The 57,302-nt window shown below is 62.7% G+C and carries 49 protein-coding genes and 3 pseudogenes (2 of these 52 only partly in view); 28 read left to right on the top strand and 24 right to left on the bottom strand.

Annotation, left to right across the window (positions count from 1 at the left end):
* The 5 genes in view from NLY44_RS18135 to NLY44_RS18115 are tightly spaced (at most 1 nt apart) and all read left to right on the top strand, a layout consistent with a single transcriptional unit that may run on beyond the window.
* On the top strand, window positions 1–758 hold the 3' portion of the coding sequence (locus NLY44_RS18135; protein WP_023686633.1) for a carbohydrate ABC transporter permease. Its footprint begins 148 nt before the window's first position; only the last 758 of its 906 coding nucleotides appear in the window; its start codon lies beyond the left edge, outside the window; the stop codon is at window positions 756–758.
* Between the two features lies 1 nt (window position 759).
* On the top strand, window positions 760–1,719 hold the full coding sequence (locus NLY44_RS18130; RefSeq protein WP_023682998.1) for a carbohydrate ABC transporter permease: 960 nt from the start codon (window positions 760–762) through the stop codon (window positions 1,717–1,719).
* Window positions 1,716–1,937, top strand: a complete 222-nt coding sequence (locus NLY44_RS18125) for a hypothetical protein (RefSeq protein ID WP_023669846.1) — start codon at window positions 1,716–1,718, stop codon at window positions 1,935–1,937. Before NLY44_RS18130 ends, NLY44_RS18125 begins: the two co-directional genes overlap by 4 nt.
* Window positions 1,934–3,037 (top strand): ABC transporter ATP-binding protein, encoded by a 1,104-nt coding sequence (locus NLY44_RS18120; RefSeq protein ID WP_023683000.1) that lies wholly within the window; start codon window positions 1,934–1,936, stop codon window positions 3,035–3,037. The genes NLY44_RS18125 and NLY44_RS18120 overlap by 4 nt, the downstream gene beginning before the upstream one ends.
* The gene (locus NLY44_RS18115) at window positions 3,037–4,122 is read left to right on the top strand and encodes an ABC transporter ATP-binding protein (protein ID WP_023686632.1); all 1,086 of its coding nucleotides are present in this window, start codon (window positions 3,037–3,039) and stop codon (window positions 4,120–4,122) included. The genes NLY44_RS18120 and NLY44_RS18115 overlap by 1 nt, the downstream gene beginning before the upstream one ends.
* Window positions 4,123–4,160: 38 nt before the next feature.
* On the opposite strand, the gene NLY44_RS18110 is transcribed toward NLY44_RS18115, so the two are convergent.
* Window positions 4,161–4,739, bottom strand: a complete 579-nt coding sequence (locus NLY44_RS18110; protein ID WP_023686631.1) for a TetR/AcrR family transcriptional regulator — start codon at window positions 4,737–4,739, stop codon at window positions 4,161–4,163.
* Window positions 4,740–4,833: 94 nt separating this feature from the next.
* Here NLY44_RS18110 and NLY44_RS18105 point away from each other — a divergent pair, with 94 nt between their 5' ends.
* A complete protein-coding gene (locus NLY44_RS18105) occupies window positions 4,834–5,742 on the top strand; it encodes an SDR family oxidoreductase (RefSeq protein ID WP_023804584.1) in 909 nt (302 codons plus the stop codon).
* A 2-nt stretch (window positions 5,743–5,744) separates the two neighbouring features.
* Here NLY44_RS18105 and NLY44_RS18100 read toward each other — a convergent pair whose 3' ends face one another.
* Entirely contained in the window at window positions 5,745–6,092 is a 348-nt protein-coding gene (locus NLY44_RS18100; RefSeq protein ID WP_023686629.1) for a GFA family protein, read from the bottom strand.
* A 116-nt stretch (window positions 6,093–6,208) separates the two neighbouring features.
* Between NLY44_RS18100 and NLY44_RS18095 the strand changes: the two genes are divergently transcribed.
* Entirely contained in the window at window positions 6,209–7,504 is a 1,296-nt protein-coding gene (locus tag NLY44_RS18095; RefSeq protein ID WP_023804585.1) for an amidase, read from the top strand.
* A gap of 22 nt (window positions 7,505–7,526) precedes the next feature.
* On the opposite strand, the gene NLY44_RS18090 is transcribed toward NLY44_RS18095, so the two are convergent.
* The 5 genes from NLY44_RS18090 to NLY44_RS18070 form a co-directional block, all read right to left on the bottom strand.
* The gene (locus NLY44_RS18090; RefSeq protein WP_023686627.1) at window positions 7,527–7,904 is read right to left on the bottom strand and encodes a hypothetical protein; all 378 of its coding nucleotides are present in this window, start codon (window positions 7,902–7,904) and stop codon (window positions 7,527–7,529) included.
* 3 nt (window positions 7,905–7,907) lie between these two features.
* Window positions 7,908–8,888, bottom strand: coding sequence for an NAD(P)-dependent oxidoreductase (locus tag NLY44_RS18085; protein ID WP_023686626.1), 981 nt, complete (start codon window positions 8,886–8,888; stop codon window positions 7,908–7,910).
* A gap of 84 nt (window positions 8,889–8,972) precedes the next feature.
* Window positions 8,973–9,689: a FadR/GntR family transcriptional regulator gene (locus NLY44_RS18080; protein ID WP_023686625.1), complete on the bottom strand. Its 717-nt coding sequence runs from the start codon at window positions 9,687–9,689 to the stop codon at window positions 8,973–8,975.
* 2 nt (window positions 9,690–9,691) lie between these two features.
* Window positions 9,692–10,861 (bottom strand): mandelate racemase/muconate lactonizing enzyme family protein, encoded by a 1,170-nt coding sequence (locus NLY44_RS18075; RefSeq protein ID WP_023683009.1) that lies wholly within the window; start codon window positions 10,859–10,861, stop codon window positions 9,692–9,694.
* Between the two features lie 9 nt (window positions 10,862–10,870).
* Window positions 10,871–11,758 (bottom strand): sugar phosphate isomerase/epimerase family protein, encoded by an 888-nt coding sequence (locus NLY44_RS18070; RefSeq protein WP_023669836.1) that lies wholly within the window; start codon window positions 11,756–11,758, stop codon window positions 10,871–10,873.
* 398 nt (window positions 11,759–12,156) lie between these two features.
* Here NLY44_RS18070 and NLY44_RS18065 point away from each other — a divergent pair, with 398 nt between their 5' ends.
* The 3 genes from NLY44_RS18065 (at window position 12,157) to NLY44_RS18055 (ending at window position 15,395) form a co-directional block, all read left to right on the top strand.
* Window positions 12,157–13,212, top strand: a complete 1,056-nt coding sequence (locus NLY44_RS18065) for a sugar phosphate isomerase/epimerase family protein (RefSeq protein ID WP_023726430.1) — start codon at window positions 12,157–12,159, stop codon at window positions 13,210–13,212.
* Between the two features lie 18 nt (window positions 13,213–13,230).
* Window positions 13,231–14,418, top strand: a complete 1,188-nt coding sequence (locus NLY44_RS18060; RefSeq protein ID WP_023804586.1) for a Gfo/Idh/MocA family protein — start codon at window positions 13,231–13,233, stop codon at window positions 14,416–14,418.
* 125 nt (window positions 14,419–14,543) lie between these two features.
* Window positions 14,544–15,395: a sugar phosphate isomerase/epimerase family protein gene (locus tag NLY44_RS18055; RefSeq protein WP_023804587.1), complete on the top strand. Its 852-nt coding sequence runs from the start codon at window positions 14,544–14,546 to the stop codon at window positions 15,393–15,395.
* Window positions 15,396–15,642: 247 nt separating this feature from the next.
* Here the strand turns inward: NLY44_RS18055 and NLY44_RS18050 are convergent, their stop codons facing one another.
* From NLY44_RS18050 to NLY44_RS18020, 7 genes and pseudogenes are all read right to left on the bottom strand, one after another.
* Complete coding sequence (locus NLY44_RS18050) at window positions 15,643–16,659, bottom strand: zinc-binding alcohol dehydrogenase family protein (protein WP_023804588.1); 1,017 nt, start codon at window positions 16,657–16,659, stop codon at window positions 15,643–15,645.
* 70 nt (window positions 16,660–16,729) lie between these two features.
* Window positions 16,730–17,694 (bottom strand): annotated as a pseudogene (locus NLY44_RS18045) (ABC transporter permease).
* A gap of 23 nt (window positions 17,695–17,717) precedes the next feature.
* Window positions 17,718–19,241 carry a sugar ABC transporter ATP-binding protein gene (locus NLY44_RS18040; RefSeq protein WP_031201310.1) on the bottom strand — a complete coding sequence of 508 codons (1,524 nt, stop codon included), beginning with the start codon at window positions 19,239–19,241 and terminating at the stop codon, window positions 17,718–17,720.
* A 143-nt stretch (window positions 19,242–19,384) separates the two neighbouring features.
* Window positions 19,385–20,377: an ABC transporter substrate-binding protein gene (locus tag NLY44_RS18035; RefSeq protein WP_023686618.1), complete on the bottom strand. Its 993-nt coding sequence runs from the start codon at window positions 20,375–20,377 to the stop codon at window positions 19,385–19,387.
* Between the two features lie 12 nt (window positions 20,378–20,389).
* Window positions 20,390–20,605, bottom strand: a complete 216-nt coding sequence (locus NLY44_RS18030; protein ID WP_023686617.1) for a hypothetical protein — start codon at window positions 20,603–20,605, stop codon at window positions 20,390–20,392.
* 73 nt (window positions 20,606–20,678) lie between these two features.
* Window positions 20,679–21,677 (bottom strand): aldo/keto reductase, encoded by a 999-nt coding sequence (locus tag NLY44_RS18025; RefSeq protein ID WP_023698173.1) that lies wholly within the window; start codon window positions 21,675–21,677, stop codon window positions 20,679–20,681.
* 52 nt (window positions 21,678–21,729) lie between these two features.
* Window positions 21,730–23,235, bottom strand: a complete 1,506-nt coding sequence (locus NLY44_RS18020; RefSeq protein ID WP_023804589.1) for a UxaA family hydrolase — start codon at window positions 23,233–23,235, stop codon at window positions 21,730–21,732.
* Between the two features lie 257 nt (window positions 23,236–23,492).
* Between NLY44_RS18020 and NLY44_RS18015 the strand changes: the two genes are divergently transcribed.
* The 6 genes and pseudogenes from NLY44_RS18015 (at window position 23,493) to NLY44_RS17990 (ending at window position 28,636) form a co-directional block, all read left to right on the top strand.
* Window positions 23,493–24,395 carry a GntR family transcriptional regulator gene (locus NLY44_RS18015; protein WP_023804590.1) on the top strand — a complete coding sequence of 301 codons (903 nt, stop codon included), beginning with the start codon at window positions 23,493–23,495 and terminating at the stop codon, window positions 24,393–24,395.
* A 214-nt stretch (window positions 24,396–24,609) separates the two neighbouring features.
* Entirely contained in the window at window positions 24,610–24,966 is a 357-nt protein-coding gene (locus tag NLY44_RS18010; protein ID WP_023804591.1) for a DUF2946 family protein, read from the top strand.
* 104 nt (window positions 24,967–25,070) lie between these two features.
* Window positions 25,071–25,610 (top strand): copper chaperone PCu(A)C, encoded by a 540-nt coding sequence (locus NLY44_RS18005; protein ID WP_023804592.1) that lies wholly within the window; start codon window positions 25,071–25,073, stop codon window positions 25,608–25,610.
* A gap of 39 nt (window positions 25,611–25,649) precedes the next feature.
* Window positions 25,650–26,167, top strand: a pseudogene (locus tag NLY44_RS18000) (YcnI family copper-binding membrane protein).
* Window positions 26,168–26,220: 53 nt separating this feature from the next.
* Window positions 26,221–27,846, top strand: coding sequence for a copper resistance CopC/CopD family protein (locus NLY44_RS17995; protein ID WP_023804594.1), 1,626 nt, complete (start codon window positions 26,221–26,223; stop codon window positions 27,844–27,846).
* A 100-nt stretch (window positions 27,847–27,946) separates the two neighbouring features.
* Complete coding sequence (locus tag NLY44_RS17990) at window positions 27,947–28,636, top strand: hypothetical protein (protein WP_156940969.1); 690 nt, start codon at window positions 27,947–27,949, stop codon at window positions 28,634–28,636.
* A gap of 66 nt (window positions 28,637–28,702) precedes the next feature.
* On the opposite strand, the pseudogene NLY44_RS17985 reads toward NLY44_RS17990, so the two are convergent.
* A pseudogene (locus tag NLY44_RS17985) lies at window positions 28,703–29,139 on the bottom strand (VOC family protein).
* A 206-nt stretch (window positions 29,140–29,345) separates the two neighbouring features.
* Here NLY44_RS17985 and gnd point away from each other — a divergent pair.
* Window positions 29,346–30,773 carry an NADP-dependent phosphogluconate dehydrogenase gene (gene gnd, locus NLY44_RS17980; protein ID WP_023714135.1) on the top strand — a complete coding sequence of 476 codons (1,428 nt, stop codon included), beginning with the start codon at window positions 29,346–29,348 and terminating at the stop codon, window positions 30,771–30,773.
* A gap of 34 nt (window positions 30,774–30,807) precedes the next feature.
* Here gnd and NLY44_RS17975 read toward each other — a convergent pair whose 3' ends face one another.
* Window positions 30,808–31,851 carry a LacI family transcriptional regulator gene (locus NLY44_RS17975; RefSeq protein WP_023683027.1) on the bottom strand — a complete coding sequence of 348 codons (1,044 nt, stop codon included), beginning with the start codon at window positions 31,849–31,851 and terminating at the stop codon, window positions 30,808–30,810.
* 392 nt (window positions 31,852–32,243) lie between these two features.
* Between NLY44_RS17975 and NLY44_RS17970 the strand changes: the two genes are divergently transcribed.
* From NLY44_RS17970 to mgrA, 7 genes are all read left to right on the top strand, one after another.
* Complete coding sequence (locus tag NLY44_RS17970) at window positions 32,244–33,482, top strand: ABC transporter substrate-binding protein (protein WP_023804596.1); 1,239 nt, start codon at window positions 32,244–32,246, stop codon at window positions 33,480–33,482.
* An 81-nt stretch (window positions 33,483–33,563) separates the two neighbouring features.
* Window positions 33,564–34,457 (top strand): carbohydrate ABC transporter permease, encoded by an 894-nt coding sequence (locus NLY44_RS17965; RefSeq protein ID WP_023683029.1) that lies wholly within the window; start codon window positions 33,564–33,566, stop codon window positions 34,455–34,457.
* Entirely contained in the window at window positions 34,450–35,385 is a 936-nt protein-coding gene (locus tag NLY44_RS17960; RefSeq protein WP_023669802.1) for a carbohydrate ABC transporter permease, read from the top strand. Before NLY44_RS17965 ends, NLY44_RS17960 begins: the two co-directional genes overlap by 8 nt.
* 5 nt (window positions 35,386–35,390) lie before the next feature.
* Complete coding sequence (locus NLY44_RS17955) at window positions 35,391–36,491, top strand: ABC transporter ATP-binding protein (RefSeq protein WP_023804597.1); 1,101 nt, start codon at window positions 35,391–35,393, stop codon at window positions 36,489–36,491.
* A gap of 118 nt (window positions 36,492–36,609) precedes the next feature.
* The gene (locus tag NLY44_RS17950) at window positions 36,610–37,356 is read left to right on the top strand and encodes a sugar phosphate isomerase/epimerase family protein (RefSeq protein WP_023669800.1); all 747 of its coding nucleotides are present in this window, start codon (window positions 36,610–36,612) and stop codon (window positions 37,354–37,356) included.
* Between the two features lie 11 nt (window positions 37,357–37,367).
* On the top strand, window positions 37,368–38,510 hold the full coding sequence (locus NLY44_RS17945) for a Gfo/Idh/MocA family protein (protein WP_023691996.1): 1,143 nt from the start codon (window positions 37,368–37,370) through the stop codon (window positions 38,508–38,510).
* Between the two features lie 57 nt (window positions 38,511–38,567).
* Window positions 38,568–39,614, top strand: coding sequence for an L-glyceraldehyde 3-phosphate reductase (gene mgrA, locus NLY44_RS17940; RefSeq protein ID WP_023669798.1), 1,047 nt, complete (start codon window positions 38,568–38,570; stop codon window positions 39,612–39,614).
* 80 nt (window positions 39,615–39,694) lie between these two features.
* Here mgrA and NLY44_RS17935 read toward each other — a convergent pair whose 3' ends face one another.
* The gene (locus NLY44_RS17935; RefSeq protein ID WP_023713445.1) at window positions 39,695–40,786 is read right to left on the bottom strand and encodes a S1 family serine peptidase; all 1,092 of its coding nucleotides are present in this window, start codon (window positions 40,784–40,786) and stop codon (window positions 39,695–39,697) included.
* 402 nt (window positions 40,787–41,188) lie between these two features.
* Here NLY44_RS17935 and NLY44_RS17930 point away from each other — a divergent pair, with 402 nt between their 5' ends.
* Window positions 41,189–42,268: a trypsin-like serine peptidase gene (locus NLY44_RS17930; RefSeq protein ID WP_023804598.1), complete on the top strand. Its 1,080-nt coding sequence runs from the start codon at window positions 41,189–41,191 to the stop codon at window positions 42,266–42,268.
* Window positions 42,269–42,460: 192 nt separating this feature from the next.
* On the top strand, window positions 42,461–44,263 hold the full coding sequence (locus NLY44_RS17925; protein WP_245263695.1) for an MORN repeat-containing protein: 1,803 nt from the start codon (window positions 42,461–42,463) through the stop codon (window positions 44,261–44,263).
* A gap of 29 nt (window positions 44,264–44,292) precedes the next feature.
* Here NLY44_RS17925 and amrB read toward each other — a convergent pair whose 3' ends face one another.
* The 5 genes from amrB to NLY44_RS17900 all read right to left on the bottom strand — a co-directional run bounded on the left by amrB (window position 44,293) and on the right by NLY44_RS17900 (window position 52,610).
* Entirely contained in the window at window positions 44,293–46,011 is a 1,719-nt protein-coding gene (gene amrB / locus NLY44_RS17920) for an AmmeMemoRadiSam system protein B (RefSeq protein ID WP_023804599.1), read from the bottom strand.
* A 148-nt stretch (window positions 46,012–46,159) separates the two neighbouring features.
* Window positions 46,160–49,165 carry a caspase family protein gene (locus NLY44_RS17915; RefSeq protein ID WP_023804600.1) on the bottom strand — a complete coding sequence of 1,002 codons (3,006 nt, stop codon included), beginning with the start codon at window positions 49,163–49,165 and terminating at the stop codon, window positions 46,160–46,162.
* Window positions 49,166–49,198: 33 nt separating this feature from the next.
* Complete coding sequence (locus NLY44_RS17910; RefSeq protein ID WP_023804601.1) at window positions 49,199–49,912, bottom strand: DUF4760 domain-containing protein; 714 nt, start codon at window positions 49,910–49,912, stop codon at window positions 49,199–49,201.
* Window positions 49,909–50,301 carry a hypothetical protein gene (locus NLY44_RS17905; protein ID WP_031201314.1) on the bottom strand — a complete coding sequence of 131 codons (393 nt, stop codon included), beginning with the start codon at window positions 50,299–50,301 and terminating at the stop codon, window positions 49,909–49,911. Before NLY44_RS17905 ends, NLY44_RS17910 begins: the two co-directional genes overlap by 4 nt.
* Window positions 50,302–50,390: 89 nt before the next feature.
* Window positions 50,391–52,610, bottom strand: a complete 2,220-nt coding sequence (locus NLY44_RS17900; protein WP_023804603.1) for a caspase family protein — start codon at window positions 52,608–52,610, stop codon at window positions 50,391–50,393.
* 295 nt (window positions 52,611–52,905) lie between these two features.
* On the opposite strand from NLY44_RS17900, the gene NLY44_RS17895 reads away from it, so the two are divergent.
* A complete protein-coding gene (locus tag NLY44_RS17895; protein ID WP_023686595.1) occupies window positions 52,906–53,310 on the top strand; it encodes a Fur family transcriptional regulator in 405 nt (134 codons plus the stop codon).
* Window positions 53,311–53,318: 8 nt separating this feature from the next.
* Here the strand turns inward: NLY44_RS17895 and NLY44_RS17890 are convergent, their stop codons facing one another.
* Both NLY44_RS17890 and polA read right to left on the bottom strand, forming a co-directional pair.
* Window positions 53,319–53,807: a macro domain-containing protein gene (locus NLY44_RS17890; RefSeq protein ID WP_023804605.1), complete on the bottom strand. Its 489-nt coding sequence runs from the start codon at window positions 53,805–53,807 to the stop codon at window positions 53,319–53,321.
* A gap of 7 nt (window positions 53,808–53,814) precedes the next feature.
* A complete protein-coding gene (polA, locus tag NLY44_RS17885; RefSeq protein ID WP_023804606.1) occupies window positions 53,815–56,742 on the bottom strand; it encodes a DNA polymerase I in 2,928 nt (975 codons plus the stop codon).
* A 445-nt stretch (window positions 56,743–57,187) separates the two neighbouring features.
* Here polA and NLY44_RS17880 point away from each other — a divergent pair, with 445 nt between their 5' ends.
* Window positions 57,188–57,302 carry the 5' portion of a M20/M25/M40 family metallo-hydrolase gene (locus NLY44_RS17880; protein ID WP_023804607.1) on the top strand. It continues 1,271 nt past the right edge of the window, so the window shows 115 of its 1,386 coding nt (coding positions 1–115); it begins with the start codon at window positions 57,188–57,190; the stop codon falls past the right edge of the window.

Genomic DNA, 57,302 nt, shown 5'->3' with positions numbered 1-57,302 from the left:
GCTATTCCTTCACCGATTTCCGCGCGTCGACCAACGCGCCGGCGAATTTCGTCGGGCTGCAGAATTATCGCGACCTGCTCAACGACCCCTATGTCTGGTCCAACTTCGCCATCACCGCGAAGTACGTCATCATCTCGGTCGCGGGTCAGTTGCTCGTCGGCTTCGGCGTGGCCATGCTGCTCAATCGGGATATTCCCCTCAAGGGTCTCATCACAACGCTGCTGCTGCTGCCGATGATGCTGTCGATGGCCGTCGTCGGTCTGTTCTGGAAATTGCTCTATGACCCGTCATGGGGGGTCATCAACTATGCGCTTGGCCTCGGCAATTTCGAGTGGCTGGCCGACCCCAAGATGGCGCTCTATGCGGTTGCGCTGACCGACATCTGGATGTGGTCGCCCTTCGTCATGCTGTTGTCGCTGGCCGGTCTTTCAGCGGTGCCGAAGCATCTCTACGAAGCAGCGGCGATCGACCGCGCCGGACCGTTCTACACCTTCTTCCGCATCACGCTGCCGCTGGTCGCGCCGATCCTGATGATCGCGGTCATCTTCCGCACCATGGAAGCGTTCAAGACCTTCGACCTCGCCTATATCCTGACCAGCCAGCCGACCGCCGAGCTGATCTCGATCCGGCTGTACAAGATGGCGTTCCAGGAATGGCAAACCGGGCGCTCCTGCGCGCTCGCCTACATCGTGCTGATCATGGTGCTGGCCATCACCAACATCTACGTCAAATACCTCAACAAGGTGAAGGAGCGCTGACATGGCCGCCGTCCGCACTTCTTCCGAAATAGGCTTCAATCGCGTCGCCATCGTCGCCGTCCTGTTGGTGACGATCATCTTCCTGGCGCCGATCTACTGGATCGCCTCGACGGCGTTCAAGCCGCGCAATCTTGCCACGACCATCCCGCCGACGGTGGTGTTCCAGCCCGAGATATCGCCGTTCGTCAAGCTGTTCACCAAGCGCTCGCAGATGCGCAACCCGCCGTCGCCGGAAGAGTATGCGGCGGCACCCTGGTGGGAACGTGTCGTGTTCGACGGCGGTGAAAAGATCGTGCGCGACGGCAAGGGCCAGGTGCAATGGTCCGGCTATCCGAGCCGCTTCATGAACTCGCTGATCATTGCCATCACCTCGACGGTGCTGGCTGTCGGCATGGGTACCTTCACCGCCTACGGCTTCTCGCGCTTCAAGGTGAAGGGGGAGGCGGATCTGCTCTTCTTCATCCTGTCGACGCGCATGCTGCCGCCGGTGGTGGTCGCGATCCCGATGTTCCTGATGTACCGGGCCGTCGGCCTCAACGATTCCCATATCGGGCTGATCATCCTTTATACCGCCTTCAACCTGTCCTTTTCGGTGTGGCTGATGAAGGGGTTCATGGACGAGATCCCGAAGGAGTATGAAGAGGCAGCGCTGGTCGACGGCTACACCCGCATGGAAGCCTTCTTCAAGATCGTGCTGCCGGAGGCCGCCACCGGCATCGCCGCGACCGCGGTTTTCTGCTTCATCACGGCGTGGAACGAGTATGCCTTCGCGCTGATCATGACCAACCGCCGCGCCCAAACGGCGCCGCCCTTCATCCCCAGCCAGGTCGGCGCCGGCCTGCCCGACTGGACGGTGATCGCCGCCGGAACCTTCCTGTTCCTGCTGCCGGTCGCAATCTTCACCTTCCTGCTCCGCAACCATTTGCTGCGCGGCATGTCCTTCGGAGCGATCCGCAAATGAGCTTTCGAGCCATCAACCAGAAATATCTCGAACCGGGGTCTCAGGTGCTGATGGTCCTCGGCATCATCGCGCTTTGCCAGCCGTGGAACCTGCTGCTGCACAGCTATGGCGTGACCATCATCCTGATCGGCCTGATCGGCTTCAACATCACCTCGAAGATCGCGCCGGCGGAGAAGGCCGGTACCGGCCAGGTGCGCAATCCGGGAGCAGAGCATTGACCCAGATTGAGCTTCGCGGCGTCCAGAAATTCTTCGGTGCGGTCCAGGTCATCAAGGACCTCAACCTCAAGATCGACGACAACGAGTTCATCGTGCTGCTCGGTCAGTCGGGTTGCGGCAAGACGACGACATTGAGGGCGGTTGCCGGGCTGGAGACGATCGACGGCGGTGACATCCTCATCGACGGCAAGCCGGTGCAACACCTCAAGGCCGCCGACCGCGACATCGCCATGGTGTTCCAGTCGTTCTCGCTCTACCCGCATATGAGCGTCTATGAGAACATTGCTTTTCCCTTGCGCGCGACGCGCAAGAGCAAGGCCGAGATCGATAGCGAGGTGCGCTCGGTCGCCAAGACGCTGCAGATCACGGAACTGCTGGCCAAGAAGCCGTCGGCGCTGTCGGGCGGCGACATGCAGCGTGTGGCCATCGGCCGGGCTCTGGTGCGGCGGCCGAAGGCGATGCTGATGGACGAGCCGATCGGCGCCCTCGACGCCAAGCTGCGCGAAGAGATGCGGGCCGAGATCAAGCGGCTGCACATCAAACAGGGCTCGACCACCATCTATGTCACGCACGACCAGATCGAGGCGATGAGCCTCGCCGACCGCATCGTGATCATGCATGAGGGCGTGCTGCAGCAGGTCGGTTCGCCCGACGAGGTCTATTCGCATCCGGCCAATCTGTTCGTGGCGCAGTTCGTCGGCAGCCCGGTGATGAACGTCGCCGATGCGGCGATCGCCGAGACCGCATCGGCGGCCTCGGTCACCGTCGGTGGCGCTGCCGCCGGCTTCGAATTTCCGCGCACGCTTTTGTCCAAGCTCAACGGCCATGCCGGCGGCCAGCTGGCGCTCGGCATCCGGCCCGAAGGCGTGCTGGTGCGCCATGAAGCAGCGGAGGGCTTCTTGCCGGTCGAGACACAGATCGTCGAGCCGCTCGGCTCGTTCGACATTGTCGATCTCAAGGTCGGCTCCAAGATGCTGCGCGCGCGCACCAAGAGCGGCTTCGTCGGCGGCCCGGGCGAAAAGGTCTTCGCCAGGATCGATCCGACGCAAGCACATTTCTTCGACACGGCAAGCGGCAAGTCGCTTGAGGTGAGGCTCTGATGGCTCATATCCAGCTCAAGAATATTTCCAAGAGCTTCGGCAACCACACCGCACTGACCGGGCTCGATCTCGAGATCGCCGATGGCGAGTTCTTCGTGCTGCTCGGCGAGACCGGCGCCGGCAAGACGACGACGCTGCGCATGATCGCGGGTCTGGAAAAGCCGACCGAGGGTCAGGTGTTCATCAACGGCGTCGACGTCGCCGACTGGGGTGCGGCCGAGCGCGACGTGGCGCTGGTGCTTCAGCAATATTCGCTCTATCCGCGCTATACGGTCCGCGAAAATCTCGAATTCCCGCTGAAGCCGAAGATCCGTCGGCTGCCGGATGCCGAGATCAAGGACCGTGTTGCACGAGCGGCCAAGACACTGCGGATCGAGCATCTGCTCGACCGCAAGACCGACCGCCTTTCAGGCGGCGAAATGCAGCGCGTCTCTATCGGGCGCGCCATCGTGCGCAAGCCGCGCGTGTTCCTGATGGACGAACCGCTGTCGGCGCTCGACGCCAAACTGCGCGAGGCGCTGCGCACGGAACTGAAGAACCTGCAGATCCAGCTTGGCGCCACCTTTCTGTTCGTCACCCACGACCAGATCGAGGCGATGTCGATGGGCGACAAAGTGGGCGTGCTCAACCATGGCCGCATCATCCAGACCGGCACGCCGCACGAGATCTATAACAATCCGCGCGATACCTATGTGGCGAGCTTCGTCGGCTCGCCGCCGATGAACCTGATCGATGGCAAGCTGGTCAACGGCCGCGCGGTGATGGCGCCGCTGAATTTCGAACTGCCTTTCTCTGGGGGTGCCAAGGCGGGCGGTGCGACCGACGGTCGCCCGCTCGTCTTCGGTATTCGACCTGAGGATGTGTATCTTGAAAGCGGTGCGCCGGTCGAGGCACGCGTCCACGATGTTGAGAACCATGGCGTGGAAAAGATCCTGACTCTGCGGGTCGGCGACACGACGCTACGCGCCACGGTGCCGGCCAGAACCGATGTCCAGATCGAGCAGCCGGTGCGCTTTGCCTGGAATCAGGACAAGGTGGTGCTGTTCGACAAGGGCAGCGGCGTGAGCTTGCGGCACGCCAGCTAATTTAGACTACATCCACTCCCAGCTTGCGCAGCGGCCCATCACGGTTTTCGGGCCGCTGTTTTGGTGATGGCTGCAACGAAGCACTTGAGGCTTTCCTCGACATAGGTGGCCACCTCGATCGTCGGGTCAAAACTCCACCACAGCAGTGAGCCCTGCCAATGCGATGCCATCAGCAGGCCGATGTCGCGCGCGGTGTCGGGCGTTCCGGCCAAGCAAGCCGCAAGGGCCTCGCTCAGGAACGCTTTCCAGGCGGCGCCTCGCGCCCTGAGCACGGGGTCGCGCAGATCCTCGCGCAGGACGAGCAGGCCCTCGGCGTAGGCTTCGATGCCGCCGTAGCCCTGCGACAGCCCCACCAGCAATTCGATCGCGCCGGCCGGCGTTTTGGGAACGGTGGCTGCGAGTTCCCTCGTCTTGGCATCGAGGCCATCCCACGCTTGCAGCAAGGTGCGCTGCTTCAGCTGCGCCTTGTTGCCGAAACGCTGCACCAGTGTTGCGCCAGAGAGGCCGCACGCCTTTGCCAGCCGCTCGAAGGTGAGCGCCTCGGGTCCATGTTCGTGAATCAATCCCAACGCGGCTTCCAGCACCTGCTCGTCGGATTTGGTTTTTGGTCGCGTCACCTTGACATCTCAATATAACCGAATAATCATTTATATATAATGCGAGCGGGGTAAGCCAGATCGGTTTGGTCGATAGATTCGGTTGGGGACTACCATGACGTTGCAAGGAAAGGTCGCCCTGGTCGCCGGCGCCACGCGTGGTGCCGGGCGGGGGATCGCGGTTGAACTCGGCGCCGCCGGCGCCACCGTCTATGTCACCGGGCGCACCACACGCAGCCAGCAATCCGACTATGCCCGGCCCGAAACCATCGAGGAGACGGCGGAGCTGGTTTGTTCGCATGGCGGCAAGGGCATTGCCGTGCAAGTCGATCATATGGTGACTGATGATGTGCGCAGTCTGGTCGAGCGCATCCGGGCCGAACAGGGTCGGCTCGACATTCTGGTCAACGATATCTGGGGCGGCGAAAAGCTGTTCGAGTGGAATAAGCCGGTCTGGGACCACAATCTGGAAAACGGCCTGCGCCTGTTGCGGCTCGGCATCGACACGCATCTGATCACCGCGCATCATGCGCTGCCGCTGATGATCGAGCGGCCGGGCGGGCTGCTGGTCGAGGTCACTGACGGCACCGCCGAGTACAATGCCGATCACTATCGGCTGTCGCCGTTCTACGATCTCGCCAAGGTCGCGGTGAACCGCATGGCATGGGCACACGCCAAAGATCTTGCTGCGCATGGCGCCACCTCGGTGTCGCTGACGCCCGGATGGCTGCGTTCCGAAATGATGCTGGAGGCGTTTGGCGTCACCGAAGACAATTGGCGCGACGCCACCGCCAACGTGCCGCATTTCGTCATTTCCGAAACGCCGCGCTTTGTCGGCCGCGCGGTCGCGTCGCTTGCGGCGGATCCGGATCGTGCGCGCTGGAACGGCCAGTCGCTGTCCAGCGGTGGGTTGGCGCAGATTTATGGTTTTACCGATCTCGACGGCTCACGCCCGGACGCCTGGCGCTATGTTCCGGAGGTACAGGACGCCGGCAAACCTGCCGATGCCGCGGGTTACCGGTAAGCTTAGACCGAGCGGCCATCGAAGTCGAAAATCGACAGACCGACAGCATCAATATCCGCAACGCAGTTAAGGTTGACGTAGGCGCTGCGTTCGTTGCCCTGACTGACATCCTCGGCGAAGGGATGGATGCCGCAGGTCCGGCAGAAGCGATGCGCCAATACGTGATTGTTGAACGTATAGGTGCCGAGATCATCGCCCCATGCGAGCACCTTCAGGCTGTCATGCGGGATGGCGCATAACAGCACGCCCTTGCGCCTGCACATCGAACAATTGCACCGCACGGCGCCGGTCAGCTGCGCCTTGAATTCGAACGCAACCTTGCCGCAGTGGCAGCTGCCTTTGTACAGCATCAGTCCCTTCCTATCGCTGGCAGGTGCAAAGGCACGCTGTCCGGGCTATTCCTTCCGCTGACCTAGCGGCCCATATGCCTTAAAGACGCTCCACCTTGACGGAATCCGACATCGACATGCAATCAATCCGCGATCGTCTCGAGATCATCCTGTCACGTCTTGCCAGTTGCGCGGCAGGCGAGAAGGTGTTCACCAAACTCTATGCCGAGGCGGCGCGCGCAGCGGCCGAGGCCACCGATGCGCGCAAGAAGGCCGGCGTATCGCTCGGGCCGCTCGACGGCACCATCGTGTCGATCAAGGATCTGTTCGATGTCGCCGGCGAGCCGACCACGGCCGGGTCGCTGATGCTGAGGGACACCGCGCCCCGTCGGCACGACGCTGCGGTCGTCAGCCGTCTGCGCCAGGCCGGCGCCGTCATCATCGGCAAGACCAACATGACCGAATTCGCCTTCACCGCTATCGGCGACAACATGCACTACGGCACACCGGGCAATGCCGCCGACACCAGCCGCATTCCAGGCGGTTCGTCGTCGGGCGCCGCCGTGTCCGTTGGCGAGGGGACGAGCGACATTTCCATCGGCTCCGACACCGGCGGTTCGGTGCGCATCCCGGCATCGCTGAACGGCGTCGTCGGTTTCAAGCCGACGGCGCGGCGCGTGCCGCTGACTGGTGCCTATCCCCTTTCCGCGACGCTGGATTCGATCGGGCCGCTGGCGCTGAGTGTTGCTCCGTGTGCCCTGGCTGACGCCGCGATGACGGGCGAGCAGATGCCGCAACTGCACCTGCCGTTAGCGCTTGCCGGGCTTCGTGTCGGCATTCCGCGCGGCCTGCTTTTCGAAGACACGGAAACGGAGATTGCCGCCGCGTTCGATCGCAGCCTTGCCGGGATCGAGCAGGCAGGCGCGTGGCTCACGGACATTTCGATCGACGACCTCATTGCCGATCTGCGCCTGGCCACCAAACGCGGCTCGATCGCGGCCATGGAAGGTTCTGAAATCCATGCCGACTGGCTGGCGACGGGCGCATCGGTGCCGGTCGATCCCCATGTCAGCGGGCCGCTGTCGCGGGCGGCGGCCATACCGACGCCGGTTTATATCAGGGCAATGCGTCGTCGCGCGGCACTGTGCATAGCCATGGACGAGCGGTTGGGTTCGGTCGATGTGCTAGCTCTGCCGACCACGCCGGTGACAGCGCCGACTATCGTTTCGATGGCCGAGGATACGGCTCTGCGTGAACGCACCGAAGGTCTGCTGCTGCGCAATACCCAGGTCGCCAACCAGTTCGACCTCTGCGCGATCTCGCTGCCGATGCCCGGCATGACGCTGCCGGCCGGACTGATGCTGGTGGCGCGCAATGGCCACGACCACCATCTGCTGCGCATCGCGGCTGAAGTCGAGCGGCTGCTCCGATAGGCAGCGAGCCGTAGGTCGGCAGTCAACGTGCCGCGCAGCGCTTGCGCTCGCTTTTCTTGGAGGAGCGTTCGATTTTGGTAACGACCAGCATCGGCGGATCGTTCGGCTGGCCGCGATGCCGGATCGATCCTCGGACGACGAGTTTTCCAGCATAAAGCTTGTCGGAGAGGTCAGGTGCCGATCTGTCCAGCGGCGGCAATTCCGTAGTGTTGAGCTCCACGCCTTTAACGACATTGCCGGTGGTCAGATCCAGCGCATTGCCTGACGGGCAGGGCGCCATCATGCAGACGATCCCATTGCTGCAATAGACATAATCGCTGCTTTGTGCCGCCGCGAGCGAAGGTAAGGCCACGATCGACGACACTGCGAGAACCAGAGATGCGAAGCGAAAACCGGACATGGTTCACGCGTCCGCCGGGAACCGTCTGCGGTAATGCTCGACCACGTCGGGATTGCGCAGATTGACAGGCAGCCGGTTGGCCAGCACCAGCAAGGTCTCGCCGGCCGCGCCCACGCCCATGCGCATCATCGATTGCTCGGTAATCCCCGCCATATGCGGGGTGACGATAACATTGTCGAAACCGAAATAGGGATGGTTTGCCGGCAGCGGCTGCGTGGCAAAGACGTCGAGTGCGGCGCCGCCGATCCGGTCTTGGCGCAAGGCCTCGATCAGCGCCTCGTCGTCGATCACCGGTCCGCGCGAAATGTTGATCAAAAGCGCGTCCGGCTTCATGCGGGCAATGCGTTCGCGGCTGATCAGGCCGCGCGTTTCCGGCGTCAGCGGGCAGCAGAGCACGATGATGTCGCTCTGTTCGATCAGCGCATCGATCGACAGGAAGCCGATCCTGTCGGGTGCCGGCTGCATGCTGCGGGTCGTCGCCACGACGTCGAGGCCGAAGCCGTGCGCGGCGATATGGGCGACCGCCTGACCGATGGCGCCGAAGCCGATGATGCCGATGGTCTTGCCGGCAAGCTCGCTGGCATGGCTGGCGTGGTCGCGGCCGGCATTCCAGCCCTTGGCGCGCAAGTCGCGGTCTACCGAACGGAAGCGCCGAAGCAGGGCAAGGGCCGCGAACATCACATATTCGGCGACCGAACGCGCATTGACCGCCGGCACGTTGGCGACCAGCACGCCGGCCGCGGCCGCGGCCTCCATCGGCACCATGTCGAGCCCGGCACCGTGGCGGACCGCTGCTCTGAGTTTCGTGGCGTTTTCGAACAGCGACGGCGGCAGCGGTGCGCGAACGATGATGACGTCGGCATGCTTCGCCTCGGCCGTCAGCGTTGCCGCATCGAGCGCTGAGGCGACGACGAGTTCGCCGGCGCCCGCCAGCATGGCGGAGGCACGCGGGTGCAGCGTGTGCGTCGACAGGATTCTGGGCATGGGGCTCTCGCTAGTCGCAATTCTCAAAGGAAAGCGCCGCGCGCTTTTCCCAGAAAACCGTTTCACACCTTTCCTGGAATTGCACTAGACCTTCTCAAGTGCCAGGCTTTGCGCTTGCGCCTCCCGGCCCTCGATGATCCCCTTCCAGTAGCTTTCCGCGCCTTGCAGGTGGGCGCTCATCAGCGCCTGGGCGAGATTGCCGTCGCGACGCAGCAGCGCCTCGTAGATCTGGATATGCTCGGCATGCGAGCGCACTGAGCGCTCGGGATCGTTGAAGTAGATCGGCAGCCGCTGCTCGCCCATCAGGTAATAGACACTGCAGATATTGTGGAAGACGCCGTTCTTGGTCGCCCGCACGATTTCGAGGTGGAATTCGCGGTCTTCCTTGGCGAGGCCTTCGCCGGCGGCGATGCACTCCTCCGAGGCTTTCAGGATCTCCCGCAGGCGTTCGAAATTCTCTTCGGTGGCACGCGAACAGGCAAGTTCGGCGGCCTTGATCTCGTGGATCTTGCGCAGTTCGACGGTCTCGTAGATCTGCACCGGATCGAGCGGCAGGCCCGCGCGGGCAAAAAGAGCCAAGGCTTCTACACTGGCCTGCCTGGTGTCGACATAAATGCCGGATTTGGCGCGGCGCTCGACGATGCGCATGGCCTCCAGAATGGCCAGCGCCTCGCGGATCTGGCCGCGGCTGACGACGAAATGCTCCGCCAGTTCGCGCTCCGAAGGCGTGCGGCCGGTCTCCTTGTCCGAATGGGCGAAGAGATAGGCGGCGAGCTCGGCGAGAAGGTTCTTTTCTTTCATCGTCAACCGCGTTGCGCGTGCGCCTCCAGGAACCGCTCCGAAATGGTGAATCCCAGACCCGGCTTTTCAGGGATCGCTATCATACCGTCCCTTGCTTCGACAGTCTCTTCGATAAGATCGTGGATCATCGGGTTGGCGCCGAGCGAATATTCGACGGTAAAACTGGCAGGCGAGGCCGCACAAACATGCAGGCCGGCGAAGAAGCATGGGGCGCCGGCCCACAGATGCGGGGCAAAGCGCAGATTGAAGGCACTGGCGATGGTGCCGATCTTCATCGCCTCGCTGATACCGCCGCAAAAGGCCGGATCCGGCTGGAAGATATCGGCGGATTTCAGCACCGCGAGATCGCGGAAGGCGTAGCGCGTCGCTTCGCTTTCGCCGGTGGCGATCGGGATCGAACCCGAGGCGCGCACCTCGGCCATACCAGCCTTGTCGTCGGCGATAACAGGCTCCTCGAACCAGGCGAGGTCGAGATCGCTGGCCAGGCTGATGAAGCGCTTGGCCTCGGCCACCGTATAGGTGCCGTGCGCGTCGACCATCAACTCGACGTCAGGACCGAGCGCCTGCCGTGCGGCGCGGACGCGGGCGGCGGAAATGTGCGGGGCGCCGTCCATGGCGCCGACGCGCATCTTCAGCGCCTTGAAGCCGCCTTTGGCGATGTAGGATTTGAGCTGCTCGCCGATAGCGTCGGCGGCAGCCCAGCCGCCGGAGGCGTAGGCCGGCATGCGGTCGAGCTTGCGGCCGCCGATGAGCCGCCACACCGGCTGTCCCAACGACTTCCCCAGAATATCCCAGAGCGCGATATCGACGGCGCTGATTGCCGCAATGCTCATGCCGCGCCGCGCCAGCTGCGGCATGGCATGGCCGGCGCGCGCGGCACTGTCATGGCGCACGCCGTTGTAGAGCATCTCCCAGATCATGCCGATGTCGGCGGGGTCGCGGCCGATCAGCTGCGGCCCGACCTCGTGATTCAGCATGTAGACCAGCGCACCATAGCTGCCGGCGCTGCCGGCGGCGTTCTTGCCCTCGCCCCAGCCGATCAGCCCGTCGTCAGTCTCAATGCGCAGGATGGCGGCGTCGAACGTCGTCACCTGGCCAAAGTCGCTGCGATGCTGCTTCGCGGCCTCAATCGGCACGCGGACCCACCACGCCTGGACCGTTTTGATGCGCATCCCGATCGGCTACTTGATCAGCGGCAGCAGCGTTTCGGCCGTGATGCGCATCTGGTCGGTGTAGAATTTCTCCGTCAGCACGCTGGAGCCGTGATCCTGGATGAACTTCAGCTGTTCGGGAGAAATGTCGACCGGATTCCGGTCGACCATGTCGGGATAGGGCGCGGCGGGTGTGCGGTCGACGGGCGCGACGAATTCGTTGGTCAGCGCGCCGTCATAGCCGACTTCCTTCAGCGTCTGCACGATCCGTGGCCAATCGATCTGGCCAAGGCCGGCGGCAAAGCGGTTGTTGTCGGCGACGTGGAAGTCGAACAGCCGTTTGCCGACCTGACGGATCGCGTCATGGACGTTAAATTCTTCCATATGGATGTGATAGGCGTCGAGGCAGACGCCGCATTCGGGGCTGACCGCATCGGCCAGGGCCAACGCCTGCGCGCCGCGGTTGAACAGATAGGTCTCGAAGCGGTTGAGCGGCTCGACCGCGATCTTGACGCCGACCTTCTTGGCATGGGTGAAGCATTCGCGGGTGGCGTCGACCACCCACTTCCATTCCTCTTCCTCGGTGCCGTCCGGGACCACTTTGCCGACGGTCGCGGGCACCAGCGTTATGATCTCGCCATCAAGTTCGCTGACCATGGTCAGCACGTCCTTGACGTACTGCACCGAGCGTTCGCGCTGGCCCTGGTCCCTGGCGGCAAGGTTGCGTTCGCCCAGCATCAGCGTCACCGACCCCCAGCAGCGGATGCCGTATTCTTTCAGCAGCGCGCGGGTCTCCTTGGTCTTGTATTGCTCGGGCTCGCCGGAAATCTCGATCGACTCGTAGCCGAATTTCTTGATGCGCTTCAGCGTCACCTCCAACGGTTCCGCGCGCATCCAGTTGTGCGTCGAAAGATGCATGGTCTATCCTTCCCAGAATTCGTCTGTGCCAGTTCGCCTGCGATGCGCCCCACAAGGCGCGTCGCGTGTTTCCTCCCCAAGGCGCTCCAGCGTTTTGCGCAACTGGTTCGACCAATTGGGCCCTAATGGAGGTCTACAGCAATTTTTGTCGCGCGGCAAGAACCGCCGCCATGCGATATCGACATCTGTGTACCGTATTGATTATGCTGGTATATATCGCCAAAAATGGAATGCCCTGGCAGCTTTGCGCGTGAGTCAAATGGCTTGACCCATTTCCGGTATTTGGTAATACCAGAATGCCGATACGAGAATGCACATCACAAGAGACCAAAGAGGCTGGCCCTGCTTTCATCAGGCGCTATGCTTGGTCCTTGGAAAAATGAATTGGGAGGATGCCGATGCCGTCGACAATGAAGGGTCCGGGGCTGTTTCTGGCGCAGTTCGCGGGGGATACCGCGCCGTTCAATTCGCTGGCCTCGATCACCAAATGGGCGGCTGGTCTCGGTTACAAGGGCGTGCAGATCCCGACCTGGGATGCACGCCTGTTCGACCTCAAGAAGGCGGCATCTTCCAAGACCTATTGCGACGAGGTGAAAGGCATCTGCGCGGATGCCGGCGTCGAGATCACCGAACTATCGACGCATCTTCAAGGGCAGCTGGTGGCGGTGCACCCGGCCTATGATGCCCAGTTCGACGGCTTTGCACCGCCTGCGGTGCACAACAACCCCAAGGCCAGGCAGAAATGGGCGGTCGAACAGATGGAGTTCGGCGCCAAGGCCTCGAAGAATCTTGGCCTGAAAGCCTCGGTGACGTTTTCCGGCGCCCTAGCTTTCCCGTACCTCTATCCCTGGCCACAGCGGCCGGCCGGGCTGATCGAGGAGGCCTTCGCCGAGCTCGGCACACGCTGGAAGCCGATCCTGGACGTCTATGACGAAAACGGCGTCGATGTCGGCTATGAGATCCATCCTGGCGAGGACATCTTCGACGGCGCAACCTTCGAGATGTTCCTGGATGCGGTTGGCGGTCACAAGCGCTGCAACATCAACTACGACCCGTCGCATTTCCTTTTGCAGCAGCTCGACTATCTCGAATTCATCGACATCTATCACGAGCGGATCAAGGCCTTCCATGCCAAGGATGCCGAGTTCAATCCGACGGGGCGGCAAGGCGTCTATTCCGGCTATCAGAGCTGGACCAATCGCGCGGGGCGATTCCGCTCGCTTGGCGACGGGCAGGTCGATTTCGGCGGCATCTTCTCCAAGCTTACCCAGTATGGCTACGATTCCTGGGCGGTGCTCGAGTGGGAGTGTTGCCTCAAGCATCCGGAGGACGGCGCGGCCGAAGGCGCGCCCTTCATCCAGCACCACATTATCCGGGTGACGGAAAAGGCCTTTGATGATTTCGCCGGCGGCACCACCGACAAGAAGATGCTGCGCGCCATGATGGGTATTTGAGACAAGCAGGAGAAAGACATGGTCGGCGCATCGAAGTCGGAAGCGGGGGGCGGCCCGATCCGCTATGGTATGGTCGGCGGCGGCCAAGGCGCCTTCATCGGCGCGGTGCACCGGATCGCGGCCCGCATGGACAATGACTTCGTGCTGGTGGCCGGCACCCTGTCGGCCAATCCCGAGCGCGCCAAGGCTTCCGCCGCCGAACTCGGTCTCGACCCGGCGCGCAGCTACGCCTCCTATGCCGAGATGGCCAAGGCCGAGGCCAAGCGCCCGGACGGCATCGAGGCGGTGGCGATCGTCACCCCCAACAATGTGCACGTGCCGGCGGCCAAGGTCTTCCTCGAGGCGGGCATCCACGTCATCTGCGACAAGCCGCTGGCGACGACTTTGGCCGAGGCCAAGAAGCTCGCGGCCGTGGTTGAAAAGACCGGCAAGGTGTTCGTGCTGACGCACAATTACACTGCCTATCCGATGATCCGGCAGGCGCGCGAGATGGTGGCCAAGGGGCAGCTTGGCGACATCCGCATCGTTCAGTCCGAGTACCCGCAGGACTGGCTGACCGAGGATCTTGCCGCCACCGGCCAGAAGCAGGCGGCGTGGCGCTCCGACCCCAAGCAGGCGGGCGCGGGCGGCGCGCTCGGCGACATCGGCACGCATGCCTACAATCTGGCGCGCTTCGTCTCGGGTCTGGAGCTCGATTCCCTGTCGGCCGATCTCGACGCTTTCGTGCCGGGGCGGCTGCTCGACGACAATGTCAATGTCATGCTGCGCTTCAAGCCGGTCGGCAAGGTGCATCCGGCCAAGGGCATGATCTGGGCGAGCCAGGTGGCGCCCGGCCACGAGAACGGGCTGAAGCTGCGCATCTACGGCTCGAAGGGCGGGCTGGAATGGGTGCAGGCCGATCCGAACTATCTCTGGTACACGCCGTTCGGCCAGCCCAAGCAGTTGCTCACCCGCAACGGCGCCGGCGCGCTGCCAGTTGCGGGACGCGTCAGCCGCGTTCCGTCTGGCCATCCGGAAGGCTATCTCGAAGGCTTCGCCAACATCTACCAGGAGGCGGCGCGGGCGATCCGCGCGGCACGCAAGAAGGGCGGCAAGCCGGGCAAGGACGTGGTGTTCCCGACCATCCAGGACGGCGTCGAAGGTATGGCGTTCATCGAGGCCTGCGTTAAGTCATCGAAGAAGAACGGGGCGTGGACGAAACTTTAGGGAGCGCCGGCGCCAAGTCTCTTCTCCCTTCGGGGAGAAGGTGGCCGCGAAGCGGCCGAATGAGGGCGCATGGTGCGAGGTGCGAAAGAAACCAGCGCGCGCCGTCAAACGGGGAGGGGCTGTCGATGAAAGTCGGCATGTGCATGTTTTTGTGGACGACTTCCGTGTCTAAGAAACACGAGCCGTTGCTGCGCGACATCAAGGCGACCGGCTTCGACGGCGTCGAGATACCGATCTTCTCAGGCACGCCAGAGGACTACAAGAAGCTTGGCGATCTGCTCGACCGCATCGGGTTGGAGCGCACGGCTGTTACGGCGATGGGCGACCCGGCGATGAATCTGATTTCGCCGGATGCCGCGACCCGCAAGGCCGGCATCGGCTACATGAAATGGGCGATCGATTGCGCCCAGGCGCTCGGCGCGAGTACGCTGAGCGGGCCGCTGCATTCGACGCTCGGCGCCTTCTCCGGCAGCGGGCCGACCGCTGCCGAGAAGAAGCGCTCGATCGCCTCGCAGCGCGCCATTGGCGATCATGCCGGCAAGCGGAACGTTACCATCGGGTTGGAGGCGCTCAACCGTTTCGAGTGCTATCTGCTGAACACGATGGCCGATCTGTCCGAGCACGTCGATGCCATCGACCGGCCGCACATCAAGGCGATGTACGACACCTTCCACGCCAATATCGAGGAAGCCGACCCGATCGGCGCCTACATGAAGCACCGGCGGAATGTCGTGCACATCCACATTTCGGAGAACGATCGCGGCGTGCCGGGGCGCGGGAACATTCCGTGGAAAGAGACTTTCGCGGCCATCCGCAAGAGCGGCTATGACGACTGGCTGACGATCGAGGCGTTTGGCAGATCGCTGAAGGATCTGGCGGCGGCGACCAAGGTGTGGCGGGATTTTTCCGAGACGCCGGAGGCAGTTTATCGCGAGGGATACAGGCATATCAGGGATGGGTGGAAGCGGGCGGCTTAGCCGCTCACTTCCTCATCCACGGGCGGAGCGGGAGCGCAGCGGACGCGGAGACCCGAGGACCCATGCCGCGACTGTCGCGCGCCGCAGCGGTGCAGGTAGGAGATGCGAATGGACGCCTCTTTTTGCACCGCTGGATTCTAGCGCAGACGTCACCGAATGAAACCTCGGGTCTGCGCCGCGTCGCTTCGCTCCTTGCTCCGCCCGTGGATGAGGGGCACTTATCGCTCCACCAAATTTTTCGGATGTCTTACCCCACCTCGATCACAGCCTTGATCAACCCCGATTTCTCATGCGCCCAGCGGGTGAGATCATCCGGCGTGCCGGCCAGCGTGGTGCGGTGGGTGACGAGTTTTGCCAGCGGCACCGCGCCGTTGCGGATCGAGGCGGCGACGTGGTCGAAGTCGGCCTTGAGCGCGTTGCGGCTGCCGATCAATGTCATTTCCCGCTTGTGGAATTCCGGGTCGGAAAAGACGATGTCGTCCTTGACGACACTGACCAGCACGAGCGTGCCACCATGCGCGACATGGGCGAAGGCCGACTGCACCGAGGCGGTGTTGCCGGTGGCGTCGAAGACGATGTCGAACCCTTCGCCGCCGGTTGCCTCGCGCACCAGTTCGGCTGCCGCTTTTTGTGAGCCGTCGAGCGTGGCGAAGCCGAGTTCGCCTTTTGCAAAATCCAGCCGCTCCGTGCTCATGTCGAGCAGGCTGACATCGAGCCCGGCGATGCGCGCAAACAGCGCTGCGCCAAGGCCGATCGGCCCGGCACCTATGACCAGGGTGCGGGCGCCTGGTTCGGCGCGGGCACGCCGTACGGCATGCGCGCCGATGGCGAGGAATTCCACCGCCGCCGCGTCGGCCAGAGATAGGCCGTTTGACGGATAAAGATTCTCTGCCGGCACCAGGATCTGCTCGGCCATGGCGCCGTCGCGATGCACGCCAAGCACTTCGATCCTGACGCAGCAATTCGGCTTGCCGTGCCGGCAGGCGATGCATTTTCCGCAAGCGAGATAGGGATTGATGATGACGGGCTCGCCCACGGCAAGGTCGACATCTTCGCCGGTCTCGACGACGGTGCCCGACACTTCGTGGCCCATGATGCGGGGATAGGCGAGGAACGGGTGCTTGCCTTCGAAGATGTGGTAGTCGGTGCCGCAGATGCCGACATGGCTGACGGCGACCAGCGCCCAGCCGGCAAGCGGCGCTCCTGGCGCCGGCCGGTCTTCCAGGACAAGCTCGCCGGGCGAGCGGCAGACAACAGCTTTCATTCGGCAATTCCAGTGTTCAAAAAGGCGCCGGTCCGTTGTTGAGCGGACCGACACGGAAGGTCAGGGAGGATTACTTGCCGCGACGGCGCAGGCCGTCGAAATAGACGATGATGATGATCAACGCGCCGGTGATGATGCGCTGCCAGAACGAGTTGACGTTGAGCAGATTGGCGCCGTTGTTGATGGTGGCCAGGATGAAGGCGCCGAGCAGCGGGCCATGCACCGAGCCGACGGCGCCGAACAGCGAAGTGCCGCCGATCACCGATGAGGCGATCGCCTGCAACTCCCAACCTTCGGCCTGGGTCGGGTTGCCGATGCCGATGCGCGCCGCCAGCAGCACGCCGACGAAGGCCGCGCACAGGCCCGACAGCGTGTAGGCCATGTAGATGGTGCGCTGGACATTGACGCCCGAGAGGCGCGAAGCCTCGGCATTGGATCCCACGGAGAAGAGATAGCGGCCCCAGCGGCTGTGGTGCAGGAAGATGTAGGCCGGGATACCGACCAGGATCACCATCCAGAACAGATTGGGGATGCCGACAAAGGAACTGCGCGAGAACGCGGTGAAGCTGTCGCTGTTGATGTTGATCGAATTGCCGTTGGTCATCAACAGGCCGATGCCGCGCAACGAGGTCAGCGTCGCCAGCGTGATGATGAAGGGCGGCAGGCCCATCTTGACGATGCCGAAGCCATGGAACAGGCCGATGGCAACGCCGACCAGCAGCGTCACCAGAATGGCGACCCAGATCGGGAAGCCGGCATTGATCATCATGGCGACAATGACGGTGGCGAAGCCGACCACGGCGCCGACCGAGAGGTCGATGCCGCCGGTGATGATGACGAAGGTCTGGCCGACCGCCATGATGGCGATCATCGAGCCCTGCCGCAAAGATTGGCGATGTTGTTGGAGGAGGCGAAGCTCGGCGTCGCCACCGACAGCACGATCCAGAGCAGAACCAGCAACGCCAGAAGCGTCAGCCCAAACAGGACGTTGTAGTTCCGTTTCGGTTTTTCGATCGCGATGGTTTCGATGCTCATGGTTCCTCCCGTTTCTTGTTTTGTCAGCCGATCGCCTGTGTCAGCACGTCTTCGTGGCTGGCGGCGCGAAAGCCATGGCTGGCGACCAGTTTGCCGCGCCGGAACACGTGCAGCGTATCGGCGAGCTCGTAAACCTCGGGCAGATAGGACGAGATCAGGATGATGCCGGCGCCCTTGGACAACAGTTCCCCGAACAGGCGGTAGATCTCGGCCTTGGTGCCGACATCGACGCCGACCGTAGGCTCGTCGAAGATGAACAGCTTGGCGCCGTGCGCCAGCCATTTGCCGATGACGATCTTCTGCTGGTTGCCGCCGGACAGGCTGGAGGCCAGGGCGCCGCGTGTTGGCGTTTTGATGCGGAGGCCGGCGATCTGGCGATCGGCTTCAGCCTTTTCCTTCGTGTTCGAAATCAGCAGGTTGTTGGAGATGCGCTTGTAGATCGGCAGGTTGAGGTTGAGGCCGACCGGCAGGTTCAGGCACAGGCCCTGGTCGCGGCGGCTTTCCGGCGCCAGCGCCATGCCGAGCTTGATCGCGTCGTGCTCGGAATTGATGTGGACCGGCTTGCCTTGCCAAAGGACCTGTCCGGCCGACTTCTTGTGGCGGCCATAGAGCGTGGTGACGAACTCGCTCCGCCCGGCGCCGATCAGGCCATAGAGCCCGACGATCTCGCCGGCGCGCACCGTCATCGAGACGTCTTCGAAACCCTTGCCCGACAGGTTTTTCGCTTCAACGATCACGGCACCGGGGGTGAAATGCTCCTTATGGTAGACTTGCTCGATCGAGCGGTTGATCATCATCTTGACCAGCTCGGCGTCATTGGTCTCGGCAATGTTGCGGGTGCCGACCAGCGTGCCGTCGCGCAGCACCGAGACGCGATCGGCGAGCTCGAACACCTCTTCCATGCGATGGCTGATGTAGATGATGGTGACGCCTTCGCCCTTGAGCCTGCGGATCAGCGTGAACAGCTGGTCGGCTTCCTTGCGGGTGAGATAGGCGGTCGGCTCGTCGAAGATCAGGAATTTGGTGCCGCGCACGGTGGCGCGGGCGGCGGCGATCAGCTGCTGCTGGCCGATGGTGAGGTCACCCAGCATGACATGCGCCGGCAGGTCGAAGCCGAGACCGTCGATGATCTTCTGCGCTTCCTTGACCATGGCGCGCTGCTGCAGGATGCCGAAGCGCGAATTCTCCTCGCCGAGGAACATGTTGGCGGCGACGGTGAGATGGCGACAGAGCACGACCTCCTGATGCACGGCGTTGATGCCCAGCGCCATTGCCTCGTGCGGGGTTGCCAGCGCTGCCGGCTTGCCCTCCCAGATGACATCGCCGGAGGTGCGCGGCATGACGCCGGTCAGAAGCTTGATCAAGGTGGATTTGCCGGCGCCGTTCTCGCCGACGATGGCGTGGATCTCACCTGCCTTGAAGGCAAGGTGAACGGGCTTCAACGCATGCGTGCCGGGATAGCGCTTTTCCAGTCCGTGCAGTTCGAGGATCGTCCTGCCGGGCGCTAGCGTTGGGGCCGGGTGCAGTTCCTGCGCCGTGGGCTTCATGACAATCCTCCAGGTTGGCCTTACGGTTGGCACGTCGCGATGCAGTCAGCCACATCGCCGAGGTAATTCTAGCCGGTGGATATTCAAGCCGGTCGAATGTTTCCGAGGCGCGAGGCCCCGGAAACGATTTTTGCCTGACGGGCTCAGAGCTTCGGGTTGAGCAGGGCGTCGATCTTGGGGTCTTTCATGTTTGCCTTGGTCACCAGGTTGGCGCCGGTGTCGACATTGGCCTCGACCTTCTCGCCCTTCGAGGCGGCGAGCGCGGTCTTGATGCCGTCATAGCCCATCCGGTACGGATCCTGGACGACGAGCGCGGAAATGACGCCGTCATTGAGGAACTTGATCAGCTTCTCGTCGCTGTCGAAGCCGACCAGCGCCAGCTTGCCGCCAAGGTTGTTCTCGGCGACAGCCTGACCGACGCCCTGCGCCATGATCAGGTTGGACGCGAAGATGCCCTTGAGGTTCGGGTTGGCGGTGATCAGGTCGGTGGCGATGTTGAGACCGGTCGTTGCCTGGCCGTCGGCATATTTGTCCGCGACGAGCTTGAGCCCCGGATATTTCGCGGCCAGCTGCTCGGTGAAGCCCTGCTTGCGCTGCTCCAGCGAACCGGCGCCCGGCGCGTTGGTGATCAGGGCGACGTCGCCCTCGATCTTGCCGCCATTGGCTTCGCCGATGGCTGCTGCAAGACCGTCAGCGGCGACGCGACCGCCCTGCACATTGTCGGTGGTCAGGAACGAGGTGAACGCCTTGGAGTCGGCGCCGGAGTCGATGCCGATGACCTTGACCTTGCTGGCCGCTTCATCGATCGGCTTGCCGAGCGCCTTGAATTCGGTCGGCGCGATGACGATCGCGGCCGGGTTGCCGGCGACGGCATTCTCGAGGATCGAAACCTGGCCGTTGACGTCGGTTTCAGCCTGGGCGCCGAGTTCGGGTACGTTGACGCCGAGATCCTTGCCGGCCTTGCGGGCGCCGGCCAGGACGATCTGCCAGTAGAAGGACGTGGTGTCCTTGACGATGATCGGAATGGTCACGTCCGCCGCCGAAGCCGGCGCCGTCTGCAGCGTGCCGGCAAGCATCGAGGCGGCAGCAAGTGCCATCAGTGAGCGGCGGTTGAGAATGCTGGTCACGAATTTCATTAGGAATCCTCCCTAGATCGCCCGGTGAAGGTTGCGGAAGCTCCATTTGGATAGGCGCGGCCCAAAAGGAACTTTATCAATAAAAAACAGTTGCCGCTTTTTGATAGTGCATCGGTCCGGCCGACGCAAGCGGTGTTTCATATAGGCCTGCGCATGGCTCGGCGGGGAAACCTCCCTGCCGATCCTCAGTGCCACGTCCAGACGCTCCCGATCCTCCTTGATCATCATGGAATATTAATTCCACCGTCGAGTCAATATGGAATATTCATTCCTTCTTGAGAGCCGTGATCGTGGCGTTTCGTCAGCCGAGCTCCTGAACGATGGTGTAGGGAGTGTAGCGGGCGAATTCCGCTTGCGGCACCTGGACGTTGAACAGGTCGAGGTTGCGCGTCAGGTTGGCGGGCTTGGCCGTTCCGGTCAGCACGCTGGCCACGACAGGCTCCTGCAGCGGAAACTGCAATGCAGCCGCCGCCAGCGGATATCCGCCCTCATCAGCGATTTTCTCCATCGCCCCAACACGCTCGAGTATGTCCTGCGTCGCCGGCAGATAATCGAAATGCGCGCCGTGCACCGGCCCGGTCGCCAGGATGCCGGAGTTGAAAACGCCGCCGATGATGAGCGAAGTCTGTCGCTCACGACACAGCGGCAGCAACTCGGCTTCAGCCGAGCGGTCGAGCAGCGAATAGCGGCTGGCCAGCAGGATGCAGTCGAGCGGCGCTTCGCACAGCACGTCGAGGCAGATCTGCACCTCGTTGACGCCGAGCCCATAGGCGGAAATCACGCCGGACGTTTTAAGCTCTTCCAGCGCCTTCAAGCCGCCGTCGATCAGCTGGCGAAAGTGCAGCTTCGTCTTCTCGACGCCATGTGTGTAGGTGCCGATGTCGTGCACAAACAGGATGTCTATCCGGTTCAGCCCGAGCCGGGCATAGGAGAACTCGACCGAGCGCATGATGCCGTCATAGGAGTAGTCGTAGTCGAGCTCGAAGGGCAGCGGGTCGACATAGGAATGATCGGGAACCTGGTCTTCCGGCACCGGGCGGAACAACCGTCCGACCTTGGTCGACAGCACATAGGAATCCCGCGGCTTGTAGCGCAGGAAATCGCCGGTCCGCCGTTCCGACAGGCCGAAGCCATAGAAGGGCGCGGTGTCGAAATAGCGCAGGCCGGCATCCCAGGCTGTCTGCAGCGTCTCCATCGCCGCTTCGCGCGGACAGGCCCGGTAGAGCCCGCCGATCGCCGCCCCGCCGAAGCTTATCTCGGTTACCTCGAGCGCAGTCGTGCCGATGCGGCGTTTGTCCATCCACAGCCTCCCCTTGTGAGCCGTCTTTGCAGCCCGCTTTTTTCGTCGGTGGTTAGAGCGTCGCGCCGAGGTGCCACGGCACGAACTCGTTGTCGCCGTAGCCGAACGCCTCGCTCTTGGTCTTGCGGCCCGATGCCGTCTCGACGATGAGTTCGAAGAGTTCCCGGCCCATGCCGGCGATGGTCTTCTCACCCGAAGCGATGACGCCGCAATTGACGTCCATGTCCTCTTCCATCTGGTGGTACATGGTCGAGTTGGTGGCGACCTTGATCGACGGCGTGGGCCGGCAGCCGAAGCAGGAGCCGCGGCCGGTGGTGAAGACGATGATGTTGGCGCCGCCCGCCACCTGACCGGTCGCCGAGACCGGGTCGTAACCGGGCGTGTCCATGAACACCAAGCCACTGCCGGTGACCTTTTCGGCATAACCGAAGACGCCGTTGAGCGGAGTCTGGCCGCCTTTGGCCACGGCGCCCAGCGACTTTTCCAGGATGGTGGTCAGGCCACCGCGCTTGTTGCCGGGCGAGGGGTTGTTGTCGATCGAGGCGCCGTGCTTGGCGACATGGTCCTCCCACCATTTGACGAAACCGTCGAGCTTCTTGGCGATCTCCGGCGTTGCCGCGCGATAGGCGAGCAGATGTTCGGCGCCATAGATCTCCGTCGTCTCCGACAGGATGCCGATGCCGCCGACGCCGGCCAGGATGTCGACCGCCGCTCCCAGCGCGGGATTGGCGGTGATGCCCGACATGCCGTCGGAACCGCCGCATTGCAGGCCGACGACGATCTCCGAGACCGGGATCGGCTCGCGCTGATACTGGCCGACTTCCTCGGCGATTTCGGCGAGCACGCCCATCGCTTTTTCGACCGATTTGCGCGAACCGCCGGCGTCCTGGATGTTGAAATGGCGTTTTCCCGCCGCCGCACCTTTCTGGCCGTAAAGGGTAAGCTGGTTGACCTCGCAGCCGAGGCCGACCATCAGCGCGCCGCCGAAATTCGGGTGGCGGGTGTAGCCGGCGAGCGTGCGGTGCAGCACCATCATGCCGTCGCCGGTGCCGCTCATGCCGCAGCCCTGGCCATGGACGATCGGGACGAAGCCGTCGATCCCCGGATGTTTCGGCAGCAGCACGCGGTTGGCCTCGTCGGCGATGGCGTGGCAGACGGTGGCCGAGCAATTGACGCTGGCGATGATGCCGATGAAGTTGCGGGTGCCGGCACGGCCATCGGCGCGACGATAGCCCATGAATGTCCGGGCGCGGTCAGCTTCGGTGGCGTGCTCGGCCTCGCTCGGCGGCACCACCGGCAGGCGGCCGGATTCAAAAACCAGATTGTGCGAATGGACGTGGTCGCCGGGCGCGATGTCCTGGGTGGCGCGGCCGATGGCCTGGGCATACTTGACCACCGCCTCGCCGGCGGCGATAGGCTTGATCGCCACCTTGTGGCCGGGCTCGATCAAGGCCGTGGCGACGGCGCCGCCGGGCAGAGGGGTGCCGATCTCGATGCGGCCATTGGCGACCGCGACATTGTCGGCGGGGGACAGAAGAATGCTGTTCGAGGCGTTCACGGGCAGTTTCCTGGGTCTGTTCCTGGGGATGCGCGGATTGACACGCGTCTGTTTACATATAATGTCTTTTATCGTGAAAAAACATTTGTGCGTCAATTGTTTTTTCAGGAGGAGACCATGCGTCCGACGGATGCTTGGCTTGTGGGGAGCGGCGTCTGACACGCAGAGCGTTTTGCTTTGCCGGGTCAGCGCCAGGACATATGTGATATCGCGCTTCAAGCCAGCCACAGCAAGCGCCGGCGCGCAACGGGGCAGGGATGTCGAAGAGCAACAACGTCTACAAGGACGCTTACAACAGGGGTCTGCGGCTGCTCGATGAGACGCTGAGCCTGCCGTCGGAGCCGGAACTGGGCACTTTGCTCGGCGTCAGCCGGACCACCGTGCGCACCATTCTGGCGCGCATGGAAGAGACCGGGCTGATCGCGTGGAACAAACGCAGCAAGACAGTGCTCAGGGCGCCGAAGCCGGATGATTTCTTCCCCGAGGAGGAGACAGACACACTGGCCCAGATCATCGAGCGGTCGTTTATGCGCAGGTTGCTGGCCGGCGGTGCAGAGGCCGGCATGCAGATCAACGAGCTCGAACTGGCGCGCGAGATCGGCGTCGGCACCACCAGCGTGCGCGAGTTCCTGATCCGCTTCTCCCGCTTCGGCCTGATCGAGAAGCGGCGCAACAGCCACTGGGTGCTGAAAGGATTTACCCGTGCCTTTGCGCTCGAACTCACTGAAATCCGCGAAATGTTCGAGATACGCTCGGCGGCGGCCTTTGCCGCCTTGCCTGGGGATAGTCCGGTCTGGGCGGATCTCGACCGGCTGGAAGACGAGCACCGGCTTCTGGCCAGCGAAATCGCCATCCGCTTCAACGAATTCTCGGAGCTCGACGAGCGCTTCCACCGGCTGATCCACCGGGCGTCGCACAACCGCTTCATCGTCGATTTCTACGACGTCATCGCCATGATCTTTCACTACCACTACCAGTGGAACAAGGCGCAGGAGCGCGAGCGCAACGAAGTCGCGGTAAGCGAGCATCTCGCCTACATCGCGGCGCTCAAATCGCGCGATCTCGGCAAGGTCGACGCCGCCTGCCGCAAGCATCTGAAGTCCGCACGCCACACGCTGTTGACGTCGATTCCGGAAATCGGCGGCCGCCCGGCTTCCTGAGCGCGACGTCCCAAGGGACGTTATGCGCACAAGATCTTTGCCTATGCATGTCGTTATCCCAAACCGCTGCGCACTTTTGTGCGACATGGATCGAACGCGCCGCGTTGCCGCAGCGATGATTTGGCGATTTTCCGCCGACATGCCGCGTGCTAGATATCCACGCGTTGCTGCGTGAAGAGGCAGGTCTTTGGACTTCCGGCGTAAGAGATGGAGCATGACGGCCGCCTTTGTCGCGGCCTGTGTGCTGCTGCTCCAGTCGACGCTCGGCGTGTTTGCCTTCGGCATTGCGCCGGATGCCTCGCAACTCGACGCTTTCGGCAATGTCATCTGCAGCCATGAGGGAGCGGTCAAGCTTCCCGGCGGCGATCCGCACCAGCAGCATATGCCGGCGTGCTGCATGCTCGGCTGCAGCATGGCCTCCGTCGCCTATGCGCCGCCGGCAGGCGTCGGCCTGGCGCCGGTCAGCCAGTCCTTGGAAACAGTCGCTTTTGCCCCGCCGGCAGTCAGGCATCCCGACGTCACGCGCGAGCGCTCTCCGGCCAATCCGCGCGCGCCGCCGCTTGCGGGCTGAAAACCGCCGCTCGCTTTGCGTAACCTGCGCAGGCGATAATCATCCAATGACAAACACGTTCGCAGCCAGACAACGGCGCGACCTCATATTCATGGAGCCTACCCATGTCCCGTTTTCGTCATGCCGGCGCGTTGCGCCGCAGCACCCGTTTATTCAGCACTATCGAGCAGCGTCTCGGCAGCGCCCTGTTCGCCTTTGCACTGTTGTTCGTCGGCTCCCATTCCGTCCTTGCGCATGAATTCAAGGCCGGTGACATCGAGATCGAGCATCCCTGGTCGCGCGCCACGCCGGCCGGCGCCAAGGTTGCCGGCGGCTATTTCACCATCGTCAACAAGGGCAGCGCGCCGGACCGGCTGCTGTCGATTTCCTCCGACATTTCGGGCAAGGCCGAACTGCATGAAATGGGGGTGAAGGATGGCGTCATGACCATGCGCCCGGTCAGTGGCGGCCTGGACATTCCGGCGGGCGGCAAGATCACGCTGGGTCCTGGCGCCTACCACGTGATGTTCATGGATCTGACGCAGCCGCCTAAAGAAGGCCAGATGTTTGCCGCCACGCTGACTTTCGAGAAGGCCGGAACCGTGACCGTCGAGTTTGCCGTGCAAGCCATAGGCAGCGCGCCACCCCTCGAAGACAACGACTGACCAATCAATTTGCCAACCGATTTTTCGAGAGGGACCATCATGAACAAGTATCTTTTGCCGGCCGCTGCATTCCTTGTCCTGGGACAAGCGCTGCCTTCGGCCATATCACGCTCGAAACCCAGGAAGCGCCGGTCGGTTCGACCTACAAGGCCGTGCTGCAGGTGCCGCATGGCTGCGACGGCAAGGCGACGATTGCCGTGCGCGTGCAGATCCCGGAAGGGGTGATCGGAGTGAAGCCGATGCCGAAGCCGGGCTGGACGCTGCAGGTCAAGAAAGGCAAGTACGAGAAATCCTACCAGCTCTATGGCGAGGCGGTGACCTCGGGCGTCAAGGAAGTCGACTGGAGCGGCGGCAGCCTGCCGGATGAATTTTATGACGAGTTCGTCTTCCGCGGCACGTTGGCCGCCGATCTGCCGGCCGGGCAAAAACTCTATTTTCCGGTGGTGCAGGAATGCGATGGCGCCACCACGCGTTGGATAGAGATTCCGGCGGCTGGTCAGGATGAGGATGCGCTGGAAGATCCGGCGCCCGGCCTCAACCTGCTGCCGAAGAAATGATGCATTGGCGGCGCGCTGCTTCGAAGCGGCGCGCCACTGTTTTGGTGGATGGCATGAACGTGGCCTGTTTCCAGCGGATAGAACGGACAGCCGGCAGGTGCTTCAGCTTGCTGGCCGCGATCCTGCTGCTTGCCGTCCTTGCCACGCCAAACCAGGCCTTTGCCCATGCGGCGCTGATCAAGGCCGAGCCTGCCGACGGCGCGGTTCTGGAGCGAGCGCCGACGCAATTTTCGCTGACCTTCAGCGAGCCTGTGTCGCCGCTGGTGCTGACCTTGGTGCGGCCCGACGGTACGCCTGTCGCTTTGACCTCGTTTCGGTTGAGCGACCAAACGGTTGAGATCGACAATCCACAAAAGCTCGGGCCGGGCACCCATGTCTTGAGCTGGCGGGTGATTTCCGCCGATGGCCATCCGGTCGGCGGCTCGGTGCTGTTTTCCGTTGGCGCGCCAAGTGCGGCGCCGGCGGTGGGGGAAGCTGTCGATATAGATTTGCGGTCAGCGATCTGGACCGGCAAGGTTCTTCTCTACATCGGGCTTTTCCTCGGCATTGGCGGCGCCTTCGCGCTGACATGGCTGGCGCAAGGCCAGCGCTCAGGCCAGCGCTTCGTCATTGCCGCCATCCTCTGCGGGCTGGTCGCAGCACCCCTGTCGCTCGGGTTCCAGGGGCTGGACGCGCTGGGCGCGCCACTCGCCCGGCTGGCGCAACCGGTGGTCTGGCGGACGGCGCTTGGCACCAGCTTCGGCTGGACGGTGCTGATTTCGCTGGCGGCGCTCGGGCTTGGCCTGCTGTCGTTGGTCGGATCGCGTGCCGGCGCCAGGCCGTTGGCGCTCGCCGGGCTGGCCGGTGTGGGTGCAGCCCTTGCCGCCAGCGGCCATGCCAGTGCAGCCGAACCGCAATGGCTGACGCGGCCTATGGTGTTCCTGCATGGCGCCGGCATCGCTTTCTGGGCTGGAGCATTGCTGCCGCTCGGCCTGGCGTTGAGCAGCCAATCGGTGGAAGCCGGGGCGTTCCTGCGGCGGTTTTCGCGCGCGATCATGCCCGTGGTGGTAGTGCTTGCCGCCGCCGGTGTGGTGCTCGCCATCATCCAGGTGCAGACACCGGCGGCACTGGTCAACACCGCCTATGGCCGGCTGCTGCTGATCAAGCTGGCGCTGCTGGTGTTTCTGTTCACGCTGGCGGCGGTCAATCGATGGCGGCTCACCGCCTTGGCCGAGGCCGGAGCGACGGAAGTGCGGCGACGGCTCTCCCGCTCGATCTCAGTCGAAATGCTGATCGTGCTCCTGATCTTCGGCGTTGCCGCCGGCTGGCGCTTCACGCCGCCTCCACGGGCGCTGGCAATTGCCGCGGCACAACCGACGTCGACTCATATCCACACTATGAAGGCGATGGCCGACATCGACATCACGCCCGGCCATACCGGAGAGGTCACCGCCTCCATCGTCATCATGGATAGCGATTTCGGCCCGCTCGACGCCAAGCAAGTGACGCTTGTGCTGTCCAAGCCCGATTCCGGCATCGAGCCGATAAAGCGTCCGGCGACCAAGCCAGGCGACGGCACTTGGCGCGTCGATAATCTCGTCATTCCGATTCCAGGCCGCTGGACGGCGCGGCTCGATATTCTGGTTTCGGATTTCGAAGTGGTAAAGATCGAAGCGCCGATCGATATCCGCGCCGACTAATATACCAAATGGCTATGCTTTCGTTTTCCGCATAAGCTACGAGTCGCCTTGTGCGGTTCATTGGCTTTTACTGGTGCATTGATATGTTCGGGATCGAGCGATGCCTCTGACGGAGCACTCTTTGTGGCAAAAAGCAATTCGATCAGCCGTCGTATCAGCTCGGTCTATAGCGAAAGTATGTTGCGGTCTTCTGGTCTTCTTTCTTGCCGGCGGGTGCGATCTCACAGGTAAAAAAAGCTTGACGCAGCCGAGTTTGACCCGTGAGGAGCGCCTGAAGTTTGCCCGAGAATCCTACGCCAAAGAGCAATGTAAAAAGCAATGGGCGGTACTTTGGCCCTTGGCGCGAGAAGGCGATGGCGAAGCCCTGTCGGAGCTTGCCTATGAGCTTGAGCTCGGGCTCAAGATGCCGGCCACGGATTCGGATATGAAAGGCGATGCGCATGATGCCAATGTGACTGTCATTGCCATCTACGGTGCGGCAAAACACCCTGACGGCAAAAGCAATCTCAACTATATCTTTGACCCTGCTCGATGGAATAAGGACGATGTCACGGTTGTATCCATGCGTTCAGGCTCGATCATTTATAGTTCAATCAACCCTCCTCCTCCGGCTCCAATGACAAAGTTGAAAAATTGCCTCTTTCAGGCAAATTCCTCCGCTGCCGGCGATTTATGCGTCGCCCAGGCCATCGAATTGGGGCTCATTCCAAGCTTTCGCGAATACAGCAAGGCCATGGACGCAGTCCTGGCTACATACCGCGCGGAGAGCTGCACTCCTCGTCCCTGGTAAGAGAATAGTACCCGACGCCTGAGCGCAACTTGGCTCCCGGAAAGCCGCGTCGGGCTCTCAACTCGCTCAGCCGAGTTCCTGGGCTAACCCGATGAGATGCCCTTCCGGCCCGCGGATGTAGCAGAGCCGATACACCTCCTGGTAACGGACGACTTCACCGGCCAGCTGCGCGCCACGCTTGCGGAGCCTTTCCAGCGTGTCGTCGATGTCGTCCACGGTAAACATGACGCGCAGGTAGCCCAGGGCGTTGACCGGGGCGTTGCGGTGATCGGCGACGACAGTCGGCGTGAGGAAGCGGGAGAGCTCGAGCCGGCTATAGCCATCCGGTGAGCGCATCATGGCAATCTCGACGTGCTGATCGCCGAGCCCGGTGACACGTCCGGCCCACTCGCCTTCGATCGTCGCCCGCCCTTCCAGTTCGAGGCCGAGCTCGCAAAGAAAGCAATCGTCTCGTCGAGGTCATCGACGACGATTCCGACATTGTCCATCCGTTTGACTGCCATATGTCCAACCTAACGTCATATGTTCGATCGGCAAGGCGTCGCCTGGTCACCAACTGACCCTTCCTGACTCGGTCTGACACAACGCAGACGCAACACAATTCGGCGAGGCGGTTGACGTGGCGCGAAAGGCCCGTCAATCATCTCGCCGAAAAATGGGCATCCCGAAAAACGCGGCCTCAACAAAATCCGAAAGCAGGGAAGAAACGATGGAAAAAGCCGAAATCGGCCTGATCGGCCTTGGCACAATGGGCTCCAACCTCGCGCTCAACATTGCCGAGCACGGGCACCGCATCGCCGTCTTCAACCGCACCAAGGCGCGCACCGATGCCTTCCTCGAAGGCGCCGGTTCGCTCAGGGACATGGTGGTGCCCTGCTACAGCCTGGAGGAACTGGCAGCTGCGATCAAGCCGCCGCGCCCGGTCATCATCATGGTGCTGGCCGGCAAGCCGGTCGACGAACAGATCGAAGCGCTGCGCGGCGTGTTGTCTGACAACGATATCGTCATCGATGCCGGCAACGCCAATTTCCGCGATACGATGCGGCGCTTTTCGGAACTGTCGGGCTCGGGTCTCACCTTCATCGGCATGGGCGTATCGGGCGGCGAGGAAGGCGCGCGCCATGGACCGTCGATCATGGTCGGCGGCACCGAAGACTCCTGGAAGCGCGTCGAACGCGTGCTGACCGCGATCTCGGCCAAGTTCAAGGATGAACCGTGCGCTGCCTGGCTTGGCACAGACGGCGCCGGGCATTTCGTGAAAACCATCCACAACGGCATCGAATATGCCGACATGCAGATGATCGCCGAGATCTACGGCATCCTGCGTGACGGTCTCGGCATGGGGCCGAAGGAGATCGGCAAGGTCTTCGAGGACTGGAACAAGGGCCGGCTCGATTCGTATCTGATCGAGATCACCGCCAAGGTGCTGGCCGCCGACGATGCAAAGACCGGCAAGCCGGTGGTCGACATCATCCTCGACCGTGCCGGCCAGAAGGGCACCGGCAAATGGTCTGTCATCGAGGCGCAGCAGCTCGGCATTCCGGCGACGGCCATCGAGGCGGCGGTGGCGGCCCGCGTGCTGTCCTCGATCAAGGATGAGCGGCAGGCGGCCGAAAAAGCCTATGGCAATATCGGCGTCACCAAGATCTCCGGCGACAAGGCGGCACTTCTGAAAGACCTGGAGCTGGCGCTGCTCGCCGGCAAGATCGCCGCCTATGCACAAGGTTTCGCGGTGATGAGCGCCGCCTCGAAGGAGTTCAACTGGAACTTGCCGATGCCGACCATCGCCAAGATTTGGCGTGCCGGCTGTATCATCCGCTCGCAGATGCTCGACACCATGGCGGAAGCCTTCGGCTCGGGCGGCGCGTCCACCAACCTTTTGATGGCGCCGGCTTTCACCACCATGATGCAGGAGGCGCATCCGTCGCTTAGGCGCACCGTTGCCAAGGCATCGGAAGCAGGCTCGCCGGTGCCTGCACTGGCGTCGGCACTTGCCTATTTCGACAGCTACCGCCAGGGCCGCGGCACCTCGAACCTGATCCAGGCGCAGCGCGACTTCTTCGGCGCGCATGGCTTCGAGCGCATCGGCGAGCAGGGCGCTTTCCATGGGCCATGGGGCAGCGGCGCTGCCGGCTAGGGTCAGGTGAGGCGGACCTCTCAGGTCGTGCCAGTCAGCCCTGATACGCGACGACGTCGCCTGGCTTGACCACAGTCTGCAAAGAGCCAGGTGCCGCGCCGCCTATCCAGCCCAGCACGGCGCGGGCAAGCTCGGTGCCGGCGAGGCGGAAATCTTCGTTGACGATCAGCAACTCCCGGCGGAACAGATGCAGCAGTTCCGACGATTGCTTGGACACGACATCGACGTCGCGGCCGAGTTTCAGGCCGGCATCCTCGATGCCGGCGACGATGGCCAGCGTTGCTGCGGCGGCGCTGCTGACGAAACCGTCCGGCCTGACGTCGCGGCGCATCAACTGCGCGGTCCGCGTCCTGATCTGATCGATCGACTGGTCGATCGAAACAGCGTTGAACGGCACTTCGCTGGCGTCGACCTCGCTCAGTGCGTCGGCAAAGCCATTGACCGTGTGGTCGTAATAGGTGAGCCCGACCGGCGGCGCTACCAGCGCCAGCCGGCGCCGGCCGACGCTGGCCAGATGGCGCACCGCTTCGGCGGCGAAGGCGTAATTGTCGAAGTCGTGATAGGGGTGGACAAGCCCCATATCGGTGCGGCCATGCGTGGCAAAGGGTATGCCACGCTCCAGCATGTAGCGGGCGCGCGGATCGTTGGGCTGCGTGCGTGAGATGATGACGCCATCGGCCGAGCCGGACTCGACCAGATACTTTACCGGGTCCAGCGGATCCTGCGAGCGCGAGTAGGGCGTGACGATCAGGTGATAGGGTGTGTCGGCAATGACCTCCGAGACGCCGTAGATGATGTCCGAGACAAAGCTCATGATCTCGCGCTCGGTATTGAGCACGAGGCTGATAACATTGGTCTTGCCAGTCCGCAGGCGCACGCCGGCGCGGTTCGGCCGGTAGCCGATCTGCCTGGCGACGAGTTGAACCCGCCGCCTGGTCTCGGCGCCGATCTCGGGTGCATCCTTGAGCGCGCGCGAGACGGTGGTGACGCCGAGCCCGGTCATGAAGGCAAGCGTTTTCAGCGTCGGCCGCTCATGCGCCGACGCCTCGTCGTCCTTCTCCGTCTGGTCCCTGTCCATTCGTCCCGCCCCGTCAGGCGCATAGCAGCCGCCGGACCAGCCGACAATCGCTTCGATGACGATGTGGCACGGTTCTTCGCCGTCAGGCCTCAATATACTGAAACGTTACAGATTTCCAACATCGCAGCGCGTGGGTCTCTCAAGCCATGGTTTTGGCAGGGTTTTGGCGGCCAGAAACGTTGCGCGACAATCAGGTTCGAGACGGTTTTCTTGCGCTGCAGCATGATTTTGCAGCGCAGCACCCGGTTTTGCGCGGAGTTTGCCGGTTTGCACGCAACGAATTTGTTCGCGCCTCGAAAAAACATTCGAGCGCGTTTATCTCAGGGGTTGCACGCACCGCATAATTGCCGTATCGAAAATCTGTAACGTTTCAGATTCTGGGAGGAACCGAAATGCGCTATAGACTTTTGACCGCTGCCCTTGCCGCGACGGCCGCGCTTCAGCTTGCCGACCCGGCGGCCGCCACCGACCTGGAAGTGACCCATTGGTGGACGTCGGGCGGCGAGGCGGCGGCGGTTGCGGAATTCGCCAAGGCCTTCGACGCGACCGGCAATCACTGGGTCGACGGCGCCATTGCCGGATCCGGCGGCACGGCACGGCCGATCATGATCAGCCGCATCACCGGCGGCGATCCGATGGGCGCCACCCAGTTCAATCACGGCCGGCAGGCCGAAGAACTGGTGCAGGCCGGCCTGATGCGCGACCTCACCGATGTCGCCACCAAGGGCAAGTGGACGGAAATCGTGCGGCCGAAGAGCCTGCTCGACAGTTGCACCATAGACGGCAAGATCTACTGCGTGCCGGTCAATATCCACTCCTGGCAGTGGTTGTGGCTGTCGAACGAAGCCTTCGAGAAGGCCGGCGTGCCGCTGCCGAAGGACTGGAATGAATTCGTGGCGGCAGCACCCGCCCTGGAAAAGGCGGGCATCATCCCGCTCGCTGTCGGCGGACAGGCCTGGCAATCTTCCGGCGCCTTCGATGTGCTGCTGGCGGCGGTCGGCGGCACCGATGCATTCCTCAAGGTCTACAAGGACAAGGACGCCAAGTTCGCCGCTGGGCCCGAGATCGCCAAGGTCTTCAAGGCCGCCGACGATGCCCGCAAGATGGCGAAGAACACCAATGTGCAGGACTGGAACCAGGCGACCAATCTGGTCATCACCGGCAAGGCCGGCGGCCAGATCATGGGTGACTGGGCGCAAGGCGAGTTCCAGGTTGCCGGCAAGGTCGCCGGCAAGGACTATGCCTGCCTGCCGGGCCTCGGTCTGAACGAAGTTATCGCCACCGGCGGCGACGCCTTCTATTTCCCGCTGCTCAAGGATGCCGACAAGTCCAAGGCGCAGGAGGTGTTGGCAGAGACGCTGCTCGACCCTAAGACTCAGGTCGCCTTCAATCTCAAGAAGGGCTCGCTGCCGGTGCGCGGTGACGTCGATCTCAATGCGGCGAACGACTGCATGAAGAAGGGTCTGGCCATCCTCGCCAAGGGCGCCGTCATCCCGTGGACGGACCAACTGCTTTCGCAGGATACCCAGAAGCAGAAGGAAGATCTCTTCGCCGAATTCTTCGCCAAGCCGGACCTGACCATCGAAGACGCGCAGAAGCGCTTCGCCGACCTCATCGCTTCGGCAGACTGACGTTGGAGGCAATACACCTCGCTCCCGGCCTTGCGAAAGCAGGGCCGGGATCGCACCGCCCTTACCCAGCCGGCTGACGAGATGAGCAAGAGCGAACGCCCCAACCCGCTGTTCCGCAACATCAATGCGAAGGTCGCCTCGATCCCGATGATCCTCACCGCGTCGGTGGTTTTCGTCGGCGGCACCGTCTGGACGGTGTTCTATTCCTTTACCAATTCGAAGCTGCTGCCACGGCTGAATTTCGCCGGGCTCGATCAGTATTACCGGCTGTGGGCGACGCCGCGCTGGCTGATCTCGATCGAGAACCTTTTGATCTACGGCGCGATCTCGCTCGTGTTCTCACTGGTCATCGGCTTCCTGCTTGCAGCGCTTCTCGACCAGAAGATCCGTTTCGAGGACACGTTCCGCACCATCTTCCTCTATCCGTTCGCGCTTTCCTTCATCGTCACCGGCCTGGTCTGGCAGTGGCTGCTCAATCCGGATTTCGGCATCCAGCATGTGGTGCGGGACCTCGGCTGGACGAGCTTCAACTTCGACCCGCTCTACAATTCCAGCATCGTCATCTACGGCATTTCGATTGCGGCGCTGTGGCAAGGCACCGGGCTCATCATGTGCCTGATGCTGGCCGGCCTGCGTGGCATCGACGAGGACATCTGGAAGGCGGCGCGGGTAGACGGGATCCCGATGTGGAAGACCTATCTGTTCATCGTCATCCCGATGATGCGGCCGGTTTTCATCACCACGCTGGTCATCATCGCGTCGGGCATCGTCAAGGTCTACGACCTCGTTGTCGCCCAGACCAGCGGCGGCCCCGGAATCGCCTCCGAAGTGCCGGCCAAATATGTCTACGACTACATGTTCTTCGCACAGAATCTTGGCCAGGGCTTTGCCGCCTCGACCATGATGCTGCTCTCGGTGGTGATCGTCGTCGTGCCGTGGGCCTACCTTGAATTCGGAGGCAGGAAGCGTGGCTGACCCGGCCGTCCCTTTGCCCGCCAGCGCGGGTGCCGCCGAGCGCGAAGCCTCGGGGCCGCGCGGGCCGAAGCCGCGGCATGTCTTCTCGCGCCGCAACATCTTCCTCTATGGCACGCTGATCGTGGTGGCAGTCTACTATCTGCTGCCGCTCTATGTGATGGTGGTCACCTCGCTTAAGGGCATGCCCGAGATACGGATGGGCAATATCTTCTCGCCGCCGCTCGAAATCACGTTCGAACCGTGGGTGAAGGCGTGGGCGACGGCCTGCACCGGCCTCAATTGCGACGGGCTTTCGCGCGGCTTCTGGAATTCGGTGCGCATCACTGTGCCGTCAGTGCTGCTGTCGATCGCGATCGCCTCGGTGAACGGCTATGCGCTGGCCAACTGGCGCTTCAAGGGCGCCGACACATTCTTCGTCATCCTGATCGTCGGCGCCTTCATCCCTTATCAGGTGATGATCTATCCGATCGTCATCATCCTGCGCGAGATCGGCCTCTACGGCAGCCTCAGCGGCCTGGTGATCGTCCATTCCATCTTCGGCATGCCGATCCTCACGCTTTTGTTCCGCAACTATTTTGCCTCGATGCCGGAAGAGCTGTTCAGGGCGGCACGGGTCGACGGCGCCGGCTTCTGGGGCATCTTCCTGCGGATCATGGCGCCGATGTCGCTGCCGATCTTCGTCGTCGCCATCATCCTGCAGGTGACCGGCATCTGGAACGACTTCCTGTTCGGCGTCGTCTACACCCGCCCCGACACCTATCCGATGACGGTGCAGCTCAACAACATCGTCAATTCGGTGCAAGGCGTGAAGGAGTACAACGTCAACATGGCCGCCACCATCCTGACCGGCCTTGTGCCACTCATCGTCTACTTCATTTCCGGCAAGCTTTTCGTGCGCGGCATCGCCGCCGGTGCGGTGAAAGGGTGATGGCGATGATGGCAGCCAACGGCACCAGCGTTTCGATCCAGGACCTGTCCCTGAATTTCGGCTCTGTATCGGTGCTGCAGACCCTCAATCTCGAGGTCGCAGAGGGCGAGTTCATCGTGCTGCTCGGTCCCTCGGGCTGCGGCAAGTCGACCTTGCTCAACTGCATCGCCGGGCTGCTCGATATTTCCGAAGGCCGCATCTTCATCAAGGGCAAGAACGTCACCTGGGAAGAGCCCAAGGATCGCGGCATCGGCATGGTGTTCCAGTCCTATGCGCTTTATCCGCAAATGACGGTGGAGAAGAACCTGTCGTTCGGCCTGCGCGTTGCCGGCGTGCCCAGGGACGAGATCGCCAAGCGCATCGCCCGCGCCGCCGAGATCCTGCAGATCGAGCCGCTTTTGCAGCGCAAGCCCGCGGCCTTGTCCGGCGGCCAACGCCAGCGCGTGGCGATCGGGCGGGCGCTGGTGCGCGACGTCGACGTCTTCCTGTTCGACGAGCCACTATCCAATCTCGACGCCAAGCTGCGCTCGGAACTGCGCGTCGAAATCAAGCTTCTGCATCGCAAGCTGCAGAACACCATGATCTACGTCACCCACGACCAGATCGAGGCGATGACGCTGGCCGACCGTATCGCGGTCATGCGCGGCGGCGTCATCCAGCAGCTTGACGCGCCGCAGACGATCTATAACCGGCCGGTCAACCGGTTTGTCGCCGGCTTCCTCGGCTCGCCGGCGATGAATTTCCTCGAAGGGGAGCTGGAGGCCAGTGCTGCTCCGGTGTTCAGGACCGACGGTGTTTCGGTGCCGCTCGATCGCTATACCTTTGACGGCACGGAGCGCCCGGCCGGCGCTTGCGTGCTGGGCATCCGGCCTGAACACATCGCTTTCGGTGACGCTGCAAAGTCGATGCCGTTTTCCGCCGGCGGTTCGGTCGAGATCGTCGAGCCGATGGGTTCCGACACGCTGGTGTGGACGAAGCTTGCCGGCCGCAACCTCTCCTTCCGCGTCGAGGCGGAACGGACGCTGCGCAGCGGCGATCCGATCCAGTTCGGTTTCGATCCGGCGCGCGCCTCGCTGTTCGACGCCGCGACCGGCAATCGCCTGTGACCCTCTAGAATCATCCGCAAACCATCCTCCCAAGAACGATCCCCCGAAAACGATCTCGCGAAAACGATCCCCCGAAAACATCCCCAAGCCTTAACCACCTAAGAAACGGACAGAGACGATGAACTGGTCATTCCAACTCTACAGCGCCCGCAATTTCCAGCCGTGGGACGGCATCCTGAAAATGCTCGGCAAGCTCGGCTACAAGGAAGTCGAAGGTTTCGGCGGCGTCTATGACGACCCCACGGCGTTCCGCGCCGAACTCGACAAGAACGGGCTTTCGATGCCGACCGGACATTTCTCGATCGATGCGCTGGAGAATGATTTCGACGGCGTACGCAAAACAGCCGACGCACTCGGCATCACGCTCGTCATCTGTCCCTATCTGCTGGCCGAGCAGCGGCCGGCCGACGCTGCCGGCTGGCGCGGCTTTGGCGAGCGTCTGGCCAAGGTCGGCGAGACCGCAAAAAAAGCCGGCTACGGCTTTGCCTGGCACAACCATGATTTCGAGTTCAAGACACTCGCCGACGGCTCGGTGCCGCAGGATCACATCCTGTCGGCTGCGCCCGACATCGGCTGGGAGATGGACGTCGCCTGGGTAGTCCGCGGCGGCGTTGATCCGCTGCCGTGGATCGAAAAGCACGGCAAGCGCATCAGCGCCGTCCATGTCAAGGACATGGCCAAGTCAGGCGAAGGCCTTGACGAGGACGGCTGGGCGGATGTCGGCCACGGCACCATCGACTGGGCCGGCCTGATCAAGACACTTCGGGCGAAGAGCGCGGCCAAATATTACGTCATGGAACAGGACAACCCCAACGACATCGAGCGCTTCGCCAGCCGCTCGCTCGCATCCGTCAAGGCTTACTAGGAACAATCATCATGGCAAAGAAACTGGGTATCGGCGTCATCGGCTGCGGCAACATCTCGAAAGCGTATTTCTCGCTGGCGCCTCTGTTTCGCGGCATCGAGATGCGCGCCTGCGCCGACATCAACATGGACGCGGCCAAGGCACGGGCGAAGGAGTTCAAGCTGCGCGCCGAGACCGTCGAAGAACTGCTCAAGGATGACGAGATCGACATCATCGTCAACCTCACCATCCCGGCGGTGCACTACGGGGTGTCGAAGCAGATCCTCGATGCCGGCAAGCACGTCTATTCGGAAAAGCCGTTCGTGCTGTCGGTCAAGGAAGGCCTCGACCTCAAGAGCCGGGCCGAGAAGAAAGGGCTGCGCATCGGTTCGGCTCCGGACACTTTCCTCGGCGGCGCGCACCAGCTGGTGCGCAACCTCGTCGACACCGGCGCGCTCGGCAAGATCACCAGCGGCACCTGTCATGTGATGGGCCACGGCATGGAGCACTGGCACCCCAATCCCGATTTCTTCTTCCAGCCGGGCGCCGGGCCGGTGCTCGACATCGGGCCTTACTACATCACCAACCTGATCCAGCTGATCGGGCCGGTGAAGCAGGTGGCGGCCTTCGCGACGACGCCTGCCAAGGAACGCACGATCTCATCGAAACCGCGCGCGGGCGAGAAAATCCCGGTCAACACGCCGACGACGATCCACGGGCTGCTGGAGTTCGAGAACGGCGCCGTGATCACGCTCAACACCAGCTGGGACGTCTGGGCGCATGGTCACGCGCCGATGGAACTCTATGGCGAGACGGGCACGGTGTTCGTGCCGGATCCGAATTTCTTCGGTGGCGACGTGCGCATAACCAAGGCGGCAAAACCGGTGAAGAAACTGCCGAAATGGCAGCATCCGTTCGGCGTGCCCAACGAAATGCACGGCCAGGGCATGATGGCCAACTACCGCACCGCAGGCCTTGCCGACATGGCGCTGGCGATCGCCGAGGGCCGGCCGCATCGTTGCTCGATGGAGCTCGCGCTGCATGCCGTCGATGTCATGACCGGCCTGTTGCGGTCGGGCGAGACCGGCAAGTTCGTCGCCATGCAGACCAGCTGCGAGCGGCCGGCTGCACTCGGCGTCAAGGACGCAAAAGGACTGTTGGCGAAGCAGAAATGAGGTAGAAGGGTGTCGGCGCGCTCGCGCCGACACCCATACAATCCAGGATCTGTACCCATGCGCTGGCAGCCGGCTGAACACCGCTATGAGAAAATGCTCTACAACAGATGTGGGCGATCCGGCCTGAAACTGCCGGCGATCTCGCTCGGCCTGTGGCACAATTTCGGCAACGACACGCCGCACAACACCAAGCAGGCGATCGCGCGCAAGGCCTTCGATCTCGGCATCACCCATTTCGATCTCGCCAACAATTACGGCCCGCCGCCCGGCTCGGCCGAGATCGCCTTCGGCGAGATATTGCGCACCGACTTCGCCGGCTATCGGGACGAGCTGATCATCTCGACCAAGGCGGGCTATGAGATGTGGGCAGGGCCTTATGGCGAATGGGGCAGCCGCAAATATGTGCTGGCGAGCCTCGACCAGAGCCTGAAGCGGATGGGGCTCGACTATGTCGACATCTTCTATTCGCACCGCTTCGATCCGGATACGCCGCTTGAGGAAACGATGGGCGCTCTCGACCATGCGGTGCGTTCCGGCAAGGCGCTCTATGCCGGCATCTCGTCCTACAATTCGCAGCGCACGCGCGAGGCCGCCGACATATTGAAGCAGCTCGGTACGCCCTGCATCATCCATCAGCCGAGCTATTCGATGCTCAACCGCTGGGTCGAAGAGGACGGACTGCTCGATACGCTGGAAGGGCTCGGTGTCGGATCGATCGTGTTCTCGCCGCTGGCGCAAGGCATGCTGACCGACAAATATCTCGGCGGCATCCCCGAGGGTAGCCGCGCCAGCCAAGGCAAGTCGCTGCGGCCCGCCTTCATCAACGAAAAGACCATCGCTAACATCCAGGCGCTGAACGCGATCGCCGGCAAGCGTGGCCAGACGCTGGCGCAGATGGCGCTAGCCTGGGTGCTGCGCAAGGGCCGGGTCACCTCGGCGCTGATCGGCGCCAGCCGGCCCGAACAGGTCGAGGACTGCGTCGGCGCGCTCAAGGTGCTCGAGTTCAGCGATGCCGAGCTCGCCGAAATCGACACTTACGCACGCGAGTCCGACATCAATCTGTGGGCGGCGTCGGCCGAGCGCAAAGGCCCGCCGCGGAAGTAAGCGGAACAGCCGGCACCGGACATGAATCAAAACGGCGGGAAAGATCCCGCCGTTTTGCGTTTATCAAGCTTCGGGCCCGTTCAGGGCTTCTTGGCCGTGCCGAGACCGGCCTTGGGCGCCGCCGCGGCTGCGGGAGCCGGGGTCTTCATCTTGGCTTCGATCCAACCCGTATAGTTGGCCAATCGCGTGTAGATGCCATAGGCATTCTTGTGGCCGCAAGCGGCGGTGCCGTCGGACGGACCTTCGCCCCAGGAGACGACGCCGACCTGGACCGGACCGTTGGCGCCGGTCATGAACAGCGGACCGCCGCTGTCGCCGTTGCAGGCGTCGCGTTCGCCGCTGTCGGTGCCGGCGCAGATCATGTTCTTGGTCAGCGGATCCGACATATCGGCGGCGATCGCATTGGCGGCGGCATCGATGCCCTTTTCCGAATAACGCATCCGATGCGAGAGATCGCCAAGTGCCGCCTTCAGGTCATGCGCATAGATCGACTTGATGCCGCTGTTGCAGGCAGCGCTCGGCTCGAGATCGAGATCGGCCACCATCAGCGCGGTCGGGAAGGTGCCGTCCTGCATCTTGCCCCAGCCGATGACCGTGGTCTTGCCGCTGTCTGGCGTCGGCTCATTGGTGATCTTGATGACCGGCGCATCGGCGGGCTCCGCCAGCCGGAGCAGGCCGAGATCATTGTCCAGCGTCTGTTCGCTGTAGCCCTCGTTGACGATGACCTCGACCACCTTGTAGCGCTTGCCTTCGGTAAGATCGGTGGCGCCGGTCAGCACGGTCACCGTGTCGGGCGAAATCGGCCGGCCCTTGTCGTTGAGGCAGTGCGCCGCCGTCAGCACCCATTGCGGAGCAATCAGGCTGCCGCCGCAGAATTGCGCGTTCGGCTGCGAGGCCGGGCTGGGGTCCAGCCGGGCGCTGGTCAGCAGCGCCACCTGGAACGGATAGGCCCCTTTGTCGGCTTCCTTGCCGCCATAGACGCGGTCGGCCCCGTCGGGATTCTCGGCCTTGGCCTTGTCCCGGGATTCGGCGACGCGCTGCATCGGCGAGACCGCCGCTTCCGGCCTGGCGGCGTCGTCGGCTGCATAGAGCGCGTTGACGGCGGGGAAAGCGGCCGCGATGCCCAGCAGCGATGCAGCGGCAAGCGGCCTGAACCGATGGATAATGTTCACCTTGAAACCCTCCTGAGATGAAAAATGCCGAGCCATGCCGCCATGACGCATAACCAACAGAAGCGGTACCGGTACCTCGATCGCCTTCTGCCAGAACGAACGACATCCGCGCGGTCATAAAACCGAAATACGACTTTTGCTAATCGTGCCCCATCGGGCAGAGCCCACCCAAACCCTATAGCCCCCCACGGGCTACGTGGAAGCGATTTGTCATTGCCAATGTTGGATTATTTTAGGCAGTATATCGACGCGGGTGCGTTTGGCGGAGGGCTTTAACGAGGCCGCCCGGACCGATGATCCGATACGGGCGGGTAACCAAACTAATTTTTTAACTCCACCACGATCTCGACAATATTTCTGTATTTTGCTCCACTCCTTGCTGACTTTTGGGAGAGTCTCACCATGACGAAACTGACAAGCACTATCATTGCGTCCGCACTGCTATCCACCGCACTGTGGACGATGCCTGCCTTCGCCGCCGATCCCGGCTCAGCGAATGCCGGCAATGGCGAAAGCATGCGCGATCTCGGAACGGGCGACTACCAGCCCGGCCGTGCAAAGCCGATCGCGCCGCCGAAACTGATCGAAGATGAAGCCAGCCGGGCAGCGCCGCTGACCGACGAGGGCACGGCGGTCAAATCCTATGGCATCGTCGGACGTTCCGCCGATGGCAAGGACATCAAGATCGATGCCGGCGAGACGCTGAAGGACCTTGTCATCAAGGAACTGAATGCGCCCGCCAACACACCGAACGCCGACAAGACCGGATTGACGGGCGGCGACGAAGCCGGCCGCCAGGTGTTCGGGGCCGACGATCGCGAGCAGATCAAGAACACCAAGACGTACCCGTTCACCGCGATCGGCTATATCGAAGGCAAAGCCAAGAGCGGTTACGGCAGCTGCTCGGGAACCCTGATCGGTCCGCGCACGGTGCTCACCGCGGCGCATTGCCTCTACAGCAATGAAGACAAGGCTTGGCTCGACGACGTCATCTTCGTGCCGTCGCTCAACGGCAACACCGCCGACGATGCACCGTTTGGCGCTTTCAGCTACGAGAGCGTCTATATCTTGCAGGGCTTCATCGACAATTATCAGGGTTACTACGGCTCGGTCATTCCGTGGGATCTCGGCATCATCACGCTGAAGCAGGATGTCGGCACCAATCTCGGCTGGCTGGGTTATGCCAACTATGAGAACCTCGGCGATTTCACCGCAAACATCGTTGGCTACCCCGGCGACAAGCCGATGGGAACGATGTGGAAGGCGACCTGCGAAGTGAAAGCCGAAAACGTCGGCGCGGAGTATTTCCAGTACGACTGCGACACCTATCCGGGATCGAGCGGCAGCTCGGTCTACGCCTATGATAATGGCGCCAAGCAGCGCGTCGTCACCGGCGTGAACGTGGCCGAAAGCCCCAACGCCAACACTGCGGTGCGCCTGAACGCCGCCAACGTGGCGTGGATCAACAGCCTGTACAAATAAGGCTGAATGATCTTTCGCCGGCAAACAGCGGCGATAACCAGCACTACCAAACCGGCGGCGGGACGTTCCTGCCGCCGGTTTTTTTTGTATCGAAACACCTCTCTTGCACTGTGTTGCAGCGGTGCTTACGCTAGGCGATCCAAGGGGTTGGGTAAGATGGCGCGGGCAAGAATGATCTTCGGGGTCAAAGCGATGGCGGCTGCATCCATGCTGGCCGCACTGACATGCTTTTCCGCTATGGCCGATCAAGGCGGTGCCGCACCCGATGGCGCCTGGGCCGAGCGGGTGCAAATCCTCTATCAAAGCGAAACACGTTCGGTGCTGCGCAAGAATGTACGGGTCTGGGATTCCCACCCGGAATTGGGTCTTGATTTCACCTGGGAGCCGGCAGCCGGCGTGTCGCCGGACCGCACCGTCGCAGCCGACGGCACCGTCAACGGCAAGGGCAGGCTGGTCTGGCGCGTACGCGGCTCGGCGAGCTACGACCCCAAGACGATCTATTCCAGCTATTTCGGCGAGATCAGGAATGGCCGCCCCGAAGGACAAGGCCGGCTGGAGCTGCGTTCGGGCGAGATTCTCGACGGCCATTGGGTCGCCGGCCAGCTCGACGGCCATGCGATCCATGTCGATGCCGACGGCAATCGCTATGAAGGGCAATTCAGGGCCGGTGTGCCGAATGGCGAGGGCAGGCTGGAGACGAAGACAGGCAAGATATTCGTCGGCTCTTTTGCCGATGGGCTGAAGGATGGCAAGGGCCGCACCCGGTTGCCCGGCGGCACCGTCTACTGGTCGCAATGGGCGATGGGCAAGGAGATCGGCGGTGCGCGCCCCGACGTGCTGGCCGATGCCAGAGTGGGCGGGTTGCTCAAGGCGCAGACCGGCGGCGGTTCCGCCGACAAGGTCGAGATCGGCATTGCCGTCGACCAGCGCATGACGCAGCAGGCCGACATGCAGTACCAGCATCTGGTGCGCGACGAAGACATCGCGATCTATCCGGTGTCGGACCAGTACAATGATGCCTGGAACGGCACCGGAGAGATTCGTACCGGCAATGTCTATGAAGGCATGGACTGGGAGACGGCGCCGGCCTTCGCCGAAGTCGACCTCAAGACCACCGACCAGTCGAGGGTCAAGATCGACAGCCTGGAAATGAAGGTGGCCGCGAGCGAGGCCTACCGCAAGCCGATGCTGTCGATCAGCGAGCATTATGGCTGCGTCGGCTTCCGCCCCGACTTCTCGATCGTCAACAATGGCTGGGGCGACGTGAAAGACATGAAGATGTCGATCCAGTTCACCAGGACCGACGAGGAGGACAACGCGACCGGCGAGCCGAGCCGCACGTTCACGAAGGACATCGGCACTTTCGGCGACGGCGTCGACGTCTCGATCAAGAACGTGCTGATTGAAGCCGGCGTCGACACAACCACGCTCGAGACCGAGCGCTTCACTTGCCCGTCAAGGGACAGCCTGGATGTCTGCCGCGCCCAGGTGGCCAACAAGGTCAAGTTCGGCGACGTTGTCGATTACATCAGCGGCAGCGTCGAGAAAATGAGCGTGACCGGGATCGGCAAGCTCGATTATTCCTGGGCGGACGAACAGGGCGCTATCTACCAACAGAGCGAGCCGTTTCGCGTCATCGTCTCGCTGGTCAGCATCGAGGTTCCAGAATCGCTCGCCGAATGCGGCGATGGCGGCGGCGCGTCGCCCGAAGCGCTGCGCTACCAGAACATCGAATTTCCGATCGGCAAGACCGATTACAGCATCCCCATGCCGGTGCGCGGCAATAAGCATCTCAGCGCCTACACGGCACGGCTGAAAATGTGGTCGTCAATGTCGTCGATCCATCGCTTCAGCATCGCCGCCCATTTCGCCGATGGCAGCACACGGGAGAGCAAGCCGGCCACGTTCTTCTATTTCAGGCCGAAGCAGTCGCTGTTTGAAACCAGCACCAAGCCGGCGGTCTGCTATCTGCCGGAAGATATGCAAGGCTGTTGAGGTCCTGTCACGTCCTTTCGGGAATCGCGTTATTTCGAGCCCATCTCGAAATAATTGGGCAGCGGGATCAGCCTGGCAAAGATCGTGCCCTGGCTGAACACCCTGAGTTCCAGCATCGACCCGGACGATCGTTCGGCCTTCTGGTCGAACAGGAAATTGCCGAGCGAATAGATCTCCGCAACATCGCCGCCGCCGAGCGGAAGGATCGCCTCGCTCGATACATGCGGATGGCCGCCGACGATTGCCGTGACGCCGCGCAGCCGCATCTGGTCGGCAAGCATCTCCTCGCGCGGCGACGGCTCCGTCTTGTACTCGCGGCCCCAATGGACGAAGGCAATCACCGGCCGCTCGGCATTGTCGTGCAGCAGCCGGTCGAGCAAAGCAGGCGTCAGAAGGTCGGTGTTCCTGGAGCCGTTGGTATCAATGTCGGTCAGCCCGACCAGGTCGAGATCGGCAAGCGCCAGCGTCTCGCCCTGGCCGAAATGGGCGATGCCGGCGGCGTCCAGAGCGGCCAGCGTCTCGGCATAGCCTGACGGGCCGAGGTCATAGGCGTGATTGTTGGCAAGGCTGACAGCGGCGACATGCAATTTCTTCAGCATGCCGATGGCGAGATCGGTTGGCATCGCCAGCGTCATGTCGTCGATCGCTTCAGGGACGTTGGGCAGGATGACGCCTTCGAGATTGACGATCAGCGGCCGCGAGCGGGTCAGGGCCAGCACGCTGTCGACGATCTTCTCGGCAACACCGTCGCGGACCAGGATCCTCATCATGGCGCGACCGAAATTCACGTCGCCGGCGAAATAATAGAGCTTGTCGTCGGGACGGGCAGGATTGTTCAAGCCGGGGCCGAAGGCGCCGAACAGCGCCACGACATAGCTGGTGGTGCGCTCGACATAGTCGCCCGAATGCGCCTGCGAGTTCTCGTTGGCGACGACCAGGGGCGCAGCACCGAACAGTTCGCGCTGCAGCCTGGTCTGGATATAGAGCGCACCGACCGAATCGGCGTGATCCGGCTGGCGCAGCGCCGCGATGCCGTCGAGCGAACCGGCGGCGAGCATGTTCAGCGTCTGCTGGTCGAAACGCCTGGCTTCGTGCTGCGGCAGATAATGCGAGAAATCGGTGGATTCGATGATCAGCGTGTCCTTGTCGACGATCGCTTTCAGCGCCTGCGCCAGCCGGTCCCAGTCGCCGCGCTTCGCCTTGACCGACATCGCCACCGGCACGATGGTTGCCTCGGGAAAATAATGGTGCAGGAAGGGCAGCATGGCTTGAACGCCGTGCTCCTTGGCGAAGAGGCAGGAGTCCTCGACCATGTCGCTGTTCGCCTGGAGAAGGTGCAGGGCTGCCGTGTCGGCCAGGACCGGGCCAAGCACGGTGTCGAAGCCGCGCGTCGTGGTGGCGAAGAGTTTCTGCGTCTCGTGGAAATGGTCCGGTGACAGGATGACGATGCGCTTGTAGCGGAAGCCGGACGCGGCGTGGAAACCGAGTGCGACGAGATCTGCGACGAGCAGGTGGTGGGGGACTGTGATGCCGGTGAGGCGTTGGTTGGACGGCTCGATTCTGGCGACGGCGGCGATGGCGTCGGTGAAGAGTGTGGGGTCGGAATAGAAGGACGGGAAGTTTGTGTCGCCGGGCGGGCAGGTGATGGGAGCGGCAGACGCTTGAGGCACTGAGAGGATAAGCAAGGCGGTGGCAAAGATCAGAATGCTGGTCCGTGCCCAGGCACCCCCCTCTGTCCTGCCGGACATCTCCCCCGCAAGGGGGGAGATTGGATGTCGCCTCGACTTTCGCCAATCATCAACCTTGAAAATAGATCTCCAACAATGAAGAGACCGATCTCCCCCTTGAGGGGGAGATGTCCGGCAGGCGAGAGGGGGGTGCCTGGGCGCCGACCTCTCACGGCTCAGCCAGCACAATGTTCTCCACGCCGCCGACATAGTAGAACGGCTTCTGCTTGGACGCGGTCAGCCGCAGCACTTCGCGCGAGATGTAGTCGGCGAGGCCGAACAGCGTCACGCCGCCGTCGGAGGTCTTGGCCCGGCCGCGCAGGCCTTCGAGGATCGAATAGGTGAAGACGCCATGGCCGAGGTCGGGCAGTTCGGCGGCGGTGTTGTTGGCAGCGGTGGCCGAGAAGACGACGATGCGTGCGTCCTGCGCGTCTTTTTCCAAGCGCGGGTTGAAGGCGTTGGCGGCGTGGCAGGTGTCGAGCAGCATGAAGCGCATGCCCTTGGCCCGCTCAACCGATTTCTGGATGTCGCCCCAGTCGACCAGCGAGGAGCGCTTCCAGCGGTCGGGATCCTGTTTGCGGCCGTCCGTGGGGATGAAATAATAGTCTTCGTCGATGTTGATGCCGTGACCGGCGACGAAAATGATGGTGGTGTCGTTCTCGCCGGGTCTGTCGAGGAAGTCGGCGAGCTGGTCGTCGATCGTGTCGGAATCCGGTTCCAGGATGGTGTCGGCGCCGGCGACCTTGAACACGTCCTTGCCGGCATCGGGCGCCTCATCCAGCGCTTCGCGGTTGACCAGAACCAGCGTCTCCATCGCCGAGAACAAGGGCGCGGATTTCTGCGAGATCACCTTGAGGAATTCGGTAGCGTCGTCGACGGGATAGCGCAGATCGCAGGCGTGGCCGGCGCATGCGTCGGTGAGGAAGGGATATTTGTCGACGCCGATCACGGCGACGTAGAGCTTGCCCTTGTTGGCCTGCTTCTCGGGTTTTTGGCCAAGTGCCGTTACGCTGCGCTCGGTCAAATAGCCGAACTCATTGGTACCGGTGATGCGGATGGTGTTCTCGCCATTCTCGACCGGCACTTCGACGATGGTGGTGCTCTTGCCGCCATCGGCCGAGCGCGCCGTGACATTGCCGACATTGCGGCTGTTCGACAGGATCGAAAATCCGGCGACATCGGCGCCGGCTTCCTGCGCGCCCGAAATCTCGACGGCGACATAGCCCTCGCGGACGTTGCTCTGGTCGGCGGCAAGCTTGATGCCGAATTCCGGCGGTTTGCGCTCGAGCAGCTTTTCCAGCTGGCGGTCGACGCCGGGGCGCATTTCCTGGACCGCCTGTTCGGCGCTGCGCAGGATGATGGCCCGGCGCACCATTTCCGGGCTCCAGAGATATTTCTTCAGCTGGCCGGCGCTGATGAAACGCCCTTCGTGGTCGCGGCCCTGATTGACGTGCCAGCCGATCAACTTGTCGCCATCGGCGGAGGAATAATAGTAGCCCTGCGGCATCCAGGCGATCCATTCGGAGCCGGCGAAGAACATCGACACGATCAGTTTGTGGCTCTTCAAATTCCACAGCCGCACGGTCTGGTCGGCGCTGCCGGTGACCAACAGCCCTTCCTTCTCGACGGCAACCATGGCGTTGATCTCGCCGGTGTGGCCGGTGAATTCACCCGATACCTCGGCGGTCGCGGTTTTGTATTCCAACAGCGTGCCGTCGCTGCCGCCGGTGATCAGGCCAAGCCCATTGCCGATCAGCGTGTAAGCCGAATGGAGGAAGCCATTGGTGGCGGCATTCTCGATGCTGTGCATCACCTTTCCGCCGCTCGCGATTTCGAGCACGGCATTCTCCAGGCCGTCCTTGCCGCCGGGGACGGCGCGAAGCGACCACTCACCGTCGGTCAGTGCCGCGCGGGCATAGGCGCCCTGTTCCGCCAACGCCTCCGGGTCCTCGAAGAACCGCTCGGCCGTCGGTAGCGCCAGCACCTTGTCCAGCGTGCCCTGCAGCTCGGGACAGGACACGCGTTCAGGGCAGGGGTTGGTGTTGCCCCAACCGATGGAGCTGCTCGCCGCATCGATCCCGATCGCCGTCACCGGTTCGCCGACCCCTTGCAGCAGCGCCTTGCGCTCGCCGGTCATGGGGTTCCAGACCTGGATGGCGTTGCGGGTGCCGCCGGCTGTCGCCACCAGCGAGCCGTCGGCATTGCCGGCGCCAGCAAAGACCGTGCCGTCATGGCCGTTATAGTCGAGCAGTTGCTCGCCGCTGTCGGTATCCCAGACCACCGAGCGATGCTTGTCGGCGCAGCGATAGCTGCATGACGCCACAAGCCGCGAACCCGTGGCGAAGCTCAGAGCGCCGATCTGGAAATCCTGCTTCGGCATGGCGCGGACGAATTTGCCGGTGCTGGCCTGCCAGAGCTGGACGTCGCCGTCCTTGCTGCCGGTGGCGAACAGGCTGCCATCCAATGACACGGCGAGTGCGGCGACGCCGACATCGCGCAGCGGCTCGGCCTCGGCGGGCAAAGGAATTTCCTCGGCCTTGGCGACGTCCCAGAGCCGGATGCCATTGTCGGTGGTCGTCGCTGCCAGCCGGGTTCCCGCAGCGGCGAAGGCGAGCTTTTCCACACGCCAGGAATCGGCATCGAGTTTTTCCGCCAGCGTCCAGCCCGACGCGGATTTGTCGTCCGCCCGCCAGAGGTAGACGAAACCATCGCCACCGCCGGCGGCGAGCGTGTTTCCGTCGGGTGAAAAGGCGACATCATAGATGGCATAGTCGGCGGCCTTGAGCACGGTTTTGATCTTGCCGGTGGCGAAATCGAACAGCCTGATATCGCCATAAGGGGGCTTGTCGCCGATGCCGGCGCCGAAATAACCGCCGGCGGCGATCGTCTTGCCATCCGGCGACACGGCAATCGCAAAGACCTTGCCGTCATTGCCATTGCCAAGATAGCCGCGAATGGTGCGGAGCGTCACCCCGCTCTGCCAGTCCCAGATGCGGATGGCCTTGTCATCGGACGCCGAGACCAGTCCCTCGCCGTCCGGCGTGAAGGCAAGATCGGTGACCCTGGCGCTGTGGCCGCCGGTGTTGAGATCGAGATGGAAATCGAGGTCCTCGGCACCGGCGGTTGACGTTAACGCCAGAAGACCGACCAGGATTAGCCACCGGATAGCACGCAAGGGATGGGAGCTGCCCGGCACCTTGTTGCGCCGCTATTTGGAGTCGGCGGGCGGCGGCGACCCGTGACCCACATAATTCTCGATCGCCTGGGCATAATTGGCGGAACCGGCCTTGCGTTCTTTTTCGATGTAGCCGGCAAAATAGCTCCAGAACGACACCGCATAGTCGCGGAAATAGGCATCGGCGACATCGCGCGAACAGAGTTTGCCCTCAACACAGATGGAGAGACGATTGAGGAAATAGACGATGCGATCAAAATTGTCGTTGAAATCGGCGATCGGCATGGTGCCGCCGCCGGCAGTCATCGCCTCAATGCCAATGCGTTGCCGGAAGACCTGTTCCTCGGTCGGCGACGGCGTGGCGCTGAGCAGATTGTCGTATTTGGCGTTGAGCGACGAGAGGCGCTCCTTGAGCGCGCGCTGCGCCTGCTGAAAATCCTTGCTTTCCCAAAGCTCGACCAGCGACATCGTCTGCTCGACGCGCTTCTGTTCCTGGTTTGCGAGAAACTGGAAGACCGAGAAGGCCAGGGTGAAGATGATCGCCAGGCGCACGGCGAGACCCGACCAGGCGTAGATCAGCATGCGCCAGTCGCGGTCGGTGAAGGGGTTGGCTTCCTTCTTGATCTCGTGACTGCTCGGCCACGGAAAGCCTTCGGTGGTTTCGGGCAAGGTCGCCGGCTTCTTGGCCGGCGGAGGCGCCGATGTGGCCGGCGATTTCTGCGTTGCAGTGCCCCCCGGCTTTTTCATCCGCAGCTGTCCAGTTGGATGGTGGCGGTGGGGTCGAGCACGATGCCGGGTGTCTCCAGCTTCTTTTTCAGGCAATCGAGCTGCGTGCGCGAAATCATGAACTGCACGTCCGGTTCGGCAGCCGCCTTGCTGGGTGACGGCAAGGGCTCGACCACGCCGCGCGAGGCGCAGCTGGAGAGATCGACGACAACGGCCGTGCTGCCGGTCTTGGCGATCTGGTCGTACTGGTCGAGAAAGCAGGTGGCGAGCTCGGAATTGGTGACGATCTGCTTGGCGCACAGGCCGCAATTCTCGTCCGCCGAGGCGCTGGCAACCAGCAACAGGCTGCCGGCAAGGCCGACCGTCGCTGCACGCCAGGAGAGCACGGGGATAGTCACTGATGTCCTCATCTGTTGCATCCAGCCGCGGCGCATAGAAGTGTCGCGAGCCGGGAATGTTCCTATATCACGCCGGCAAGAGCCGGCGAAGCGATGTCAGGTCAGGCGCGGGGCACCGTCTCCATCGGGAAGATCATCACCGCGCCTTTGGGACCGCTCTTGTCGGCAAGCCGCATCACGGAGCGCGTTGCCGGCGCCATGCCGATGTCGGCCAGCATGTCGGAAAAACCAGGCGTTCCCGATGCGGCACGCGTCACGGCGCGCACGCCTTCCTGGGCAAGAAAGCTCAGATCCTCTTTCTCGCTCTGCGGCGGCGCCTCGGTCAGCACGGCAATCATGCGCTCCATGCCGAAGCTGGTGTCGGTGAAGGCGAGCAGCCCTTCCTTCAGGCCCTGATCGGCCTGCTCGTTGATCGGCGCCAGCCGCTCGGCGACGATATGGGTGATCGAATAGTCGCTGCCGATGTAGAGCACGTTGATGTCGACGAACTCGTCGGACCCGTTCTTGGCCGCAATGTGTACCTGATCGCCCGGCGAAACGCGCGGCACCGTCGAGGATTCGATCGGCTCCAGCACATCGCTGTCCTGGCGCTTGATCAGGAACTGGACGCTGACCTCGTCCGGCCGGTAGTCGGACGCCGCGGCGAGCCGCGACAGGCCGGTGGCGCGGAAGATCGTGGTCAGGGTCTTGGCTGTGTTTTCCGCAAGCTTGTCGCGGCCATCCTGATCGATGACGATGCGTGGCGGCTTGCTGCCGTCCTTCAGGCTGATGTCGCCGGACGCCGGCAGGAACCACAGCGCCGGTTCGTCGCTGGCGTTGGCGGCAGCGCCGTCCATGGATTTTTCGCGCAGCACCGCAAGCCGCAGATCGGCGCTCTTGCCGGGCTCGACCAGCGCGATGTGGAAGCCGGACTTCGGCTTCGCCACCAATTCGTCCAGAACCGAATTGACCAGCTCGGTTTCTCTTTCGAGCCCTGCGGTCGGCGCCGGCTTTGCCACCAGCAGCTTGTAGTCGACCGCGAGTTCGGCAACGCGCGCATAGGCGCCGGCGGGCACCGCCGTCGGCGCAAGCGCCGGCTTGCCGTCGAATTCGACCGGTGCGAGCTGGCTTTCGAGGTTTTTTGCCGATTTCACTTCGAGATAGCCGACGGCGTCGGAGAGCTTCAACAGCGCCGAAGGCAAAATGGCGAGCTTGCTGCCGGGGGTCAGACCCTGCAGCAGCCCGGCGCCGATCGCGACATCGCCGTCCTTGACGGCAATCGGCCATTGCATGACGGCGTCGGTTTTGTCGGTGCCGAACACGCGGGCGTCCAGTTCGCCCTCGAACAGGGGCGTCGGCCTTGTGCGGCCGTCGGCCGAATATTGCTGCAGCACGGCCTGGCCGAGCTGGCGATAGGTGACGTTGGGGTTCTCGGCCAATTTCGACAGGATGGTGAAGGTGAACAGGCCGAAGCGCGGCGCGTCGGGCGTGCCCTTGGGCAGCGGCATTTCCGGTGTCGTCTCGACCGTTTGCGCGGCATAGAAGGCGACCAGCTTGCCCCTGGCGATCGGCTCTGCGCCGGTCGGCGTCAGGTTGAAGGCCGGCTTGCGGCCGCCATTCTCGTCGAAACCGCGCGATGCGCTTGCCGAGATGTCGTCATAGGCCTTCACCGCCGCTGCTCTCGCCGCGTCGTCGCCGCCGACGAGGTCGGCGAACTCGACCTTGCGCTCCAGTTCGTCATCGACTTCCGCGGCGCGCGTCGCGGTGCCGGAATGGCAGCAGTCGAACACCACCCAGACAAAGGCGCCCTTGTCGCGGATGGCGTCGAGTGCGGCGCCGACCTCGTTGTCGACCAGCGCGTTCGGCACGCCCTCTTCGCGGTTGATCCATTTGTCGATATCGGACGGCAGGAAAATCTCGTCGAGGCCGTCGGTCTCGTCGCCGGCCTTGGCCTGCGGCTGCTGGGCGCCGTGGCCCGACAGATGCAGATAGACGAAATCGTCGCGTTGCACCTTGCCGGCGAGGTCGGCAAGGGCGGCCTTGATCGCCGCATGCGTCGGCGGGCCGTTGGCGCCTTCGACGTCCTTGGCGAGCAGGATCACGTTCTCGGCCGAGAACTTCACCGGATCGGGCGTGTTCTTCAGGAGATAGTCGCGCACCAGGCCGGCATCGTTCTTCGGCCCGATCAGCCAGTTCTTCTGCGGCAGGTTCGGATAGTCGGTGCAGGCAACCAGCAGCGCGTGATAGGTGCGCGAGGCGGCGAGAGCGCGGAACGAAACCGTACCGGCAGCCACAAGCGCCGACGTGCCGACGAGCAGCGTCCGTCGTGTCAGTTTGATCATAATTGCTTCCCCAAGCCCGATCGAATTTGCAAGTGCGGCACCTTTCGTCGCGAATTTTGTCAGTATTTTGAATGTGGTCGGTGCCGTCAATCGGCGGTGGTGGTCATGGTGTCGATGGCGATAACGGAAACAGTGGCAAAAAGCCTGCTTCATCGCTATCTCAAGGGGATTGAGACCGTCGCATGGCAGAAATGATTTGCGAGCGGCGCTGGATCAAACAGATAGAACATGATGTCGTCCGAGAACCGCTTCACACTTTTCGGCATCATGCTCTAAACGATCGGAAAACGGGATCATGGCGGCAAGGGATGTGCTGACGAAGAATCAGCTGAGCGTGCTCGAGAAGCTCGAGGCCGCCAGTGGACCGCTCAGCGCCTATACGCTTCTCGACCAGCTGCGCGAGCGCGGTTTCCGCGCGCCGCTGCAGGTCTATAGGGCGCTCGACAGCCTGGTGAAGTCAGGCTTCGTGCACCGGCTGGAAAGCCTCAACTCCTTCGTCGCCTGCGCCGAACCGCACGACCATACGCATTCGATGACAGCCTTCGCTATCTGCGACACATGCGGGCAGGTGATGGAGATGTCCGACCATGACGTCGGCCACCGGCTGGACGAATGGGTGCGCTCGACCGGGTTTGCTGCGAAGAAGGCGGTCATCGAGTTTCGGGGGACGTGTGCCAAGTGCCTGGCTGAAGCGGCTTAGCTTGCTTCCTACTTGAGCCGAGGCGGTGCGCTATTCTCGAATTCGTTCAAGAATGTCTCATAGACGACGTACCGCGTAGGCCCAGGTGTTAGCTGCTCCATAAGCAGGGGTTTCACCTCGTCGAGCCAAGATAATTTGCCAAGGCCAGACCCGATTTTTGGCAAGGCGATGGATTCTACCCGGTTTTTGTCGGCCCATTTCACAAGCCCGCGAACTGCTTTCCGTAAAAAGGGAAGCGTGGCGTGATACATATCTGGCTGGGTTGCCAGATAAATGAAGCCCGGCTGATTGCCGTCTGGCTCCAATGTCCAGATATGACCCCCAATAAACCTGCCGGTCCGAGCATATTTCTTGAACGCAGCCTGCACATTCGGCCACTTTTTCGAAATCTTCAGCGCAAGTCCGGTGCCAAGGCCCTCTTGATTGCCCTCTGCCACGCCTTGAGCGATATAGCTTTCCTGGGCGGCCAGCAGGTCTCCGGTGACAAAGACAATCATCGCACCTTCAATGCGCCTCGTCCCAGTTGTTCGCTGCGCGGGCATCGACATGCAGCGGCACCGACATCGAGATGGCCGGCATCGGCGCGTTCTCCATCACCCTGCGCACCACGGGGATCGTCGCCTCGACTTCCGCTTCAACCGTCTCGAAGATCAATTCGTCATGCACCTGTAAGAGCATGCGGGCGGACAGGCCGGCCTTCTCCAGCGCCTCGTCCATATGCACCATGGCGCGACGGATAATGTCGGCGGCGGTGCCTTGCAGCCTGGCGTTGATCGAGGCGCGCTCGTTGAAGGCGCGGATCGACGGGTTTGACGACCGGATCTCAGGATAGTGGATGCGGCGGCCGAAGATGGTTTCGACGAAGCCATGTTCGCGCGCATAGGCCTTTGTTGCCTCGATATAGTCGCGGATGCCGGGGAAACGCTCGAAGTACTTCTTGATGTAGGCGCCGGCCTCCTCGCGCGGGATCGACAGCTGGTTGGCGAGCCCAAAGGCCGAGATGCCGTAGATGATGCCGAAATTGATCGCCTTGGCGCGGCGGCGCACTTCGGACGGCATGCCTTCGACCGGCACGTTGAACATTTCCGAGGCGGTGATGGCGTGGATGTCGGCGCCATCGGCGAAGGCCTGCTTCAACTGCGGGATTTCGGCGACGTGGGCAAGCACGCGCAATTCGATCTGGCTGTAGTCGGCCGAGACCAGTTTCTGGCCCTTGTCGGCGATGAAGGCCGTCCTGATCTTGCGTCCCTCCGCGGTGCGCACCGGGATGTTCTGCAGATTGGGGTCGGAGGAAGACAGCCGGCCCGTGGTCGTCGCGGCCAGCGCATAGGAGGTGTGGACGCGCCTGGTGTCGGGATGGATGAAGCCCGGCAGCGCGTCGGTATAGGTCGATTTCAGCTTGGTCAGCTGGCGCCAGTCGACGATCTTGCGCGGCAGTTCGTGGCCTTCGGCGGCGAGGTCTTCCAGAAGCTGCGCGGAAGTCGACCATTGCCCGGTCTTGGTCTTGGAGCCGCCGGGCAGGCCCATGCGGCCGAACAGGATGTCGCCCAGCTGCTTTGGCGACCCGATGTTGATGCGCTCGCCGACAAGGCCGTAGATCTCCTCCTCCAGCCGTGCAGCGCCTTGTGCCAGCTCGCCGGAGAGCCGCGACAGGATCTGGCGGTCGACCGAGATGCCGCGCTGTTCCATCCGGGCCAACACCGGCACCAGCGGCCGCTCCAGCCGCTCATAGACCGAGACGAGGCCCTTGGCGGCAAGCCGCGGCTTCAGCACCTGCCACAGCCGCAGCGTCACGTCGGCATGGCCGGCGGCGTAGGTGGTCGCCCGGTCGATGTCGACCTGGTCGAAGCCGACCGAGCTTCTGCCGGAACCGGCGAGATCCTTGAGCGGCGTCGTGGCATGGCCGAGCCATTTGTCGGCAAGCGAGGACAAAGTGTGGTGGCCGGTGCCGGCGTCGAGCACATAGGAAATCAACATCGTGTCGTCGAAGGGTGCGATATCGATGCCGTGGCGGCTCATGACGACGATGTCGTATTTGGCGTCCTGGGCGATCTTGAGGACCGATTTGTCTTCCAGCAGCGGCTTCAGAAGCGCCAGCGCCTCGCGGACCGGAATCTGGTTCTCCAGCGTACCGCCACCGAGCAGGTCGCCGGCGCCGCTCTTGTGGGCGAGCGGCACATAGGCGGCGCGGCCGGGGCCGATCGCCAGAGAGAAACCGATGAGGTCGGCCAGCATCGGATCGGAAGACGTGGTTTCGGTGTCGAAGGCGACGATGCCGGTCTCCTTGGCCTGGGCCAGCCAGGTCTTGAGCGTCGCCGTGTCGCGGATGGCGACATAGGCGGCGGGATCGATTTTGGCCGCAGCGGCCGTTTCCAGGCGAAGTGCGGCAAGCAGCGAAGGGGCGTCGCCGGCCCTGGCGGTTTCGGTTTTGGCTTCATCCTGTGTTGCCGCAGGCGCCGCTATGCCGGAACCGACATCGGGGCCGTGCGCGGTGTCGGCGCGCTCGACGGTGACGGCGACAGCCTGCACATCGCCGGCTTCGGTGCTGGTCGCTTCAGCAACGCGCCGGGTCAGCGAGGTGAATTCCATGGTCTTGAGGAAGCCGATCAGCTTCGGCCCGTCCGGCGCGTGCAACACGAAATCGTCGAGCCCGTCGGTCACCGGCACGTCGTTCTTCAGCGTCACCAGCTGGCGCGATATGCGCGCCTTGTCGGCATTGGCGATGATGGATTCGCGCCTTTTTTCCTGCTTGATCTCGCTGGCCCTTGCGAGCAACCCGTCAAGGTCGCCGAACTGTTCCAGCAATTGCGCCGCCGTCTTCGGCCCGATGCCGGGTACGCCCGGCACATTGTCGACGGAGTCGCCGGTCAGCGCCTGCAGGTCGATCATCTTTTCCGGCGGCACGCCCCATTTCTCGATGACTTCGGGGATGCCGATCTGGCGGTCCTTCATCGGGTCGTACATGCCGACCGTGGGTCCGACCAGCTGCATCAGATCCTTGTCGGAGGAGATGATAGTGGTGTCGCCGCCGGCCTCGCACGCCAGCCTGGCATAAGTGGCGATGAGGTCGTCGGCCTCGTAGCCTTCGATCTCGATGCAAGGCAGGTTGAAGGCCACGGTTGCCTGGCGGATCAGACCGAATTGCGGGATCAGGTCTTCGGGCGGTGCGTTGCGGTTGGCCTTGTATTCCGGGTAGAGATCATTGCGGAAGGTTTTCGACGAATAATCGAAAATGACCGCTAAATGCGTCGGTACAATTCCTACATCGGTGTTGCGGGCATCCTGCATCAGCTTCCACAGCATGTTGCAGAAGCCGGAGACCGCGCCGACCGGTAGCCCATCGGATTTGCGGGTTAGCGGCGGCAGCGCATGATAGGCGCGAAAGATGTAACCGGAGCCGTCGATAAGGAAGAGATGGTCGCCTTTTTTCATGCCGGCAGGGATAGCGCGGCAGGACGGCGCGGTCCATGGCAAAGGCGGGCTTCCAACAGGTGTTGCGGCGACATGCTGACAGAGCCTGCCTGCCAATAGGCCCTGCTGCTGTTTGCCTCGGCGCTCACGGCTATGTTACAAAAGTGTAATTTTTGTGCCCTTGAAACGCCACGATCCGAGACACAAATAAAGGTCATCGGCAGTTTTCGCCGAGTCCGGAGCAAGGCCCGTCCCCCGCCTATCCCGGACAATTGCGGCAGCCTATCCCCCCTCTCCGGGCTGCCGCATCGTTTCGAGTAAAAGACCGCCGTGGTTCCCCTCCACCACGGCGGTTCTTTTTTGCCTTCTGACAAGTGTTTACGGTCCGTGGTCCAACGATCGCGGGCTTTTCGTTTTGATGCGCTGCCTTTACGGTTCGGCCACCGAAAAGAAAGGCCCGCAAGACATGTCCACAATCACCCCCGTCCTCGACCGTCTCGACAAAAATCTCGACCAGAGCCTGGAGCGCCTGTTCGGCCTGCTCCGCATCAAGTCGATCTCGACCGATCCCGACTATGCTG

It is taken from the genome of Mesorhizobium sp. C089B (assembly GCF_030323125.1).
Classification (GTDB): domain Bacteria; phylum Pseudomonadota; class Alphaproteobacteria; order Rhizobiales; family Rhizobiaceae; genus Mesorhizobium.
Note: the sequence above shows the minus strand (reverse complement) of the source record. Positions and strands in the feature narration are given on the sequence as shown.

Excerpts from the sequence above, each read along its gene's own strand:
- NLY44_RS18130 (WP_023682998.1), top strand. The coding sequence starts at position 760 with ATGGCCGCCGTCCGCACTTCTTCCGAAATAGGCTTCAATCGCGTCGCC.
- NLY44_RS18125 (WP_023669846.1), top strand. The coding sequence starts at position 1,716 with ATGAGCTTTCGAGCCATCAACCAGAAATATCTCGAACCGGGGTCTCAG.
- NLY44_RS18115 (WP_023686632.1), top strand. The coding sequence starts at position 3,037 with ATGGCTCATATCCAGCTCAAGAATATTTCCAAGAGCTTCGGCAACCAC.
- NLY44_RS18105 (WP_023804584.1), top strand. The coding sequence starts at position 4,834 with ATGACGTTGCAAGGAAAGGTCGCCCTGGTCGCCGGCGCCACGCGTGGT.
- NLY44_RS18100 (WP_023686629.1), bottom strand. The coding sequence starts at position 6,092 with ATGCTGTACAAAGGCAGCTGCCACTGCGGCAAGGTTGCGTTCGAATTC.
- NLY44_RS18095 (WP_023804585.1), top strand. The coding sequence starts at position 6,209 with ATGCAATCAATCCGCGATCGTCTCGAGATCATCCTGTCACGTCTTGCC.
- NLY44_RS18090 (WP_023686627.1), bottom strand. The coding sequence starts at position 7,904 with ATGTCCGGTTTTCGCTTCGCATCTCTGGTTCTCGCAGTGTCGTCGATC.
- NLY44_RS18085 (WP_023686626.1), bottom strand. The coding sequence starts at position 8,888 with ATGCCCAGAATCCTGTCGACGCACACGCTGCACCCGCGTGCCTCCGCC.
- NLY44_RS18080 (WP_023686625.1), bottom strand. The coding sequence starts at position 9,689 with ATGAAAGAAAAGAACCTTCTCGCCGAGCTCGCCGCCTATCTCTTCGCC.
- NLY44_RS18075 (WP_023683009.1), bottom strand. The coding sequence starts at position 10,861 with ATGCGCATCAAAACGGTCCAGGCGTGGTGGGTCCGCGTGCCGATTGAG.
- NLY44_RS18070 (WP_023669836.1), bottom strand. The coding sequence starts at position 11,758 with ATGCATCTTTCGACGCACAACTGGATGCGCGCGGAACCGTTGGAGGTG.
- NLY44_RS18065 (WP_023726430.1), top strand. The coding sequence starts at position 12,157 with ATGCCGTCGACAATGAAGGGTCCGGGGCTGTTTCTGGCGCAGTTCGCG.
- NLY44_RS18060 (WP_023804586.1), top strand. The coding sequence starts at position 13,231 with ATGGTCGGCGCATCGAAGTCGGAAGCGGGGGGCGGCCCGATCCGCTAT.
- NLY44_RS18055 (WP_023804587.1), top strand. The coding sequence starts at position 14,544 with ATGAAAGTCGGCATGTGCATGTTTTTGTGGACGACTTCCGTGTCTAAG.
- NLY44_RS18050 (WP_023804588.1), bottom strand. The coding sequence starts at position 16,659 with ATGAAAGCTGTTGTCTGCCGCTCGCCCGGCGAGCTTGTCCTGGAAGAC.
- NLY44_RS18040 (WP_031201310.1), bottom strand. The coding sequence starts at position 19,241 with ATGAAGCCCACGGCGCAGGAACTGCACCCGGCCCCAACGCTAGCGCCC.
- NLY44_RS18035 (WP_023686618.1), bottom strand. The coding sequence starts at position 20,377 with ATGAAATTCGTGACCAGCATTCTCAACCGCCGCTCACTGATGGCACTT.
- NLY44_RS18030 (WP_023686617.1), bottom strand. The coding sequence starts at position 20,605 with ATGATGATCAAGGAGGATCGGGAGCGTCTGGACGTGGCACTGAGGATC.
- NLY44_RS18025 (WP_023698173.1), bottom strand. The coding sequence starts at position 21,677 with ATGGACAAACGCCGCATCGGCACGACTGCGCTCGAGGTAACCGAGATA.
- NLY44_RS18015 (WP_023804590.1), top strand. The coding sequence starts at position 23,493 with ATGTCGAAGAGCAACAACGTCTACAAGGACGCTTACAACAGGGGTCTG.
- NLY44_RS18010 (WP_023804591.1), top strand. The coding sequence starts at position 24,610 with ATGACGGCCGCCTTTGTCGCGGCCTGTGTGCTGCTGCTCCAGTCGACG.
- NLY44_RS18005 (WP_023804592.1), top strand. The coding sequence starts at position 25,071 with ATGTCCCGTTTTCGTCATGCCGGCGCGTTGCGCCGCAGCACCCGTTTA.
- NLY44_RS17995 (WP_023804594.1), top strand. The coding sequence starts at position 26,221 with ATGAACGTGGCCTGTTTCCAGCGGATAGAACGGACAGCCGGCAGGTGC.
- NLY44_RS17990 (WP_156940969.1), top strand. The coding sequence starts at position 27,947 with ATGCCTCTGACGGAGCACTCTTTGTGGCAAAAAGCAATTCGATCAGCC.
- gnd (WP_023714135.1), top strand. The coding sequence starts at position 29,346 with ATGGAAAAAGCCGAAATCGGCCTGATCGGCCTTGGCACAATGGGCTCC.
- NLY44_RS17975 (WP_023683027.1), bottom strand. The coding sequence starts at position 31,851 with ATGGACAGGGACCAGACGGAGAAGGACGACGAGGCGTCGGCGCATGAG.
- NLY44_RS17970 (WP_023804596.1), top strand. The coding sequence starts at position 32,244 with ATGCGCTATAGACTTTTGACCGCTGCCCTTGCCGCGACGGCCGCGCTT.
- NLY44_RS17965 (WP_023683029.1), top strand. The coding sequence starts at position 33,564 with ATGAGCAAGAGCGAACGCCCCAACCCGCTGTTCCGCAACATCAATGCG.
- NLY44_RS17955 (WP_023804597.1), top strand. The coding sequence starts at position 35,391 with ATGATGGCAGCCAACGGCACCAGCGTTTCGATCCAGGACCTGTCCCTG.
- NLY44_RS17950 (WP_023669800.1), top strand. The coding sequence starts at position 36,610 with ATGAACTGGTCATTCCAACTCTACAGCGCCCGCAATTTCCAGCCGTGG.
- NLY44_RS17945 (WP_023691996.1), top strand. The coding sequence starts at position 37,368 with ATGGCAAAGAAACTGGGTATCGGCGTCATCGGCTGCGGCAACATCTCG.
- mgrA (WP_023669798.1), top strand. The coding sequence starts at position 38,568 with ATGCGCTGGCAGCCGGCTGAACACCGCTATGAGAAAATGCTCTACAAC.
- NLY44_RS17930 (WP_023804598.1), top strand. The coding sequence starts at position 41,189 with ATGACGAAACTGACAAGCACTATCATTGCGTCCGCACTGCTATCCACC.
- NLY44_RS17925 (WP_245263695.1), top strand. The coding sequence starts at position 42,461 with ATGGCGGCTGCATCCATGCTGGCCGCACTGACATGCTTTTCCGCTATG.
- amrB (WP_023804599.1), bottom strand. The coding sequence starts at position 46,011 with ATGTCCGGCAGGACAGAGGGGGGTGCCTGGGCACGGACCAGCATTCTG.
- NLY44_RS17910 (WP_023804601.1), bottom strand. The coding sequence starts at position 49,912 with ATGAAAAAGCCGGGGGGCACTGCAACGCAGAAATCGCCGGCCACATCG.
- NLY44_RS17905 (WP_031201314.1), bottom strand. The coding sequence starts at position 50,301 with ATGAGGACATCAGTGACTATCCCCGTGCTCTCCTGGCGTGCAGCGACG.
- NLY44_RS17900 (WP_023804603.1), bottom strand. The coding sequence starts at position 52,610 with ATGATCAAACTGACACGACGGACGCTGCTCGTCGGCACGTCGGCGCTT.
- NLY44_RS17895 (WP_023686595.1), top strand. The coding sequence starts at position 52,906 with ATGGCGGCAAGGGATGTGCTGACGAAGAATCAGCTGAGCGTGCTCGAG.
- NLY44_RS17890 (WP_023804605.1), bottom strand. The coding sequence starts at position 53,807 with ATGATTGTCTTTGTCACCGGAGACCTGCTGGCCGCCCAGGAAAGCTAT.
- polA (WP_023804606.1), bottom strand. The coding sequence starts at position 56,742 with ATGAAAAAAGGCGACCATCTCTTCCTTATCGACGGCTCCGGTTACATC.